The organism is Thalassospira sp. NFXS8, from assembly GCF_040148805.1.
Classification (GTDB): domain Bacteria; phylum Pseudomonadota; class Alphaproteobacteria; order Rhodospirillales; family Thalassospiraceae; genus Thalassospira.
The window spans coordinates 1095761-1153431 of sequence record NZ_JAGEMF010000002.1 but is presented as its reverse complement, the minus strand read 5'-3'; the positions used below and the strand labels follow the sequence as shown (position 1 = coordinate 1153431).

Annotated in this window: 48 protein-coding genes and 1 tRNA gene (2 of these 49 running past the window's edge); 23 read left to right on the top strand and 26 right to left on the bottom strand. The window is 53.2% G+C overall.

Going from position 1 to position 57671, the window contains the following annotated elements:
• Positions 1 to 1339: the 5' portion of an oxidoreductase gene (locus J4E05_RS14385; RefSeq protein WP_349596770.1), read on the bottom strand. Its footprint begins 698 nt before the window's first position; the window shows 1339 of its 2037 coding nt (coding positions 1–1339); it begins with the start codon at positions 1337 to 1339; its stop codon lies off the left edge, out of view.
• 144 nt (positions 1340 to 1483) lie between these two features.
• Here J4E05_RS14385 and J4E05_RS14380 point away from each other — a divergent pair, with 144 nt between their 5' ends.
• Entirely contained in the window at positions 1484 to 2101 is a 618-nt protein-coding gene (locus J4E05_RS14380) for a TetR/AcrR family transcriptional regulator (protein ID WP_349596768.1), read from the top strand.
• 109 nt (positions 2102 to 2210) lie between these two features.
• Here J4E05_RS14380 and J4E05_RS14375 read toward each other — a convergent pair whose 3' ends face one another.
• From J4E05_RS14375 to J4E05_RS14365, 3 genes are all read right to left on the bottom strand, one after another.
• Positions 2211 to 2450, bottom strand: a complete 240-nt coding sequence (locus J4E05_RS14375; RefSeq protein WP_349596765.1) for a colicin immunity domain-containing protein — start codon at positions 2448 to 2450, stop codon at positions 2211 to 2213.
• A 485-nt stretch (positions 2451 to 2935) separates the two neighbouring features.
• Entirely contained in the window at positions 2936 to 3406 is a 471-nt protein-coding gene (locus J4E05_RS14370; RefSeq protein ID WP_349596762.1) for a Cdi1I family immunity protein, read from the bottom strand.
• Between the two features lie 10 nt (positions 3407 to 3416).
• Positions 3417 to 4709, bottom strand: a complete 1293-nt coding sequence (locus J4E05_RS14365) for a tRNase toxin domain-containing protein (RefSeq protein WP_349596760.1) — start codon at positions 4707 to 4709, stop codon at positions 3417 to 3419.
• A 501-nt stretch (positions 4710 to 5210) separates the two neighbouring features.
• On the opposite strand from J4E05_RS14365, the gene J4E05_RS14360 reads away from it, so the two are divergent.
• The 4 genes from J4E05_RS14360 to J4E05_RS14345 are packed head-to-tail and all read left to right on the top strand — an operon-like array spanning position 5211 to position 6782.
• On the top strand, positions 5211 to 5372 hold the full coding sequence (locus J4E05_RS14360; protein ID WP_349596757.1) for a hypothetical protein: 162 nt from the start codon (positions 5211 to 5213) through the stop codon (positions 5370 to 5372).
• 55 nt (positions 5373 to 5427) lie between these two features.
• The gene (locus J4E05_RS14355; RefSeq protein WP_349596754.1) at positions 5428 to 5958 is read left to right on the top strand and encodes a TetR/AcrR family transcriptional regulator; all 531 of its coding nucleotides are present in this window, start codon (positions 5428 to 5430) and stop codon (positions 5956 to 5958) included.
• 20 nt (positions 5959 to 5978) lie between these two features.
• Positions 5979 to 6443 (top strand): pyrroline-5-carboxylate reductase family protein, encoded by a 465-nt coding sequence (locus J4E05_RS14350; RefSeq protein ID WP_349596751.1) that lies wholly within the window; start codon positions 5979 to 5981, stop codon positions 6441 to 6443.
• Between the two features lie 12 nt (positions 6444 to 6455).
• Positions 6456 to 6782 (top strand): pyrroline-5-carboxylate reductase family protein, encoded by a 327-nt coding sequence (locus J4E05_RS14345; RefSeq protein ID WP_349596748.1) that lies wholly within the window; start codon positions 6456 to 6458, stop codon positions 6780 to 6782.
• Positions 6783 to 6816: 34 nt separating this feature from the next.
• Here the strand turns inward: J4E05_RS14345 and J4E05_RS14340 are convergent, their stop codons facing one another.
• Positions 6817 to 7707: a LysR family transcriptional regulator gene (locus J4E05_RS14340; protein WP_349596745.1), complete on the bottom strand. Its 891-nt coding sequence runs from the start codon at positions 7705 to 7707 to the stop codon at positions 6817 to 6819.
• A 105-nt stretch (positions 7708 to 7812) separates the two neighbouring features.
• Between J4E05_RS14340 and J4E05_RS14335 the strand changes: the two genes are divergently transcribed.
• From J4E05_RS14335 to ilvD, 3 genes are all read left to right on the top strand, one after another.
• Entirely contained in the window at positions 7813 to 8682 is an 870-nt protein-coding gene (locus J4E05_RS14335; RefSeq protein ID WP_349596742.1) for an SDR family oxidoreductase, read from the top strand.
• Between the two features lie 39 nt (positions 8683 to 8721).
• Positions 8722 to 9195 carry an AtaL-like protein gene (locus tag J4E05_RS14330; protein WP_085587982.1) on the top strand — a complete coding sequence of 158 codons (474 nt, stop codon included), beginning with the start codon at positions 8722 to 8724 and terminating at the stop codon, positions 9193 to 9195.
• 333 nt (positions 9196 to 9528) lie between these two features.
• Positions 9529 to 11202 (top strand): dihydroxy-acid dehydratase, encoded by a 1674-nt coding sequence (ilvD, locus tag J4E05_RS14325; RefSeq protein ID WP_349596738.1) that lies wholly within the window; start codon positions 9529 to 9531, stop codon positions 11200 to 11202.
• A gap of 270 nt (positions 11203 to 11472) precedes the next feature.
• On the opposite strand, the gene J4E05_RS14320 is transcribed toward ilvD, so the two are convergent.
• The 5 genes from J4E05_RS14320 to J4E05_RS14300 form a co-directional block, all read right to left on the bottom strand.
• Positions 11473 to 12399, bottom strand: coding sequence for a LysR family transcriptional regulator (locus J4E05_RS14320; protein WP_349596735.1), 927 nt, complete (start codon positions 12397 to 12399; stop codon positions 11473 to 11475).
• 177 nt (positions 12400 to 12576) lie between these two features.
• A tRNA-Ile gene (locus J4E05_RS14315) sits at positions 12577 to 12653 on the bottom strand.
• Between the two features lie 107 nt (positions 12654 to 12760).
• The gene (rpoD, locus tag J4E05_RS14310; RefSeq protein WP_085587987.1) at positions 12761 to 14881 is read right to left on the bottom strand and encodes an RNA polymerase sigma factor RpoD; all 2121 of its coding nucleotides are present in this window, start codon (positions 14879 to 14881) and stop codon (positions 12761 to 12763) included.
• A 111-nt stretch (positions 14882 to 14992) separates the two neighbouring features.
• The gene (gene dnaG, locus J4E05_RS14305) at positions 14993 to 16888 is read right to left on the bottom strand and encodes a DNA primase (RefSeq protein WP_349596732.1); all 1896 of its coding nucleotides are present in this window, start codon (positions 16886 to 16888) and stop codon (positions 14993 to 14995) included.
• 121 nt (positions 16889 to 17009) lie between these two features.
• Complete coding sequence (locus J4E05_RS14300; RefSeq protein WP_085587990.1) at positions 17010 to 17465, bottom strand: GatB/YqeY domain-containing protein; 456 nt, start codon at positions 17463 to 17465, stop codon at positions 17010 to 17012.
• Between the two features lie 364 nt (positions 17466 to 17829).
• Here J4E05_RS14300 and carA point away from each other — a divergent pair, with 364 nt between their 5' ends.
• The 4 genes from carA to J4E05_RS14280 all read left to right on the top strand — a co-directional run bounded on the left by carA (position 17830) and on the right by J4E05_RS14280 (position 23497).
• Positions 17830 to 18996 carry a glutamine-hydrolyzing carbamoyl-phosphate synthase small subunit gene (gene carA / locus J4E05_RS14295; RefSeq protein WP_085587992.1) on the top strand — a complete coding sequence of 389 codons (1167 nt, stop codon included), beginning with the start codon at positions 17830 to 17832 and terminating at the stop codon, positions 18994 to 18996.
• Between the two features lie 80 nt (positions 18997 to 19076).
• A complete protein-coding gene (gene carB, locus J4E05_RS14290) occupies positions 19077 to 22319 on the top strand; it encodes a carbamoyl-phosphate synthase large subunit (protein ID WP_349596728.1) in 3243 nt (1080 codons plus the stop codon).
• Between the two features lie 111 nt (positions 22320 to 22430).
• Entirely contained in the window at positions 22431 to 22904 is a 474-nt protein-coding gene (gene greA, locus J4E05_RS14285) for a transcription elongation factor GreA (protein ID WP_085587996.1), read from the top strand.
• A gap of 80 nt (positions 22905 to 22984) precedes the next feature.
• On the top strand, positions 22985 to 23497 hold the full coding sequence (locus J4E05_RS14280; RefSeq protein ID WP_349596724.1) for a GNAT family N-acetyltransferase: 513 nt from the start codon (positions 22985 to 22987) through the stop codon (positions 23495 to 23497).
• Between the two features lie 80 nt (positions 23498 to 23577).
• On the opposite strand, the gene J4E05_RS14275 is transcribed toward J4E05_RS14280, so the two are convergent.
• Positions 23578 to 24066, bottom strand: a complete 489-nt coding sequence (locus J4E05_RS14275; protein WP_085588002.1) for an Lrp/AsnC family transcriptional regulator — start codon at positions 24064 to 24066, stop codon at positions 23578 to 23580.
• 336 nt (positions 24067 to 24402) lie between these two features.
• On the opposite strand from J4E05_RS14275, the gene trxB reads away from it, so the two are divergent.
• The 8 genes from trxB (at position 24403) to J4E05_RS14235 (ending at position 37153) form a co-directional block, all read left to right on the top strand.
• Entirely contained in the window at positions 24403 to 25353 is a 951-nt protein-coding gene (gene trxB, locus J4E05_RS14270) for a thioredoxin-disulfide reductase (protein WP_349596721.1), read from the top strand.
• A 367-nt stretch (positions 25354 to 25720) separates the two neighbouring features.
• The gene (locus tag J4E05_RS14265) at positions 25721 to 26629 is read left to right on the top strand and encodes a LysR family transcriptional regulator (RefSeq protein WP_085588006.1); all 909 of its coding nucleotides are present in this window, start codon (positions 25721 to 25723) and stop codon (positions 26627 to 26629) included.
• 1016 nt (positions 26630 to 27645) lie between these two features.
• Positions 27646 to 29028, top strand: a complete 1383-nt coding sequence (locus J4E05_RS14260; protein ID WP_349596718.1) for an adenylate/guanylate cyclase domain-containing protein — start codon at positions 27646 to 27648, stop codon at positions 29026 to 29028.
• Positions 29029 to 29386: 358 nt separating this feature from the next.
• Positions 29387 to 30766 carry an adenylate/guanylate cyclase domain-containing protein gene (locus J4E05_RS14255; RefSeq protein WP_349596715.1) on the top strand — a complete coding sequence of 460 codons (1380 nt, stop codon included), beginning with the start codon at positions 29387 to 29389 and terminating at the stop codon, positions 30764 to 30766.
• Positions 30767 to 32787: 2021 nt separating this feature from the next.
• The gene (locus tag J4E05_RS14250) at positions 32788 to 34872 is read left to right on the top strand and encodes an elongation factor G (RefSeq protein ID WP_349596712.1); all 2085 of its coding nucleotides are present in this window, start codon (positions 32788 to 32790) and stop codon (positions 34870 to 34872) included.
• A 142-nt stretch (positions 34873 to 35014) separates the two neighbouring features.
• On the top strand, positions 35015 to 35485 hold the full coding sequence (locus J4E05_RS14245; protein WP_085588024.1) for a Dps family protein: 471 nt from the start codon (positions 35015 to 35017) through the stop codon (positions 35483 to 35485).
• A gap of 225 nt (positions 35486 to 35710) precedes the next feature.
• Positions 35711 to 36679 carry a protein-methionine-sulfoxide reductase catalytic subunit MsrP gene (gene msrP, locus J4E05_RS14240; protein ID WP_349596709.1) on the top strand — a complete coding sequence of 323 codons (969 nt, stop codon included), beginning with the start codon at positions 35711 to 35713 and terminating at the stop codon, positions 36677 to 36679.
• A 114-nt stretch (positions 36680 to 36793) separates the two neighbouring features.
• Entirely contained in the window at positions 36794 to 37153 is a 360-nt protein-coding gene (locus J4E05_RS14235) for a cupin domain-containing protein (protein WP_349596706.1), read from the top strand.
• Positions 37154 to 37248: 95 nt separating this feature from the next.
• Here the strand turns inward: J4E05_RS14235 and uvrB are convergent, their stop codons facing one another.
• The 7 genes from uvrB to J4E05_RS14200 form a co-directional block, all read right to left on the bottom strand.
• Complete coding sequence (gene uvrB, locus J4E05_RS14230; protein WP_349596703.1) at positions 37249 to 39396, bottom strand: excinuclease ABC subunit UvrB; 2148 nt, start codon at positions 39394 to 39396, stop codon at positions 37249 to 37251.
• 305 nt (positions 39397 to 39701) lie between these two features.
• Positions 39702 to 40532 (bottom strand): ABC transporter permease, encoded by an 831-nt coding sequence (locus J4E05_RS14225; protein WP_349596701.1) that lies wholly within the window; start codon positions 40530 to 40532, stop codon positions 39702 to 39704.
• 4 nt (positions 40533 to 40536) lie between these two features.
• Entirely contained in the window at positions 40537 to 41574 is a 1038-nt protein-coding gene (locus J4E05_RS14220; protein ID WP_349596699.1) for an extracellular solute-binding protein, read from the bottom strand.
• A 46-nt stretch (positions 41575 to 41620) separates the two neighbouring features.
• On the bottom strand, positions 41621 to 42676 hold the full coding sequence (locus J4E05_RS14215) for an ABC transporter ATP-binding protein (protein WP_349596696.1): 1056 nt from the start codon (positions 42674 to 42676) through the stop codon (positions 41621 to 41623).
• Between the two features lie 17 nt (positions 42677 to 42693).
• Positions 42694 to 43494: an ABC transporter permease gene (locus J4E05_RS14210; RefSeq protein ID WP_085588039.1), complete on the bottom strand. Its 801-nt coding sequence runs from the start codon at positions 43492 to 43494 to the stop codon at positions 42694 to 42696.
• Complete coding sequence (locus J4E05_RS14205; protein WP_349596693.1) at positions 43494 to 43940, bottom strand: hypothetical protein; 447 nt, start codon at positions 43938 to 43940, stop codon at positions 43494 to 43496. The genes J4E05_RS14210 and J4E05_RS14205 overlap by 1 nt, the downstream gene beginning before the upstream one ends.
• Positions 43937 to 45751 (bottom strand): CocE/NonD family hydrolase, encoded by a 1815-nt coding sequence (locus tag J4E05_RS14200; protein WP_349596690.1) that lies wholly within the window; start codon positions 45749 to 45751, stop codon positions 43937 to 43939. The genes J4E05_RS14205 and J4E05_RS14200 overlap by 4 nt, the downstream gene beginning before the upstream one ends.
• A 130-nt stretch (positions 45752 to 45881) precedes the next feature.
• Here J4E05_RS14200 and J4E05_RS14195 point away from each other — a divergent pair, with 130 nt between their 5' ends.
• The gene (locus tag J4E05_RS14195; protein ID WP_349596687.1) at positions 45882 to 46817 is read left to right on the top strand and encodes a LysR family transcriptional regulator; all 936 of its coding nucleotides are present in this window, start codon (positions 45882 to 45884) and stop codon (positions 46815 to 46817) included.
• A 284-nt stretch (positions 46818 to 47101) separates the two neighbouring features.
• Complete coding sequence (locus tag J4E05_RS14190) at positions 47102 to 48304, top strand: aspartate transaminase (RefSeq protein WP_349596684.1); 1203 nt, start codon at positions 47102 to 47104, stop codon at positions 48302 to 48304.
• An 87-nt stretch (positions 48305 to 48391) separates the two neighbouring features.
• On the opposite strand, the gene J4E05_RS14185 is transcribed toward J4E05_RS14190, so the two are convergent.
• The 8 genes from J4E05_RS14185 to J4E05_RS14150 form a co-directional block, all read right to left on the bottom strand.
• Entirely contained in the window at positions 48392 to 48802 is a 411-nt protein-coding gene (locus J4E05_RS14185) for a DUF3830 family protein (RefSeq protein ID WP_349596682.1), read from the bottom strand.
• Positions 48803 to 48815: 13 nt separating this feature from the next.
• On the bottom strand, positions 48816 to 50228 hold the full coding sequence (hydA, locus tag J4E05_RS14180; RefSeq protein ID WP_349596679.1) for a dihydropyrimidinase: 1413 nt from the start codon (positions 50226 to 50228) through the stop codon (positions 48816 to 48818).
• Between the two features lie 34 nt (positions 50229 to 50262).
• Complete coding sequence (locus J4E05_RS14175; RefSeq protein ID WP_349596676.1) at positions 50263 to 50991, bottom strand: amino acid ABC transporter ATP-binding protein; 729 nt, start codon at positions 50989 to 50991, stop codon at positions 50263 to 50265.
• Positions 50988 to 53993, bottom strand: coding sequence for an FAD-dependent oxidoreductase (locus tag J4E05_RS14170; protein WP_349596673.1), 3006 nt, complete (start codon positions 53991 to 53993; stop codon positions 50988 to 50990). The genes J4E05_RS14175 and J4E05_RS14170 overlap by 4 nt, the downstream gene beginning before the upstream one ends.
• A 13-nt stretch (positions 53994 to 54006) precedes the next feature.
• Positions 54007 to 54897, bottom strand: a complete 891-nt coding sequence (gene dapA, locus J4E05_RS14165) for a 4-hydroxy-tetrahydrodipicolinate synthase (protein ID WP_349596670.1) — start codon at positions 54895 to 54897, stop codon at positions 54007 to 54009.
• Between the two features lie 20 nt (positions 54898 to 54917).
• Positions 54918 to 55610 (bottom strand): amino acid ABC transporter permease, encoded by a 693-nt coding sequence (locus tag J4E05_RS14160; protein WP_349596668.1) that lies wholly within the window; start codon positions 55608 to 55610, stop codon positions 54918 to 54920.
• Positions 55611 to 55757: 147 nt separating this feature from the next.
• Entirely contained in the window at positions 55758 to 56582 is an 825-nt protein-coding gene (locus tag J4E05_RS14155) for an ABC transporter substrate-binding protein (protein ID WP_349596665.1), read from the bottom strand.
• A gap of 134 nt (positions 56583 to 56716) precedes the next feature.
• Complete coding sequence (locus J4E05_RS14150) at positions 56717 to 57367, bottom strand: GntR family transcriptional regulator (RefSeq protein ID WP_349596662.1); 651 nt, start codon at positions 57365 to 57367, stop codon at positions 56717 to 56719.
• A 102-nt stretch (positions 57368 to 57469) separates the two neighbouring features.
• Between J4E05_RS14150 and J4E05_RS14145 the strand changes: the two genes are divergently transcribed.
• On the top strand, positions 57470 to 57671 hold the start of the coding sequence (locus tag J4E05_RS14145; protein WP_349596659.1) for a GntR family transcriptional regulator. It continues 467 nt past the right edge of the window; 202 of the gene's 669 nt are visible here — the first part of the coding sequence; the start codon lies at positions 57470 to 57472; its stop codon lies off the right edge, out of view.

The window sequence follows — 57671 nt, the reverse complement described above, 5'->3', positions numbered from 1 at the left end:
ACTGGTCCGCCCGCCATTCAATGATGCTGATCATTTCCCGGCGGCGTTCGTTTTGCGCAGTTAGCAAAATTTGCCCGCCTGCTTTTGCCGCCGCTTCATACACAACCACCTCATGGCCGCGCTCCCCCGCAACACGGGCGGCTTCCATCCCGGCGGGCCCCGCGCCGACAATCACCACCTTTTTGCGTTGGGGGGCCTTTTCAATAATTTGCGGCATCGAAAGTTCACGCCCCGTCGCCGCGTTATGAATGCAATAGGCCGCCCCGCCTTGATAAATCCGGTCAAGGCAGTAGTTTGCCCCCACGCAAGGGCGAATATCATCTTCGCGTTTCTCGATAATTTTGCGCACAATATGCGGGTCGGTCATATGGGCGCGGGTCATGCCCACCATATCGACCTTGCCCGCGGCAATAGCATGGCGCGCCGTCGCCACATCGGGAATTTTGGCGGCATGAAATGTTGGGAAACGGGTGGCTGCGCGAATTTCACCGGCGAAATCCAGATGCGGTGAATTGGCCATGCCCTGAATGGGGATCACATCGGTCAGGCCCGCATCGGTATCGATATGCCCGCGAATGACATTTAAAAAATCAACCATGCCGCTGTCTTTAAGGCGCTGCGAAATGGTCAATCCATCATCCCGGGTCAACCCGCCGTCCAGTTGCTCGTCAGCGGTATAACGCACGCCAACGATGAAATCATCACCGACCCTTTTGCGAATTTCACGCAGCACATCAAAGGTGAATTTCAGGCGGTTATCCATACTGCCCCCATAGGGGCCATCAAGTTCATTGGTCAGGGGGGACCAGAATTGGTCCATCAAATGCCCATAGGCCTGTAATTCAATCCCGTCCATCCCGGCGGCCTTCATGCGTTCAGCGGCATCGGCATAATCGGTGATGATCCGTTCAATATCCCAGTCTTCCATTTTCTTGGGAAAGGCACGGTGGGCTGCCTCTCGCTTATGCGAGGGCGATACCACCGGCAGCCAGAATGCCTTGTCCCATCGGGTGCGACGGCCCAGATGGGTCAACTGGATCATGACGGCAGCACCCTGTTCATGCACCGCATCGGTCAAATCTTTCATCCACGGCACAACTTCGTCTTTATAGACCAGAAGGTTATTGAAAACCGGCGGGCTATCCTTTGATACCGCTGCCGACCCTGCCGTCATGGTTAGGGCAACGCCACCTTTCGCACGTTCCACATGATAAGCGCGGTAACGATCCTTTGGCATTCCGTCTTCGGGATAGGCCGGTTCGTGCGACGTCATCATGATGCGGTTACGCAGTGTGAGATGTTTAAGTTGGTAGGGCTGAAGCAGCGGATCATTGGACATTTGCGGGACTCCTGATCAGATGTTTGAAAAACCGTATCGGAAAATGTACATAACTGTCAATTTTAAGTTCATTGATGTATATTTTGAAAACATGACTGTACATAACGCTTGTCCGCCCGGGGCCGGTTTGCTAAGGACAGAAGCATGGAACAACAAACGCAAAATGGTGGCTGGCGCGGATCACCCGACATATGGCTGAACGCGGCCTATGACGCACTGCTGGAAACGGGCGTGGATGGTGTGAAAATCCAGCCACTTGCCAAGCGGCTCGATTTATCAAGAACCAGCTTTTACTGGTTTTTCAAAGACCGGCAGGAATTGCTTGATGCACTGATTGCGCAATGGCGGCAAAAAAATACCGGCAACCTTATCACCCAAACCGAATGCTATGCCGAGACAGTGACCGAGGCGATGCTGAATGTGTTTGATTGCTGGTTAAAGCCGGACCTGTTTGACGCCCCGTTTGAATTCGCCATCCGAAGCTGGGCCGTACAATCGCCCAACGTCTTAGCTGAAATCCAAACCGCCGACCAACAACGGCTTGACGCCCTTAAACAGATGTTTTTGCGTTTTGGCCAGAATGAGCAACTGGCCGATGTGCGCGCACGAACGATCTATCTGGTGCAAATTGGCTATATTTCGATGCAAACGCAGGAATCCCTGGCAGACCGCCTGCAACGCATTCCTGAATATGTCGAGATTTTCACCGGGCAACCGCCAGAACAGCGCGAGCTTGACCGCTTCCTTGCCCGTCATTCCTGAGACAATATCGTCCTTCATAACTGTTACATTGATAGAAACAAGCGCGCCGATCAACTCAGGAAAATCTTGTTCAACGGGTTACGGAAATGAACGGATGCCAGGTTGTTTTTTAGTTTGCCGTAAGTTTTTCAAGAGAAATCCAGGCACATGCTACAAGCTGATCATCAGCCAAATCATCTTCATCACGTAAAACAGGATCTTCGCAATAGGAGTCAACATCGAAAAAGAGTTTATTCAATATGTGATAGACCTCTTCCGACAGAGGATCCTCTTCCTTTTTAAACATATCCAGATAACACCACTTAAACTGGGATACACTGATATGACTGGCGACAAAGCCGGAAATCAACGCAACATACCTGTCTTTGGTCTAATCGGGTTTTATAATCCCGCTTCTCTTATAATAACCATTAACTGACCAATAATTAATTTACAGTTTTCGAATAAACAAAATCGATACTATAAAAATCAACCCTTTCAATATCAGCCTTCAAGTGACTTGAAAAACCTTTCAGATTCCTTCGCCTTCCCCATCCGAGATCATCAAACACCTCATAAACCTCGCCACCACCGTGGAAATTTTCTAAAAAATAATTTAAATAATTCTTAAAACTTCAAATATAACACCTCTACTCATCATTCAATTAAAAAACATGCTCAATGAAATCGTCAAGTAGATAATTACCAGAAAATTGGCAGATCAACCAATCAAGAAACGAAAAAATCCGTTTTACCGAATTAACAATCTTCTTGATATTTTGGGATCTAAACTCTTCTTATCACATATCGAATACGTAAAACCCATTCCTCTCGCGTCACAATTCACAAAAAATATTACCTAAGCGGCCCCAAATATTGTCCTGTAAAATATCTCGTATCTTCATCCGAAGCTGGCTCGACACCACAAAAAAAACTCGGTATTTTGTATTTTTTTGCCACCTCAGATGTAAAAAATTGTAGTTTTCTTATAAAAAAAAACTTCTCAACTCGCTTCAAGTCAGATTCACTAAAGTTAAAATCAACATCATATTTTTCTTCATATTTAACAACCCTAAGCAAAACAGACGGAACCATCTCCCCTGCCACGTCTAATGAATTAAGCCTAAGAATCAACGCAGCACCTTCTTCAATTTTAGTGAAATCAACAACAACATCTTCAATATTTTGACAATTCAAAGGAGTTGATAAATGCTCGCTACACTGCACATCCACTACGTTTTTATAATCTTTCACAAGATACATCACTACACTTAATAAATCTCCATGAGGCACATCTTCCAATACTACTTCAATCAATTCTTCCATGTCACCACCTTCAATCAATAAAACCCTTGAAATTGTAACCTTTCTGCAATCCGATCCCTCGACCGTCATTCAATTTCTTATCAAGAAAAACAACGTTGTCATTATTTACAACCTTTTTGAATCCGCCTTCACCCCTAAATATATCTCGCATTTGATTCATCGCCTGCTTATTCCAAGTCTTTTGAGAACCAGAAAACTTACCCCAAACACCGGGCTTTCTGCCAGAATATTTTGCAAGCGCATGACCTGCTTTAGTCGTATTTTTGTAACTCTCTTGCGCCGTTTTCAATACTCTTTTTGCTTGTTCCAAAGTAAGCCCAGATAATGATGTATCAACCTTATTTTTTTGAAAATTCTCCGTGGAATCCTTGTCAACAGATTTTTGAGCTAGTCTTTCAGTGTCATCGAATTCAATCAATTTGCCGGAGGATTGACCACTTTTACTCCTACTATCATGTTTAACCTCCAAATTGGATAACTTAGCATTTGAATTACTCAGATCAATTGCGTCCTCACCATCGCCACCTACCCGTCTACCACCCGCCCTGCCTGCACCACGAGTCAGTACCGCGATCAGAGCGCCAAGCGTGATTTCGGAGGCAACTTTGGCCAACAGAGCTGCCGCACGATCCAGATCACTCTCATCGGTCGCATTGGCTACAAGTTTGATAGCATGCAACAAATCACCAATGGCCGCGAAAATTGCCCAACCGGCAACAGCATAGCCAACAGCCAGTATAATTGCCGCTACCACACCGCCACTGGCGAATGTCAGCACTGCAATAGTCGCAACTGCGGCTCCCAATGCGACAGGAGAGACAAGTTCGGATAGAGCTTCTGCAAAACCTTCACCCAAATGGCTCGTCAGTTTGTCAAATGTCAGGGCGAATTTTTCATCCATTGACAGGGTCGCAACATTGCGTCCCCTGAGTGTTGCCAGAACGGGATTTTTGCGCCGCTTAATTCTCTCGAGAACAGGCGATCCCGAATGCCGCTCATCCGCAATTTCAAGGACCATCCAAGTACCCTGGTTGACAATGCGACCCACATTTCCAGCCATATCATCATCATTGCGGGGCATCATGCTACCACCAGTCGCCGCCGCCCAGACATGACGCAGTTTAAGGCCATTGCCGGGATAGGCGGTGTAGCAGCGTACCCCATCGGCAATGGTTTGTGGATCCTCGATGCTGCCACAGGTTTTGGCGTCAAAGCGATTAAGCTGACCGAATCTTGGGCGGCGGCCGATCAGCAGGATCGAACCATTGCCATGCAATTCAACAATTTCTGTCGGGCCCAACACATTATTCTCCTGACTGCTCCAAACGATCGGCAGATCAACCGGGACGTTTAAAGTTACGATCAGGGGGTGAGCAAAGTCCGTCAGAAAATTGCAGAATTTATAATTTTTTGAAAATTGACCTAATCAATTAAAACTAAAAAATTATTCCCGGGTTTACTGCAAAGTACACTCTCCCAAATCGGGCGAAATTCCGCCCAAGATGGCAACATACCACGACACACCGCGAGCCAAAGTCACAGCCAGCACCCCATAAGCGCAGGCTTTGTCGTGTACTTTGCATCCCGTTTCGTAAGTAGCGTGTGGATATAAATACAAGATAAGTCATAAATTCCAGCAAGCACCAAGTCACTATTGACCGGAACATTTTGCAACCTTCGAGCGTTTAATAACATTAACCTGACAATACGGCGCATGGCTATCATGATTAAAAGGCGAGTTATCCCTCTGTGCTTGTTAGGCTTCAGGAAAACGCCCTGCCCTTAAAAAACGGAAAACAGATTTATGTTTCCTGACAAGTTGAACATTCCCCTTGGAAAATCGGTCAATGCGCTGGTGGACTGGTTGGTCGTCAATTACGGCGATGCCTTTGAAGCCTTTGCCGATACCCTGTTAACCGTTCTGGTCTGGCTGGAGCATTTGCTGCAGGCACCCACTGGTGGCTGATGATTGCGATTATTGCTGCCATTGCCTTTCATGCCAGCCGCTGTTGGAAACGGGCGTGGATGGTGTGAAAATCCAGCCACTTGCCAAGCGGCTCGATTTATCAAGAACCAGCTTTTACTGGTTTTTCAAAGACCGGCAGGAATTGCTTGATGCACTGATTGCGCAATGGCGGCAAAAAAACACCGGCAACCTTATCGCCCAAACCGAAAGCTATGCCGAGACAGTGACTGAGGCGATGCTGAATGTGTTTGATTGCTGGCTAAAGCCGGACCTGTTTGACGCCCCATTTGAATTTGCCATCCGAAGCTGGGCCGTACAATCGCCCGAAGTATTAGCTGAAATCCAGACGGCCGACCAACAGCGCCTTGACGCCCTTAAACAGATGTTCTTGCGTTTTGGCCAGAATCAGAAACTGGCCGATGTGCGCGCAAGAACGATCTATCTGGTGCAAATTGGCTATATTTCGATGCAAACACAGGAAGCGTTGGCAGACCGCCTGCAACGCATTCCTGAATATGTCGAGATTTTCACCGGGCAACCGCCAGAGCAACGCGAGCTTGACCGCTTCATTGCCCGCCATTCCTGAGACGACCAAAGGACACAACGATGCCTGCTGCGCCATTGAAAATCGGCATTATCGGGGGTGCAGGCTGGCTGGGGGGCAGCTTTGCCCGCGCGTTACTTGATAGCAGGATAACCAATCTTGAAAATCTGACGCTCAGCTATCGAACGGCCCGCCCTGAAATTTTGCCAAAAGCGAATTGGACAACGGATAATCAGGCGCTGGTGGATGACAGCGATATCATTATCGTATCTGTGCGCCCCGCAGACTTTCCGACTCTACGCATCCGCATTCAGGGAAAGCTTATCATTTCTGTTCTGGCCGGCCCTAACCTTCAGACCCTTAAAACGCATTTTGGCACAAACAGAATGATACGCGCCATGCCCAATGCCGGTGCAGAAATCGGCCGATCCTATACCCCATGGATAGCCACCTCTGACATTCACGAAGCAGATCGCACCGCTGTTCGCCAAATCCTTCAGACCTTCGGCATCGAGGATGAAGTATAAGATGAAACACTCATGGATTATCTGGGTGGCCTTACTGGCACCGGCCCGGCTCTGCCGGCATTATTGCGGGCTGCCATGATCAAAGATGCAATTGCGTCCGGCGTCCCCGGTGACATTGCCAAACGGGCTGTAAATCAGGTGCTGATTGGCGCGGGATACCTGACCGAACAGCATAACGACGATGCCGAGGCCACCATCGCGACATTCATGAAATATCGTGGCGTAACCGCCGCAGCCCTAAAAACCCTGAGGAAAGCCGGTTTTGATCAGCTTGTCTCCAGGGGATTAGGTGCTGCCCGCGACAAATCGCGCGAGATGGGCAACGATCTGGAGCGATAGAATGGTGCATGAAAGCAAGCGGGTCTCAGGACCGCTAGCTGCCAATATAAACGGCCAGCTCATCGGGCGTTCCATTAGGGAATGCCTGCTTTAGAAAATCCAGAAAAGCCGACACGCGCGCACTTAGCAAACGTCGGGACGGGTAAAGCGCCCACAGGGCTATGTCGGATCCCTCGATATCGCCCCAATGCTGCAATGTGCCGTTTGCCAGATCGTGGCTTACCAGCGATATTGGCAAACATGCCGCACCACCCCCGGCGCGCACGGCATCCCGAACCATAATAAGTGACGACAGGGCAAGGATTGGCTCGATACTGATCGCCAAAGGCCCGTTAGCGGTCATCACATCCCAAACCTGCCGATGGCCAGCCCCGCGCACAACCCCGGGCACAGCAACGTCTACCGCCGGGGCAGGAAGATCGGGGCTTGCGACAACAACCAGACGATCATGAAGAAAGGCCCGACCAACAAGACTTTCATCCGGATCCGGATTAACCCGGATCACCAGATCGTAACCTTCCTCGATCATATCAACAGGCCGATCCTCGGTGGTAATTTCCAGCCTGACGTCCGGGTGTTTCAGGGCAAAACCCGCCGCGATCCTGCCCATGGCAGTCTGCGAAAAAAGCAACGGTGCGCTAATCTTCAATCGCCCGCGTGGTTTCTCGGCACCCGAAGCAATCATGGCGGCTGTTTCATCAAGTTCCGTCAAAAGAACAGATGTCCGTTCGTGAAGCGCACCTCCTTCCTCCGTCAGTTTCAGGTTACGTCCGCCACGTTCAAAAAGCCGAAGCCCAAGACTTGCCTCTAAATCCGCCACCCGCCGCGACAAGGTCGCCTTGGGGCGGCCGGTCGCCCGTGCCGCTTTGCCAAAGCCGCCATGACGGGCAACAAGATTAAAATCAGCAAGCGCCAGAAGATCCATAATCGTTCCACATATGAGACAGTTTGTCTAAATTAACAGGCTATTGGATCATGATTGGGTCAGACATATTCGGGTTGTCAAGTAAAACCAACCGGAGATACCCCAATGACCATTCTCGTTACCGGCGCCACAGGCAATATTGGCAGCCAAGTCATCGACCATCTTGTCAAGCGCGGCGCTGATGTTCGTGCTCTTGTTCGCGATCCCGCCAAAGCAAACTTCCCTGCAGGTGTTTCTGTCGTGAAAGGCGACTTTCTGGATGTAGCGTCCCTGCGCAGTGCCTTTGAGGGTGTGTCCACCCTTTTCCTGTTAAACGCCGTCGTGGCCGACGAATTCACACAGGCCCTGATCGCGCTTAATGTTGCGCGCGCAGCGGGCATCGAACGGATTGTTTATCTGTCGGTCATTCATCCCGATATTTATGTGAATGTGCCACACTTTGCCGGCAAATTTGGCGTCGAGCGAATGATCGAACAGATGGGCATGCATGCCACCATCCTTCGCCCGGCTTACTTCATCCAGAACGATCTGACGATCAAGGATGTCATCACCGGCTATGGTGTCTATCCGATGCCTGTTGGCGACAAGGGGCTGGCCATGATCGACAGTCGTGATATCGCGGAAATTGCAGCCCTTGAGCTGCTGCGCCGCGAACAGGCGGCCCAACCGCTGCCAATCAACCGCCTTAACCTGGTTGGTCCCGATACTTTAACGGGAACGGAAATTGCCGCCATCTGGTCAGATGTGCTTGCGCGCCAAATTAATTATGGCGGCGGCGATATCGACGCCTTCGAACAAAACCTCGCACAGTTCATGCCTGCATGGATGGCCTACGACATGCGCATGATGGGTGAACGCTTCCTGAGCGATGGCATGTTGCCTGACAGCGGCGATGTTAAATATCTGACGGCACTTCTGGGCCGCCCGCTCCGCTCCTATCGCGACTTTGCCTCGGAAACGGTTGCTTCTGCCTGAAGCAGCCCCTCCATAACCCAAAGACCAGGGACATTTATCATGATCTATTCAACCGCCACGGTGCCGGTAAACCCGGAAAACGAAACCAGACTTACAAGAGAGCAGGTCTGGAAAGGACTGGAGCTAAAGGCGCGTGATGCGCGCCTGTTCCTCCCGCCGGGACTGTGTACCCGCTGTGACGTTACAGAGGAAAGCAAGACCCACTTTGTACGTGACGCCACCATTGCCGGTGCTGACCTTCGCGAGATCATCACCCTTGAGCCACAAAGCAAAGTCACCTTTTTCCAAGCCAGCGGCCCCCGCGAAGGTGCCATCGTCAACGAATTGTTCGAAGATGACGACGGTATGCTACAGCTTCGGTTCTACTGCTATATTGGTCTGCGTGGACAGAAGCCGAACGGCCCCGAAGAACAAGCCGAACAGGCCCGGTTCGACAGCGACACAGGCTACAAATCGGCCCTTCTGTCAACGCTGAAACGGACACGTGAACTGCTTGCGGCAGGACAATTGTAATCAATCTCGGCACCACGGGAAATTGTCAGGCGCAACGAATGCCAGATAAGTTGACATCGATTGGCACAAAACCTGACATTTCCCGACATGCCGATTTCTAACAAGCGTAACTTCACACCAGCAAAACAAGACGAAAAACACCCAAATACAGCACAGGACACATATCGACATCCTGCACATCTAAACCGGATCAGGCGATGGACTGATATCCCCGTCGGGACGGGTTCCGTTTAATATCCTGAAAGACTGAATATATCGGGATAATTATATTTCCAGTGGTATCGGTGCCTATCATATCCTGACCTTCGGATCGGAATGAGCAAGGAAATCGCCATGTCTTACAATCGAAGGTCAAAGACGATAACCGACGGAATAGAGCGGTCCCCGAACCGCGCCATGTTCTATGCCCTGGGATACAAGGAAGAGGATTTCGGCAAACCGATGATCGGGGTTGCCAACGGCCAGTCGACCATCACGCCGTGCAATGCCGGGCTTCAACCGCTTGCCGATGCTGCCATTGCCGCCATAAAGACCGCAGGGGCCAATGCGCAGACATTTGGTGTTCCGACGATTTCAGATGGCATGTCGATGGGCACCGAAGGCATGAAATATTCCCTTGTCTCGCGCGAGGTGATTGCCGATTGCATCGAAACGACCGTTCAGGGCCAGTGGATGGACGGGGTCCTGGTCATTGGCGGTTGCGACAAAAATAAGCCTGGCGGCATGATCGGCATCGCACGGGCAAATATTCCGGCCATTTACGTTTATGGCGGCACGATCAAACCAGGCCGTTGGAAGGGTCAGGACCTGTCGATCACTTCTGCGTTCGAGGCCGTCGGCGCCTTTCGCGCCGGACATATGAGCGAGGAAGATTTCACAGGAATTGAGAAAAATGCCTGCCCGACAACAGGGTCCTGCGGGGGAATGTATACCGCCAACACAATGAGTTCATCGTTTGAGGCACTGGGCATGTCGCTGCTTGGTTCTTCGACAATGGCGAACCCGGATGCGGAAAAAACCGTTTCAGCCGCAGACTCCGCGCGCGTTTTGGTGGACGCCGTTAAGCAAAATATCCGCCCGTCTGACATTATCACCCGCGAAAGTGTGGAGAACGCCGTTTCGCTGATCATGGCGACCGGTGGTTCGACCAACGCCGTTCTACATTATCTGGCGATCTGCGATGCGGCCGGTATCGAATGGACGCTCGATGATTTTGAACGGATCAGACGCAAGGTGCCCGTATTCTGCGATCTGAAACCGTCGGGAAAATATATGGCAGTGGACCTGCACCGTCAGGGCGGCGTGCCACAGGTGCTCAAACAATTGCTCAATGCCGGGCTGCTCAATCCTGACTGCCTGACCATCACCGGCCGAACAATCGGAAACGAACTCGCCAAAGTACCAGACCTCCCCCCGGCCGGGCAGGACGTAATACGAACGGTTTCCGATCCCCTTTACGCGGAGGGACATCTTGCCATCTTGCGAGGAAATCTTGCCGAAGACGGGGCGGTTGCGAAAATCACCGGCCTGAAATCCACTGCCATCACCGGCCCGGCCCGCGTTTTTAATGATGAACAATCGGCATTAAATGCCATTCTGTCGGGCGGGATAAAAGCAGGCGACGTTCTGGTATTGCGTTATCTCGGTCCAAAGGGCGGCCCGGGAATGCCGGAAATGCTTGCGCCAACGTCGGCAATTGTCGGCCAAGGTTTAAGCGACAAGGTCGGCCTGATCACCGATGGACGGTTTTCCGGTGGTTCATGGGGATTACTGGTCGGCCATGTGACGCCCGAAGCTTTCGAGGGCGGCACCATCGCTCTTGTTAAGGAAGGCGACATCATTACCATTGATGCCCCTGCCGGTCTTCTTGAACTCAAAGTCGACCATGACGAGATAGAACGGCGACGCGAAAACTGGCGTCAACCCGCCCCGCGCTACACACGCGGCGTCCTGGCGAAATTCGCCCGTCTTACCCGCCCTGCCAGCAAGGGGGCTGGAACCGGTTAAAGCCGGTCGTCCGCTTGGCAAATTTCGGACAAAACCCGGTTCAATCTCCAGGACATCCGAGGCGCACACAATGCCCAGACCTTATGACCTGGCACCCCGGAGCCGGGGACTATCGCGATTACCGCAACAGCCAGTCAACAAAATGCCTGCCCGGCGTTCAAACATAAGCATTAAGCGCAGTCTCCGGATTATCTTCGGTCCTGATTGTCAGTCCTTCAGCTATGCACCGGATCGGCCTTCCCGGTGGCCTGTATCTGCTATGGCTGACAGTCAGACCGTTTCCTGAACCTCATTACCGGCAATCGCCAACGGTTTCGCCAGGTCGATCAGACGTTCAACAGCTGGGGAAGGATCTTCCCGCCGCCAGACAAGGCCCGTTTCAATGATCGGCGGCTTTCCTTCCAGCGGGATATAACATGTGCCGGTACGATCCAGATTGCGCAGCGCTTCAGGGACAAGGGCAATCCCCAATCCGCTTGAAACCAGACTGACGATGGTTTGCATCTGGATTGCTTCCTGACCGATCGCGAGCTGATAGCCAGACTGCGCAAAATATTGGGTGATCGTGTCATAAAAGGCCGGGGCGATCCGGCGCGGAAAGATAATTAGCGGATGTTTCGCGATTTCCGCCAACGGGAGTTTTCCGTTAACACAGGTAATGTTTCCGTTCTCAAGCCAGGCCTTGGGCACCGTTGCCACCAGCGGCTCCCGCAACATCGGCAGATAGCCCAAAGAACAGTCAAACGTTCCATGCGGAATGATCAGGCCGGCATCGATTTCGCCTTGCAGGAGGGCCTCGGCCTGCACATCACTGGTCATTTCCGCGAGTTCGAGTTTCACATCGGGAAAATTCAGCCGAAAATCGGCAACCAAGCTGGGCAAAAGACTATAAGCTGCCGTCGAGACGAACCCGAACTTCAAAACACCGATTTCACCATCCGCAATCTGCCGGGCCAAAAGCGGCAATTGCTCGGCATTGTCCAGAACCTTGCGCACGCATTCAAGCCAATGCTCCCCAACAGGGGTGAGCTCGACATGTCTTTTTGTGCGATTAAAAAGGGTAACGCCCAGCTCCTGCTCAAGCGCAATGATCGCCTGACTGAAGGGCGGCTGAGTCATATTCATGCGTTCAGCAGCGCGACTGAAATGCAGTTCTTCAGCCAATGTGACGAAATAACGAAGTTGTCGTAAATTCACTGCCAACCTCTGCCACTAAACACAGACGACCCTGCCCCACAGATGCGGCAACGATAACGCAGCTCAAGATTGTTGTCTATCTACAGCAATATCACGCGCCAATTTCATTTATTCTTGCACAACTTTCGCTTTCTCTGGCGAAAATGTCATCTTTTGTGGCACGGGACATTGGAAAAGTGGTAGGCCCGGAGGGACTTGAACCCCCAACCAGACCGTTATGAGCGGTCGGCTCTAACCAATTGAGCTACGGGCCCCCGAGGGGAAATAGAAAAGACCGCGCCAATGTTTGGCGCGGTCCCGAAAACTAGCGATTTTGACGCAAAGGTCAAGCCCCGTATCGCGGCTATCCCTGCTATTTTTCTTAATAATCCAGGAACGACCGCAACTTGCGCGAACGCGACGGATGTTTAAGCTTGCGCAATGCTTTTGCTTCGATCTGACGGATACGTTCACGGGTCACCGAAAACTGCTGACCGACTTCTTCCAGCGTATGATCGGTATTCATGCCGATACCAAAACGCATGCGCAAAACACGTTCTTCACGCGGTGTCAGCGATGCCAGAACCCGGGTGGTGGTTTCACGCAGGTTGGCCTGAATCGCGGCATCAAGTGGCTGAACGGCGTTCTTGTCCTCGATGAAGTCACCAAGATGGCTGTCTTCCTCGTCCCCGATCGGGGTTTCAAGAGAGATTGGTTCCTTGGCGATCTTGAGAACCTTGCGCACTTTTTCAAGCGGCATTTGCAGTTTTTCGGCCAGTTCTTCCGGGGTCGGTTCACGGCCGATTTCATGCAACATCTGGCGCGACGTCCGAACCAGTTTGTTGATGGTTTCGATCATGTGAACCGGAATACGGATCGTACGGGCCTGGTCGGCAATAGAGCGCGTAATCGCCTGACGAATCCACCAGGTGGCATAGGTCGAGAATTTGTAACCACGGCGATATTCAAACTTATCCACGGCCTTCATCAGGCCGATATTGCCTTCCTGGATAAGGTCAAGGAACTGCAGACCACGGTTGGTATATTTTTTGGCAATTGAAATCACGAGACGCAGGTTGGCCTCGATCATTTCTTTTTTCGCACGGCCCGCTTCACGTTCGCCCTTGTTGACCACACCGTAAACACGGCGGAATTCGCCAATCGGCAAGCCGACTTCGGCTGAAACGCCACCAATGTTTTCGCGCAACTGGGCAATTTCATCGGGATACCGTTCAATAAACAGTTTCCAGCCCTTGCCTGGCAAAGCCCCAACCCGCTCCATCCAGTTCGGATCAAGTTCGTTGCCCTGGTAATGCTTGACGAAATCAGGCCGTTTAATTTTGCAACGATCGGCAAAACGCAGAAGTTTACCTTCAAGGCCGAGCAGCCGGTTATTGAGGCCGGTCAGATGATCAAGCAATTCTTCGATGCGGAAGTTGTTCAAATGAACATCTTCCATCAAATCGACCATTTCCTGTTTCAGCTTGCCATAACGTTTTTCGGTGGCCGCCGGAACAGATTCACCCTTGTTCATGGCCGACAGGCGCTGTTCCTGCGCCTTATGCAGCTTTTCATAGGTTTTGGCGATTTTTTCGAATTTTTCCAGAACCTGTTCGGTCAGTTCCTCTTCCATTTTGGAAAGGGAAACGTTGACCTGCTCGTTCTCGTCATCTTCGTCATCATCATCGTCACTTGAACGGCGAACTTCGCCGTCTTCATCTTCGTCGTCGGTATCTTTTGCTTCGGCGTCCTTGCCTTCTTCGCCGTCGTCATCTTCAACATCGACGTTACGCTCGCGCGAAGGAGAGGCAATAACAGGCTGAACCGGTGCTTCAACTTCTTTTTCGTCGTCTTCGTCATCATCATCAGACGTGACAGGCGGCGTCAGATCACCGTCAACTTCTTCCTCGGCATCGTCTTCAACCTCTGCGCCAATGGCCGCAGCATCGGGGCCGCCACCATAGGTCGTTTCAAGGTCGATCACATCACGAAGCAGAAGTTTGCCTTCCTGCAACTGGTCGTGCCAGTTCACAATGGCCTGAATGGTCAGCGGGCTTTCGCAAATCCCGCCAATCATCATTTCACGGCCAGCCTCGATACGCTTGGCAATGGCGATTTCGCCTTCGCGCGACAACAGCTCGACACTACCCATTTCGCGAAGATACATGCGCACCGGATCATCGGTACGTCCAACGTCATCTTCGGAAATGTTGCCCTTGGGGTCGGCCTCGGCATCATCATTCGACTCGTTGTCGTCGCCTTCCTCGTTCTCGACAACATTGATGCCCATCTCATTGAGATTGGTCATCACGTCCTCGATCTGCTCGGAGGAGAAATGCTCGGACGGCAGGGCCGCATTGAGCTCGTCAACGGTGATGTGACCCTGCTCCTTGCCCTTGGCAATTAGCTTCTTGATCGCTGTTTTATATGTATCGAGAAGAGGTCCGTCTGCGTTTTCAGAAGAGGTCTTTTTCTCTTCAGCGCTCGAAGTCTTAGACGACATCTATTCCCCGTTTCCCGCTTTGGCACCTGAGGCACCAGTTTATCCCGCACGCTACACATGGTAACGCAAATCACAAATAGCCCGAACACTGATCCCGCGAAACCGCATCGATCAGTCGTCGAGCTTGAACACATTTTCCCGGCGCCGGGCCAGATCATCGCGGCGATGCGAAAATCTTTCCCATTCTTCATCGCTGACATCTGCTGCCAACTGTCGGACGGCATATTTCGCCTCTTCGTCCGCCAGGGAGCTTACAGCCATCGAAAAAACCTGTTCCCAACCCGCAAGGGCCCGCGTAAGCGGCGTTTCGGGTCTGGCGAAAGCGGCGTGAGCCATAACATCGCTCTCTACCGCCCGCAAAACTGTTTCAGACAGCCCGTCGCGCTTCAAGTGGCCCTTAAGTGTTTCAGAGTCAAGTCCAGGATCACCATCAAGCAGCTTTAAGACTGCGCGCCGCAGAATGTCAAGGTCCGAGTCATCGCAAACATAAACACCAAGCCTTTCGCCGATATCATCGAGCAAGGCCGGATGATTGATCAGGGTCGCAATCAGGATGCCATCCTGAAGGTGACGACGGTTTCCCGTTGCAGGCCGCGCCATACCCGGCACCGCTTTACCGGCCGGTTCCCAAACATAGTTTTTATTTCCGCGTTTGCCATAGGAACCGGATTTTTTATTTCCACCGCCACTTTTTTGCCAGTTCGACCGCGCCGGGCGCGCTGCATCATCCCGAGTCCCGCGAAACAGTTTCCACACCCGGTCCTTGAACATGGTCTGATATTGGTGACGTACGGCCTCGTCGCTAATCGCACCAATGCGCGCATGAATGGCAGCTTCCAGAGCAGCACGGCGTTCCGGTGTGTCGGTGGGCTTGCCAGCGGTATCAAGCCGCCAGACCAGCTCAGCCAAAGGTACCGCCTGATCAAGAAGTTTACGAAACCGCGTCATGCCATCCGCCGCCGCCATCAGGCTGTCCGGGTCATCACCTTCGGGTAAGATGGAAAACAGCAATGATTTCCCCGGGCGCAAAATGGGCATGGCCCGCTCGGCCGCGCGCACTGCCGCGCGCTTGCCCGCCGCATCGCCATCAAGGCACAGGATCGGTTCATTGGCCATTTTCCACAATTCGCCAATTTGTTCTTCGGTCACCGCGGTACCCAACGGCGCAACGGCACCGCGATACCCCGCACGGTGTAACGCGATCACATCCATATAACCTTCGGTCACAATAATTTCGGCACCATGTTGCGATGCCTCTCGCGCCTGCGGTAGGCCATATAGCAACTGCCCCTTGTGAAACAGGGGTGTATCCGGGCTATTTAAATATTTGGGTTTCCCATCACCCATAACACGGCCACCGAAAGCCACCACACGTCCGCGTCGGTCCAGAATGGGAAACATCACCCGGCCGCGAAAACGGTCATAGCTTTGCCGATTTTGATCTTCGGGTTCGATCAACAAACCAGCCTCGATCATGGTGCGTTCGTCGATATCTTCGCGTTTCAGGGCTGCCTTCAGCGCGGCCCGGTTATCAGGCGCATATCCGAGGCGAAAATCGGCAATGGTTTTGTCATCCAGCCCACGGGCATGAAAATAATCCAGCCCTTCGCGGCCCTCAGGCATCCGCAGATTACGTTCAAAAAAGACACAAGCCACTTCCATCACATCATAAAGGGTTTTGGCCTTTTTTTCGCGCTCCTGGGCTTCGCGAGATGGTTTGGGCACATCCATACCGACCTGGTTTGCCAACACCTCGACGGCCTCGACAAAGGTCAGCCCCCGGGTATTCATGACAAAACTGATAACATCGCCATGCGCCCCGCAGCCAAAGCAATGGTAAAAACCCTTTTGCTCGTTCACGGTAAAAGATGGCGATTTTTCATTATGAAACGGGCACAGTCCGGAATATTCCCGACCGCGTTTGATCAGCTTTACCGAGGATCCGACAACATCAGCCAGATCAACGCGTGCCCGCAGGTCGTCAAGAAACGACTGGGGAAAGCTCATAATATGCCCATCCGTGAAATGTGAAGATCAGAAGACAGCTTAAACCAGCATAACAGATTATGCATGACAAAAGCCGGACGCAAGGCATCCGGCTTTTTATTCTCGTGTCGGGTTCTGTATCTTAACCCAGCAGCCTTTTCGCAACCAGACCGGCTTTGCCAAAATCCATGCAGCCGCTGTATTTTTCGCGCAGGGTTGCCATTGTCCGACCCATGTCTTTCAGGCAGGTCGCCCCCATGTCCGAAACAGTGCCCTTAACAGCCACTTCAATTTCAGAATCGCTCATCTGGCGGGGCAGAAATCGCTCGATCACTACGATTTCCGAGGCTTCCTGGGCAGCAAGCTCCGGGCGATTGCCCTTGGAATACATCTCGATGCTTTCGCGGCGCTGTTTGACCATTGCCTGAAGCAGCCCCTGAATCTCATCGTCAGAAATACCATCGGTATTGCCTTCCCCGCGCGCAGCAATGTCGCGCTCCTTCAAAGCAGCCAGGATGAGGCGGATGGTGGTCACCGAAACGGTATCTTTTGAAAGGACGGCTTTTTTCAAAGCATCTGTAAGCTGCGGTCGCAGCATGGCGCATCTCTGATTCTATGGAAGAAAGGAGTGAACATACCCCAAAAGTACAGTGAGCGCAAAGAAAACATATCCGAATAACCCATTGAAAACAAACAACGAATAAAAGTTTTGATCGGTTCTTGACAGCAGCATCCCCTTCCCGTAGACATCCGCCAATTTGCCTGTCGGGACATATGTAAATCATTCTTTTCGCATAAAATGCTGATGCCGGATTGGTATTTGCGCATTTATGCGGGGTGCTACATGTGTCTGCATGGCTGCCATGATGGCAGTTTGGGCTGTTTTTATCGGCTTGCCGGTAATTTTATATATTATAAAGACTCCGTGTCTCACCGTGGATAGATCGAAAGGACATTCGCCAATGTCAGCGCCCACGCACACCCCGCCCCCTGGTGCCACTGCCGTTCTGGTTCTTGCCGATGGTTCAGTTTTCTGGGGACGCGGTATTGGCGCCCGAGGCGAGGTGGTTGGTGAAGTATGCTTCAACACCTCGATCACCGGTTATCAGGAAATCATGACTGACCCGTCTTATGCCGGGCAAATGATTACTTTCACCTTCCCCCATATCGGCAATGTCGGCGTCAATGACGAAGACATCGAAAACACCAGCCCCGTTGCCCTTGGCTGCATCTTGCGCCAGGACATAACCGAGCCGTCAAATTACCGGTCCACGGGCCATTATGGCGACTGGCTGGCCAAACATGGCCGCGTGGGTATTGCCGGGGTTGATACCCGCCGCCTGACCAAACGCATTCGCGATGAAGGGGCGCCGAACGGGGTAATTTGCCATAACCCTGACGGAACCTTCGATATTGATGCCCTGATTGCCAAGGCCAACGCATGGCCCGGCCTTGAAGGCATGGACCTAGCAAAAGAACTTAGCTGCACCGAAGGCTATGAATGGGATGAAACCCTGTGGTCGATCAAGGGTGGATACGGCAAGCTGGGTAATGCCAAACACCATGTTGTCGCGATTGATTACGGCATCAAACGTAACATTCTGCGCAATCTGGCTTCGCTGGAATGCAAGGTATCGGTGGTACCGGCAAACACATCGGCCGAAGAAATTCTGGCGATGGCACCCGATGGTATTTTCCTGTCCAACGGCCCTGGCGACCCGGCTGCAACCGGCGAATATGCCGTGCCCACCATTAAAAAGCTGATCGATACCGGCAAGCCTGTTTTTGGCATTTGCCTGGGTCATCAGATGATGGCACTGGCACTGGGGGCGAAAACCCGCAAAATGGAAGTCGGCCATCGCGGGGCCAACCACCCGGTCAAGGATGTGACAACCGGTGTTGTTGAAATCACCAGCCAAAACCATGGCTTTGTGGTCGACAAGGATACCCTGCCTGAAAATGTTGAAGCGACCCATTTCTCGTTGTTTGACGGATCGCTGGCAGGTCTGCGCGCCAAGGACAAACCGGCCTTTGCGGTGCAATATCACCCCGAAGCATCGCCCGGCCCGCATGACAGCCATTATTTGTTCAAACGTTTCGTTACTTTGATCGAAGACGCGAAATCCTGATCATTGCTGGCAACAGCGACCCTTCATGATGCTGGCGGCACCCCGAACGTGCCGCCGCCACGCCAAAAGCGGAAAAAGACATGCCGAAACGTACAGACATCAAATCGATCCTTATCATAGGTGCCGGCCCGATTGTCATTGGTCAGGCTTGCGAATTTGACTATTCCGGCGCCCAGGCCTGCAAGGCTTTGAAGGAAGAGGGTTACCGCGTTATTCTGGTCAATTCGAACCCGGCCACGATCATGACGGACCCGGACCTGGCCGATGCCACCTATATCGAGCCGATCACCCCGGAAATGGTCGCCAAGATCATTGAAAAAGAACGCCCCGACGTGCTGTTGCCGACCATGGGCGGGCAAACGGCGCTGAACACCGCGTTGTCCCTGTCGGATGATGGCACGCTGGAAAAATACGGCGTTGAAATGATCGGCGCGAAAAAAGACGTGATCCGCAAAGCTGAAGACCGGCTTTTGTTTCGCGACGCCATGGACAAGATCGGCCTGGAAAGTGCCCGTTCGGCAATGGTGCGCACCTATGAAGAAGCGCTTGAAGCGGTTAGCCATACCGGCCTTCCCGCCATTATTCGCCCCAGCTATACCCTGGGCGGCGAAGGCGGCGGCATTGCCTATAACCGCGAAGAATTTGAACAGATTGTTCGCAACGGCCTGGCGATTTCACCCAGCCACGAAGTGCTGATTGAAGAAAGCATTCTGGGTTGGAAAGAATATGAAATGGAAGTTGTTCGCGACCATGCGGATAACTGCATTATCATTTGTGCGATTGAAAACGTCGATCCGATGGGCATTCATACCGGCGATTCCATTACCGTCGCCCCGGCCCTGACCCTGACAGACAAGGAATACCAGATCATGCGCGACGCATCGCTTGCGGTGCTGCGCGAAATTGGTGTTGATACCGGCGGGTCGAACGTGCAGTTCGCGGTTAACCCCGATGATGGCCGCCTGATTGTTATTGAAATGAACCCGCGTGTGTCGCGGTCCTCGGCACTGGCATCAAAGGCAACCGGTTTCCCGATTGCCAAAATTGCCGCCAAACTCGCCGTTGGCTATACGCTTGACGAGCTTGATAACGACATTACCGGTGTTACCCCGGCCTCGTTCGAGCCGACCATCGATTACGTCGTAACCAAGATCCCGCGCTTTACCTTTGAAAAATTCCCCGGCGCACAGGCCCTTTTGGGCACCGCGATGAAATCGGTTGGCGAAGCCATGTCGATTGGCGGTTCCTTTGCCGAAAGCCTGCAAAAAGGCCTGCGGTCGATGGAAACCGGCCTGACCGGCCTCAATGAAGTTAAAATCGAAGGCGCACCGGACAAAGCTGCGATCCGCGCAAAGCTGACCCAGCCTGTGCCGTTCCGCATTCTTTATGCCGCACAGGCCTTTCGTCATGGCCTGACGCTGGAAGAAATCCAGTCGGCAACCAAATTTGACCCGTGGTATCTGCGCCAGCTGGAAATGCTGGTAGACGAAGAAGAAAAAATTCGTGCAAACGGCATCCCGCGCGACAAACACGCATTGCTGCGCCTTAAAAAACTTGGCTTTTCCGATGCCCGCATGGCCGAACTGGCCGGTATGGAAGAAGAAGAGGTTCGCGCCATTCGCCATGGCCTGAATTTACGTCCGGTTTACAAGCGCATTGATACCTGTGCTGCCGAATTCCCGTCACGCACGTCATATATGTATTCGATGTATGAAGGGGATGGCTTCTTTGATGCGGAAAACGAAGCCGAAGTGACCGACCGTAAAAAGGTCATCATTCTTGGTGGTGGCCCGAACCGGATCGGCCAGGGTATCGAGTTTGATTATTGCTGCGTTCACGCCGCCTATGCCCTGCGCGAAGTTGGCATCGAAGCGATCATGGTTAACTGTAACCCCGAAACGGTTTCAACCGACTATGACACCTCCGACCGCCTGTATTTCGAACCGTTAACCGCCGAAGACGTGATCGAGCTGTGCCAGCTTGAACAAAGCAAAGGCGAGCTGATGGGTGTGATTGTGCAGTATGGCGGGCAAACCCCGCTGAAACTCTCGGCTGCGCTTGAAACAGCAGGCATCCCGATTTTGGGCACCAGCCCCGATAGCATCGACCTTGCCGAAGACCGTGACCGGTTCCAGGAACTGATCAACAAGCTGGGCTTAAAACAGCCTGCAAACGGCATTGCCCGGTCGGTTGACCAGGCCATCGCGATTGCCGAAAATATCGGTTATCCGGTTGTCATCCGCCCCAGCTATGTTTTGGGGGGCCGGGCAATGGAAATTGTGCATACCACCGAAGATTTGCTGCGTTACATGGCCGAAGCCGTGCAGGTTTCGGGCAAAAGCCCGGTTCTGATCGACAGCTTCCTTCAGGATGCCATCGAAATTGATGCCGATGCGGTTTCTGACGGCGAAAACGTTTTTGTCGCCGGGATCATGCAGCATATTGAAGAAGCCGGTATCCATTCAGGGGATTCGGCCTGTTCACTGCCGCCCTATTCGCTGGGGCAGGACATGATTGACCGGCTGAAAGCCCAGACGGTTCAACTGGCAAAGGCCCTGAACGTTGTGGGTCTGATGAATGTTCAGTATGCGATCAAGGGCGACGTGATTTACCTGATCGAGGTAAACCCGCGGGCCTCGCGTACCGTACCGTTTGTTGCCAAGGCCACTGGCAATCCGATTGCCAAAATCGGCGCGCGGATCATGGCGGGCGAAAAACTGGGGGATTTCAAACTTAACCCCGGCCCGTTCAAGCATATCGCGGTTAAAGAAGCGGTCCTGCCGTTTAACCGTTTCCCCGGCGTTGACACCCTGCTTGGGCCGGAAATGCGTTCAACCGGTGAAGTCATGGGGCTTGATACCGATTTTGGCCGTGCCTTTGCCAAGGCGCAGATGGCTGCGGGCCACGACCTGCCGCTGTCAGGTAAAATCTTTATCTCGGTCAAGAACCACGACAAACCCGCTGTAGTTGAGCTGGCACGCGAAGCCATTGCCCTGGGCTTTTCGATTGTGGCCACACGCGGCACCGCCGATACACTTGAAAAAGAAGGGCTGGACGTTACCCCGGTCAATAAGGTACAGGAAGGTCGTCCCCATATTGTGGATATGATGAAGAACGGCGATATCAACCTGGTGTTTAACACCACGGAAAGCAAACAGGCTGTGGTCGACAGTTTTTCGATCCGTCGCACAGCGCTGACCAATGATATCCCTTACTACACCACCATTGCCGGTGCCCGTGCAACCTTGCGGGCCATCGACAACCTGAAACGCGGAGCGCTTGCAGTGCAGCCCGTTCAGGCTTATCTTGGGGATGAATACTAAGGTTTACGGCAAAAACCGTAACCGGCAGTAAACGAGTTTAAACCGCCCGGCGGTCCAGGCCGGGCGGTTGATTTTGTAATGTCGACTTGTAACGAATAGGCTGTGAGCGCGATGGAAAAAGTACCAATGACCCCGCAAGGGCATCAGCGCCTCGAAGAAGAACTGAGACACCGTAAATCGGTTGAACGCCTTGAAATCATCAAGGCGATTGCCGAAGCACGCGAACATGGCGATTTGTCGGAAAATGCCGAATATCATGCGGCACGCGAACGCCAAAGCTTCTCCGAAGGGCGCATTGCCGAACTTGAAGATGTTCTGAGCCGCGCCGAAGTCATCGACGTGCCGTCGCTGGCCGGGTCGATTGTCAAATTCGGGGCGACTGTTCGCCTGGTTGATGAAGATACCGATGGTGAAACGACCTATCAGATTGTTGGCCCGATTGAGGCTGACATCAATAAAGGCCGTATTTCAACCACGTCACCAATTGGCCGTGCGCTGATTGGCAAGGCTGTTGGTGATTCAATCGAAGTCAGTGTTCCTGGCGGCACCAAATCTTACGAAATCCTTGCGGTCAATTTTGCCTGATCCGATTTCGTTATGATCAAAGCTGAATGGCCCGGTGTTTTGCATCGGGCCATTTTTCGTTTATAGGACCTGATAATTCCATGACTAAAATGTTTGATATCCGCCTGGCGACATTAACGGACTGTGCCAGTGTGGCCGACATGTCAAATAAGCTGCATGTCGAACTCGACTACGACAACCCGCCGCACAGCACCCACAGCATTGAACAAATGATGTTTGGCCCCCGCCCCCTGATCGAAAGCCTGATCGCATTTGACGGGGAACATCCGGTCGGACAAACCATTTTTCAACCGTTCTACAACCCGGACCATTCCCTGCCGGGTTTATGGATGACCGAGCTGTATGTTGTGCCAGACTTTCGATCTGCCAAAGTCGGCAAACAGCTTATGGCCGCGCTGGCGACACTGGCGCTGGAACGCGGTTATGTTTCGATCTGGTGGAGTGTTTTGCTTGGCAACGAGGCCGCTTGCCGGTTTTATCAGCGCCTTGGTGCGCGTAATTCCGGCGCCGTGCAATATGAAATCGATGGCGAGGTTCTGACCGCGCTGGCCCATGGCACCGACCTTGAAACATCGTCAGATCTGGTATCTTAAAACAACAGCAGACAAAACAAACCCCGTCAGTTCATTTCCTGACGGGGTACACACGGGGCAATGTCTGTTCAAAACACCCCTTATTGGTCTTCGACGTCCACATCAATCGGCACGCCGGGCTGGCTTTTGGCGGTACGAATCGATAAGGCTGATTTCACGTGGTTTACATTTTCAGCCACAGTCAGTTCGGTCGTCAAAAATTTCTGATATTCATCCCAGCTGTGCGAAACGATTTTCAACAGAAAATCCATATCACCCGCCACCATGTGGCATTCGCGCACTTCGGGCCAGTCAGTGGCGCGTTTTTCAAATGCGCGCAAATCATGCTCGGCCTGGCTGGAAAGACCAACCAAAGCAAACACCGTCACATTATAGCCCAGCGCCTGTGCATCGACATCGGCGTGGTAACCCTGGATGAACCCGGCTTCCTCAAGCGCACGCACGCGGCGCAAACAGGGAGGCGCCGAAATACCGGCACGGCGCGCCAGCTCAACATTGGTCATCCGGCCATCTTCCTGTAGATCGCGCAAAATTCTGCGGTCGATCCTGTCGAGTTTGACCCGTTGCATCTATTCCTCGATTCTGTGCGCTGATACCACCCCGAACGAAACAATATTACAGCGGGGCCAAAGGCTGGCAATAATATATTCGGGCAAATTTTGCAACTTTCCGCAAACGTAAAGCAGCTGTCACGCACGAAAATAATAACGTTTTGGTGGAAAAAAAACCTGCGGCACACTTTTGGGCTGAAGGCTCACTATGAATGCATGTCTGCCATTCTCGTTATTGTACTGAAAAATGGTCAACTGGCGTGTTCCGCCTGTTGCACAACTCCGCCTTCATCCATATGTTCGTTCCCCAATCCCGATTATTGTTTCACAACATCTGGCAATGGCGAATCTCATATGGCCCAGGAACACCACGTTAACGTCCTTATCATCGGGTCTGGCCCGGCTGGCTATACCGCTGCAATTTATGCTGCACGCGCCAATCTTGCGCCCATGATGGTGATGGGCCTGCAACCCGGCGGTCAGCTTACCATTACCACCGATGTTGAAAACTACCCCGGCTTTGCCGACGTCATTCAGGGCCCGTGGCTGATGGACCAGATGAAAGCCCAGGCTGAACATGTTGGCACAACGATGGTCCACGACCTGATCACCGACGTTGATTTTTCCAAGCGTCCCTTTGTCTGCAAGGGCGATTCCGGTGCCACCTATATCGCCGATAGCGTTATCATATCGACCGGCGCACAGGCACGCTGGCTGGGCCTGCCCGGCGAGGAAAAATTCAACGGGCGCGGCGTTTCGGCCTGTGCCACCTGCGATGGTTTCTTTTATCGCAACAAACCGGTCACGGTGGTCGGGGGCGGTAACACTGCCGTCGAAGAAGCCCTGTATCTGGCCGGTATTTGCAGCAAGGTCACCCTGATCCATCGCCGCGGTGAATTGCGCGCCGAAAAAATGCTGCAGGACCGCCTGTTCAAACACGAAAAGATCGAAGTGGTCTGGGACAGCGTGATCGAGGATATCCTCGGCGGTGACGGCCCGATGGATGGGGTTGAAGCCGTCAAGGTTCGCAATGTCAAATCGGGCGAAACCCTTGATATCCCGTGTGACGGTTTCTTTGTTGCCATTGGCCATGACCCGGCAACCAAGGTGTTCCAGGGCCAAATCGATATGGATGACGAAAACTATGTGCTGGTTCAGCCCGGCACCACGCGCACCAATATTGCCGGTGTCTATGCCGCAGGCGATGTGACCGACAAAATTTACCGTCAGGCGGTAACGGCGGCGGGCATGGGCTGCATGGCCGCCCTTGAAGCAGAAAAATTTCTGGCCGAACAAGGCGAATAATCGTCCCCTGTTGTGGACAGGATCACAACAGGCGCACTTTAATTAAAAGGCCAAGGACGGGAAACTGTCTTTGGCCTTTTTGCGTTGCAATGCGCTAACGCCCCGAAAACCGGCAAAAACGGCATGATTACATGCAATTTGGCGATAAATATCACGGTATTTTCATCAATGCGGGCCGTGATAAAATGCTGCAAACGTGAATGCTTGCTTGCACTCCCTACACAAGCCCTCATATTACTTTGATGACGGCCTTGTAAAAGCAACAAATAGTTTCGGTTAACCAGCTGGAAACCAAATGCTTTTAAAAACGGAATGCAATCAGGGGACCATCGTGCCGACCAAACGATGGTGACAAAGGAGCAGGTCAATGGATTGGGACAAGCTGCGTGTCTTTCACGCTGTGGCCGAGGCAGGAAGTTTTACACACGCAGGTGAAAACCTGAATCTAAGCCAGTCTGCGGTTAGCAGGCAAATCAGCGCACTTGAAGAAAGTGTGAAGGTGCCGCTATTTCACCGCCATGCGCGCGGTCTTATTTTAACCGAACAGGGTGAATTGCTGTATCGCACGGCACATGATGTGTTTGCGAAACTGTCAATGGCCGAAGCGCGGATTCGCGAATCGAAAGAACGTCCGTCTGGCCCCCTTAAAATTACCACGACCGTTGCCTTCGGGTCGATCTGGCTAACACCACGGATCAATGAATTTCTGGAGCGTTACCCGGAAATTGAATTGTCGATGGTTTTGAATGATGAAGAACTCGACCTTGCCATGCGCGAGGCCGATGTTGCCATTCGTATGCAGCCGCCCCGCCAGGCCGATCTGGTTCAGCGCCAGTTGATGACATTGCGCTATCATATCTTTGCCTCGCCCGACTATATCAAGGCGCACGGCATGCCGAAAAAACCCGAAGACCTTAAAGATCATCGCCTGATCATCTATGGCGAAGACGCAAGGCCGCCGGTGTCGAACGTTAACTGGATGATGAACGCCGCGCTGCAATTCAAACCCGACATGCGGCCAATTCTGAAACTGAACAATATTTATGGCATCTACCGGGCCACCGAATCGGGCCTGGGGATTTCGGCCCTGCCAGATTATCTGGTACCGGCAGATAGCACACTGGTCCGAATCCTTCCCGAACTTGAAGGGCCAAGTTTTGATGCCTATTTCGTGTATCCCGAAGAATTGCGCCATAGCAAACGAATCGGTGTTTTCCGCGACTTCCTGATCGACAAAATCAGCGAAGTAAAGGCACGGCTGGCGGCCAACGCCTGAAGCAACGCGCCACAGGCGACATTTTGCACCAAACACCTTATGCCCCCGTCAAACCTGTTTGGCGGGGGTTGTTTTATAGCTGCAAAACAACACCGGGTTTATCTGCCAGGTTTTGACAAAAGCCGGATTATCGCATTTGCAATGCGAACACCCCGCCGCACTGCACACAACATCATCTCGCCGCGTCATAATAGCTTCATTTTACTGACACTTTTTTGCCATGCGCCCTACGCATGGTTGAATTGTATCTTTTCTATTTTTAAACGAAAAATCAGATGCCTATATTTGCATTTATGGTTGTTGTTAATCACAACACCGATGCTTTTTTTCATCTTTTTCGATCCCCGTTTCGGGGCGTCTGACCAAAACGTCATTTGGTCTGGAGTCCTAGTGATTCCGCGTCTCCCAGACGTAAAAGCCTCCCTGTTGAGACTCCCGGCAGCCCCCAAAGGCTGCCGTTTTTTTTGTTTCGGTAATGGACACAAATGCGTGATGCCACTGGAACTTTTGAAACATTGTCGGAAAGTCAGCACCCACCCCCATAAGTTTTATTTATTTTCAATGACTTGAACTATTTCGGGAACCTATACAAGAAATATGCGTTTTACGCATGGCAGAAAAAGCAATTTGACAGTGGTATTCGCCCGGTAAATCGCTATTTTCTCAATCGAACCGCAGCGGTGAACGCCGCACCGCGGTACAGAGTTTTCTCCCTGACCGTTTTTCGGTCTTAGCCGGGCGCCCTGCCCGGCTTACCCAGGGCCCCGAGAGGGGTCCTACGTCTCCCAGACGTGAAGCCTCCCTGATAAACTTGCCGGGCACATTTGTTGCCCGGCTTTTTTTTGTCCGGATTTTACTTACCTTCCTAATAGCCCTTTTATCCAGCGCTTCCCATGATCCGCCATGTTTTGCCACGCACCTTATGACACGCAAGCGTGACCGTCTGTGTAAATGTCTGACTTGGCAGGCGCAGCAAGACCGATCACTATGGCGTCGCACATGGACAGGGCACAATTATGAAGCATAACATTGGCGAATTCCTGTTTGGCAGAGCCCCGGAAAGCAGCTTGCCCGAACGGGTCAGCGACGCCATTACGCGCCAGCAACGCGATAGCGAACAGCTGATTGGCTGGGTACAGCTTTTACTGGTGACGATATTTGGTACACTTTATGCCGTCGCCCCGAAAACCGCCATGAGCGACGGTTTCCACCCTGTACCGTGGGCGTTGGCACTTTATTTCCTGTTTACGTTTACCCGCCTTGCCCTGTCTTACCGTATTTTGTTGCCTGCCCCGGTTTTAACCCTGTCGGTGGTTGCCGATATCAGTTTGCTGATGGTGCTGATCTGGAGCTTTCATATCCAGTATATGCAACCTGCCAGCTTTTATCTGAAGGCACCGACAATGATGTATGTGTTCATTTTCATTGCCTTGCGCACCCTGCGGTTTGACCCGCGCTATATTTTGCTGGCGGGCGCGACAGCCGCCATTGGCTGGCTGGTACTGGTTTTATATGTGCTGTGGAGCGAGGGCGGCCACAGCATGATTACCCGTAATTACGTCACCTATCTGACATCCAATTCAATTTTGATCGGGGCCGAGATCGACAAGATCATTTCAATTGTGATGGTTTCGGGGGTATTGGCGATCGCGGTTTTGCGGGCGCAACGGTCGTTTAAGCGCGCCGTAAGCGAAGAAATCGCCGCACAGGATCTATCACGGTTTGTATCGCGCGAGGTCGCAGACAGAATAACCCATTCCGAACATCAAATTCGCCCGGGCGACGGGGAAGCGGTAAATGCCACGGTCATGTTTACCGATATCGAAGGTTTTTCAACCGTATCAGAAACCCTGAGCCCAACCGAACTTGCCCATATGCTTAACGATTATTTCGGCGCCACCAGTGCCGTGATTGAAAAGTTTGGCGGGGTGATCACCCAGTTTCAGGGCGACGCCATGCTAATTACATTTAACGCGGTCAAACCCGATGCCAATCATGGACAAAACGCCATTAATACAGCCCTTGAAATTCAACGCCTGTGCGAAACCACAACCTTTTGCCATGGCGGCAAACTTAAAACCCGCTGCGGCATCAATACCGGCGACATTATTGTCGGCGCCATCGGATCGGAAAACAGGCTGACATTTACGGTTCACGGCGACACGGTAAATATTGCTGCCCGGCTGGAACCGCTAAACAAACAGTTTGGCACCTATATCCTTGCGACCGAAGCGACACTGGCCCATTGCGGCAATAGTGCATCAAGCAACACGCGCTGGAGCCAGCGCGGCGACGTTACGGTCAGGGGGCGCAGCCAGCCGACCCCGATTTTCAGCACCGATTACCGTGAATATGGGGGTGTTTTCGCCCCAAATCTGTCCGGCGTTACCACATCATAAATCCCTTAGCCCTGCATACCAGGTCACTTACCTGATGATACAACGGCCAACCGGCCCTACATCACCGTGCAAAATTTGAACAGGCACTGGCGATCTGGCATCTCAGCACCCCAATCCCTCCAATCCTTCCGCTCGTCTATCCTGTGTCAGGCTGAAACAATCCCGACATAGCAACAGGGGCGACGTCATCGCCCCATGCATGCTGTGGCGGTGTCGATTTTTTCCGGCATACCGTGATTTGCACCTGTGGGACACATAGCCCTGCACATTTGTATCAATGTCAGACTTGGCACGACGTACAAGACCAATCACTATGTGCCGATATTTCAGGTGGGATGGAATGGGATGGGAATATAATATGACGAACAACATCGCCGAATTTCTATTTGGCAAGACATCAAAAAACAGCCTGCCAGAACGGGTCAGCAATGCGATTGCCCGCCAGCAAAGCGATAGCGAACAGCTGATTGGCTGGGTGCAGCTTTTACTGGTAACGATATTTGGCACACTATATGTCGTGGCCCCCAAAACAAACCTGCATGACGGCATACAGCCCCTGCCCTGGGCCCTGGCGCTGTATTTCCTGTTTACCTTTATCCGCCTTGCCCTGTCTTATCGCGTTCGTCTGCCCGCCGCGGTACTGACCCTTTCGGTCATCGCGGATATTACCTTGCTGATGATATTGATCTGGAGTTCGCACATCCAGAATGATCAGCCTGCCAGCTTTTATCTGAAGGCACCGACGATAATGTATGTGTTCATCTTTATCGCGTTGCGCGCGCTGCGGTTTGATCCACGCTATATTTTGCTTGCAGGTGCGGGTGCCGCAACCGGCTGGCTGGTACTGGTTTTGTATGCCGTGCAAAGCAAGGGTGGCCAAAGCATGATCACCCGCGATTACGTCACCTATCTTACATCCAATTCGATTTTGATCGGGGCCGAGATCGACAAGATCATTTCCATTGTGATGGTTTCCGGGGTATTGGCGATCGCGGTTTTGCGCGCACAACGGTCGTTTAAACGCGCCGTCAGCGAGGAAATCGCCGCACAGGACCTGTCACGGTTTGTATCGCGCGAGGTTGCAGACAGAATAACCCTTTCCGAACATCAAATTCGCCCGGGCGATGGGGAAGCTGTAAATGCCACGGTCATGTTTACCGATATCGAAGGTTTTTCAACCGTATCCGAATCCCTGAACCCTGCCGAACTTGCCCATATGCTTAACGATTATTTCGGCGCCACCAGTGCCGTGATTGAAAAGTTTGGCGGTGTGATTACCCAGTTTCAGGGCGACGCCATGCTGATCACATTTAACGCGGTCAAACCCGATGCCGATCATGGGCAAAATGCTGTCAAAACAGCCCTTGAAATTCAACGCCTGTGCGAAACCACAACCTTTTGCCATGGCGGCAAACTTAAAACCCGCTGCGGCATTAATACCGGCGACATCAATGTCGGTGCCATCGGATCGGAAAACAGGCTGACATTCACGGTTCACGGCGACACAGTAAATATCGCCGCCCGGCTGGAACCCCTGAACAAGCAGTTTGGCACCTATATCCTTGTATCCGAGACGACAATGGCCTGCTGCCAAACAACACCCGATGCGCCTCGCTGGACCCCGCGTGGTGACGTAACGGTGCGGGGCCGCAGCCAGCCCACACCAATTTTTAGCACCGATTACCGCAGCCTTGATGTCGCATTTCAACCTGTCCCGTCGGGAATAACCACATCATAAACAAAGCGGGTTTCATCTGGTCCCTGTAACCCGGTTCCAGCACTGCCTGTTCCTGTACAAATCGCGATTTCGCCACAAAAGCACAAAAAAGAAAACGGGGTGGGTCGGGGGAACCCACCCCGTCAGGGGACAGATGGTCTTGGGGAGACCGGTCAGCACGCTTTACGATCTGCCAGAATGAAAACCGTTGGGGGAACGGCTGATTGGGCAGATGCCGATTGATGGTGAGGGAGGGGCACCACATCGGCCATGCGTTGCTGACAGGTATGAATATGCCGGCAAAATGGGGCGGGAAATTTATCGCCAAAAGGCCATTTCGCGTCATTTTCAGCCCAAAGCTGCCACATTCCAGACCATTGAAAAATATGTGATTTTGGCAAAGAAAACGGGGTGGGTCAGGGGAACCCACCCCGTTGGGGGACAGATGGTCTTGGGGAGACCAATACCAAACACGGAAATAACCGTGGGGGTGAATACCATCAGGGGGGTGGTATTCCGGTTCCGGTGGTTGGTGAGGGAGGGCACCGCACCGGTACATCGTGTTCGATAAAGATGAATATGCCCTGTGAATACGGCAGGAAAACCGGGCGCTTTGGGCCATTTCATGCCCTTTTGCGGCAACTTTGTGCCCCATTTGAAATTTGGCTTATCGCAATTATCCCCAAGGATATGTTTTCAGTTTAAATCTATCGTGAAACATTCCTGTTTGGCTGTCCCTGGCCGAGATGTCGGTATCCGGGCAAGTTGTGCATAGCACGACGCGACATAAAGGCGCACCAAACGCAAGGACTCCAGCATTCCCCCGCAACGTTATGCGCTTTGACCAAAACAGGCGCCCCTTGCCGATGCAAAATCATTTCAGCCCTGGAAAGCCGTCATCTCCCTTTTTCCGACGGCCCTGCATAACGCCCCCGCGTAAAAGAAAAGCGAAGCAGGTGGGGGACCTGCTTCGCCTTTTCTTGGGGACAGATGGTCTTGGGGAGACCATGCGAACGCGGAATTTTTGACCTTGGGAGCGATGTTGTTGGGGGAACAAACATCAGGTCACCGGTGGTTGGTGAGGGAGGCACCGCACCGGATGTCATCGCGTCCGACAAGTAGGAATATGCCGACAGATTGCGGCAGGAAATTCGGCCAGTCGGGGCCATTTCGTGTCAATTTAAGTCGAAATTATGTCACATCACCAATCAGCCTACAGGTGACCGGAAAACAAAAAACGAGACAGGTCGGGGGAACCTGGCTCGCTTTTTTGGGGGACAGATGGCCTTGGGGAGACCAGTCGAACGCGATATGCAGGGGCCTGTGGGGTGCAGAGCGTTGTTGGGGACAACGATGTCAGGCCTTGGCGAATTACGAGGGAGGGGCGCATCGCCAATTGATGCTGCGTTCGACAAGTAAAAATATGCCGCTCAAATACGGCATGAAAACCTGCCACATAAGGCAATTTCAGGGCAGATTAAGGCATTATGAACAAAATCCAAATTGTTATGAAACCCCGTCATTACCTCAAAAAAAAAAGAGGGCGGGGAATGCCCGCCCCCATTTTGGGGTCTAATGGTCTTGGGGAGACCTTTGTCAGCTTTTGGCATTCAGGCTCTCGTACGGGGGGACGAAGAGAGCAAGCCGGAGACGATTGAGGGGGGACAGAATGTTCCGACCATTTGCCGCTGACAATGTTGAACCTGACAGATGATTAAGGCTGGAAAGCAGGCCGGTTATGGCAATTCCAAGGCGAATTAAGGCTTTAATATGGCATTCGCCCGCAAAGCTAAAAATGGAAATGCTGTTGCTTTTGTATTACCATAACATAACAAAACCGGTGATTAAAAGCCCCTTTGACCTGCAGTATCACCTGATCACCGTCAACACCGCCATGCTCCTGTCTTTATAACCGACCCGGCGGATAGAACACATGTCAGGCGCTGCCCCCTGCCAGCTTTGTACCATCCTTTTGTGGCTTCACCTGACTTTCGGCATGAAACAGAAATCACCTGATGCGAACCCGCAAAAAGGAGAAGCCCGTGCCCCCGTCATCCCAAACCACCACCCCGAACAGCCCTGACAAACCAAGCCCGGAGGGGGCCCAACCGCCCCACCTTCATGCGCCTAGATGTGCTGCCATTGTCGGCCCTTATTCGTCGGGTAAAAGCAGCCTGCTGGAAAGTTTGCTGCTGGCAACCGGCAGCTTGCATCGTAAAGGGTCGATCCGCGATGGCACCACCGTTGCCGACAGCAGCGTTGATGCCCGCAACCACCAGATGAGCACGGAACCAACCATCGTTAAAGCCAGCTATTTACAGGAAGAATGGCACTTTATCGATTGTCCCGGATCGGTTGATTTTGCCCAGGACAGCCGGGACGCGGTAATGGTGTGCGATGTTGCCATTGTCGTGGTGGAAGCGGCCCCCGATAAAATGATAACGGCAGCGCCAATCCTGCAATTTCTGGACTATAATCGCATTCCACATCTGATTTTTATCAACAAAACAGACACTGCCAACAGCCGTATTCGCAACAGTTTAAACGCCCTGCAAGACCTGACAACCCGCCCTCTGGTCTTACGCGAAATACCGATCCGCGACGATGCCGATAATGACACGATTACCGGCTTTGTCGATCTGGTATCCGAACGGGCCTATGAATATCACGACGATGGTACGCCATCCCGCCTGATCGCCCTGCCCGGCCCTGCTAAAACCGACGAAAACACCGCCCGCGATGCCCTGCTTGAACAACTGGCCGATTTTGACGACACCTTGCTGGAACAAATTCTGGAAGACCAAACGCCGGCTAACAGCGAAATTTATGCCAGCCTGGGCCGGGATCTGGCCAACGACCTGATTGTACCGGTGTTTTTCGGCGCCGCCGAACGTGACAGGGGAATTCGGCGCCTGCTAAAAGCCCTGCGCCACGAAGCACCTGCACCCGATATTGCGGCGTATCGACTGGGAATTGACCCAACCCGGGATACCCCCGCCATCCAGATTTTCAAGACATTTCATCTGCCTCATGAAGGGCGGTTTTGCGTGGGGCGGGTTTTGTCAGGTATGCTCAGGAACGGCGAGTCGTTATTAAACGATCATGCCAACGGCATTTGCACCCTTTTTGGCAGCCGCCACGACAAAGTCGACAGCGCCCCCACCGGCAGCATTGTGGGTTTACCCCGCATGAACCACGCCCGTACGGGAATGCTGCTTGGCAACCACGACAGCACCCCCGCCGATTTATGGCCCGCCCCGTTACCGCCCCTTTACCAACTGGCACTGGTCGTAAACAAACCCGGTGATGATGTAAAGCTGACCGAGGCCCTGCGCTATATCTGCGAACAGGACCGATCCCTGTCGGTTTACCATCACGACCGCACCGGCCAGGTTATTTTACAAGGCCAGGGTGACATCCATTTGCAAATGGTTTTAGGCCAGCTTGGCGAACGCTATCATCTTGATATTGGCACCACCGCCGTTGCCACCGGCTTTGAAGAAACAATCCGGTCGGGTTTTAATGCCCATGGGCGATACAAAAAACAAAGTGGCGGGCACGGCCAGTTTGGCGATGTTAAAATTTCGGTCCGCCCGCTTCCCCGTGGCAGCGGCTTTGACTTTACCGATGCCATTGTTGGCGGGGCAATTCCCCGGCAATATATTAATGCAATACAAAAGGGCATTCTCGATGGATTACGCACCGGCCCCCTGGGGTTTCCAGTAACCGATTTGCACGTGACCGTAACCGACGGGGCGTTTCATGCCGTGGATAGTTCCGATCAGGCATTTCAAATGGCCGGACGCCTTGCCATTAGCGATGGCTTAAAACAGGCTGGCACCTTGTTGCTTGAACCTGTTGACGAGGTAACCTTTGTCGTACCAAGCGAATGCACATCAAGGACCCAGCGCCTGATCAGCACCCGCCGGGGCCAGATTTTAGGCTTTAACCCCCGGCCGGGCTGGCAGGGATGGGATGAAATACAGGCGCGTATGCCCAGTTGCGAAACCCGCGATATGATTTTGGAATTACGATCCGTCAGCCAGGGAACCGGTTTTTTCACCCGGCAATTTTCACATATGCAGGAACTTTCAGGCAAAGCCGCCGAAACGGCAATTCAGGCATGACCCGCCCCGCACCAGTAATAGATTTGATCTATCTTCAAACATTAAACTACTGATTGGCATTATCTTTTGTTCTGAAGGATAATGACGCCATCAACAGACAACATCGTTGGCGCAAGCCAGATTTTAGTGCCAGGAGAGCATCATGCAAATTGACATTGGTATTAACGAACAGAACCGTACCGACATTGCATCGGGGCTTGGCCGTGTTTTGGCTGATTCCTATGCGTTGTATCTGAAAACCCATAACTTTCACTGGAACGTGACCGGGCCGATGTTTCAGACCCTGCACACCATGTTCGAGCAGCAATATACCGAACTGGCGATGGCAGTTGATGAACTGGCTGAACGCATCCGGTCGCTGGGGGCTTTTGCGCCGGGCAGCTTTTCGGCCTATTCCGAACTTAGCTCCATTCCCGAGGAAAAAGGCGTTCCCGCCGCCAAGGAAATGATCAAGCAGCTGGTTGAAGGCCACGAAACCGTAATTAAAACCGCACGCGCCCTTTATCCGCTGTGCGACGAAGCCGACGATGATGCCACCGCCGACCTTTTGACCCAGCGCATTCAAATCCACGAAAAAACCGCATGGATGTTGCGTTCCCTGCTTGAAGGCTGAGTTCAGCATTCCTGCGGACCAAAACCGAACCGGTATGTACCAGACGGCCCTGTATGTGCAGGGCCGTTTTTGGTGATCGGACATATGTTTTTTTGCGTATCAAACAAGGTAAAAACAAATCCATCACCACCCCCTCACCGAGGCGTGACTTGCCCAAATCGGTTTTTGGCGGAATTCTAGAACACACACGGCGCACGCCATTCGTAGTGAACAGGAGAAAACCACATGCTGATCAAACGCAAGCGCGGCTGGGAATTACCGGAAAGCGCGGCGACGCCGGAATCCATTTATCGCAACCGCCGCAATTTCATCAAAGGCATTGCCGCAGGTACCCTTGGTGCTGCCGCCGCATCCCTGCCGGCTGGGCGCGCCTTTGCCCAGGCTGCTGGCCCCAATGCCGACCTGTACCCGGCCAAACATAACGATGCCTATACCGTGGACCGCGCCATAACCCCCAAGGCCAAGGCGACCACTTATAATAACTTCTACGAATTCGGATCGCACAAATTCATTTCCGATGCCGCCCAGGCAATGAAGATTACCCCCTGGACTGTTAAAATTGATGGTATGGTTGAAAAACCAATGGAAATGGATTTTGACGATCTGATCCGTAAAATGCCGCTGGAAGAACGGGTTTACCGGTTCCGTTGTGTGGAAGCCTGGGCGATGACCGTGCCCTGGACCGGTTTTCCGATGAAGGCCCTGGTCGCTTTTGCCAAGCCCACATCAGGGGCAAAATACATCCGGATGGAAACAGCGTCGCAAGAAGACACCATGCCGGGCCTTAAACAGTTCTGGTATCCGTGGCCCTATGTTGAAGGCCTGACCATGGCCGAGGCCACCAACGACCTTGCCATGATTGCAACAGGCCTTTATGGCGAACCCCTGCCCAAACAGAACGGTGCGCCATTACGCCTGGTAACCCCCTGGAAATACGGGTTTAAAAACATTAAATCCATCGTCAAGTTCACCTTCACCGATGAACGCCCGGTCGGATATTGGGAACGCCTTGCCGATAACGAATATGGTTTCTGGGCCAATGTGAACCCCAAGGTTCCCCATCCCCGCTGGAGCCAGGCCCAGGAACGGTTATTGTCGAACGGGGAAGAAGTACCAACCCAGCTGTTTAACGGCTATGCCGACTATGTCGCAGACATTTACAAGGGCATGGACGACCAAAAACTGTATATGTAATCACATGCTCGCGTTTTAAACGCATGGCTGCTTTGTCAGGGTCGGCTTTGTGCCGGCCCTTCGTTTTGGTTTATGTTGCGCGCAATTTGCACAACCTGAACGGAGGGTTCCATCTTGCCCGACGCAACATTTGCCAACCTGTTTTCCGCCCTTCCCGATGCCACAAAAGGCGAAGTTTTTGACGAAATCCTGCGATCGCCGTGCTTGCGGATCGAACGCATTGTGTCGCATGGCCAATCATCGCCGGAAACCGGCTGGTATGACCAGCAACCTGCCGAATGGGTTATTTTGCTTACGGGCAGTGCCGAAATCCTGTTTGAAAACGAAAACACTGGCCGGGTTTTAAAACCGGGCGACCATTTATACATTCCGCCCCATTGCCGCCACCGCGTGGTCTGGACCGAAAAAAACACCGAAACCGTATGGCTGGCTGTGTTTTTTGATGGTCGTGGCGTGCATTACAAACCCGTGTGATCCACAAAATACCCTGCTTACCCTGCCCTGTCATACAAAAGGTCGCGCCGATGACCAGCGCGACCCGATAACGTGCAAATAACGGTCACGACCCGTTATGGCCCTTTGCGGCGGCGACCTTTGTATTTCGGTTTATTGGCCGATTTGGAACCGGGACCGGCAGCACCGTCTTTGGGTGTAATGTCACGCGCCATCGGCCCGGCCTGCGAAAGCCCCAGTTCCTGACTTTCCAGCCGTTTAACTTCGTCGCGCAACCTTGCGGCTTCCTCAAATTCCAGATCGCCCGCTGCCTGACGCATCCGTTTTTCAAGGTCTTCGATATGGGCACGCAAATTATGCCCGATCATCACATCGCCCGAAACGCCGGTATCAACCGTGACATAATCGTGTTCGGCAACACTTTCGATGACATCGTGAATACGGCTGCGGATCGAGGCCGGGGTAATGCCATGGGCCTCGTTATAGGCCACCTGTTTTTCGCGGCGGCGATTGGTTTCGCCAATCGCATAATCCAGGCTGTCAGTCATTTTATCGGCATATAAAATCACCCGGCCATCAAGGTTACGCGCAGCACGACCAATTGTTTGCACCAATGATGTTTTGGACCGTAAAAACCCTTCCTTGTCGGCATCGAGAATGGCCACCAGCGCACATTCGGGAATATCCAGCCCTTCGCGCAGCAGGTTAATACCGACCAAAACGTCAAACACGCCCAAGCGTAAATCACGAATAATCTCTATGCGCTCTAACGTATCAATGTCGGAATGCAAATAGCGCACCCGCACACCGTTTTCGTGCAAATATTCGGTCAGATCCTCGGCCATGCGCTTGGTCAGGGTTGTGACCAGCACGCGCTGGCTTTTCTGCGCGCAGTCTTTGGCTTCGGCCAGCAAATCGTCAACCTGGGTTTCCACCGGGCGAATAATACATACCGGGTCGATCAGGCCGGTCGGACGGATCACCTGTTCGACAAATGTGCCGCCGGTTTTATTAATTTCCCATGGGCCAGGGGTGGCCGACACAAACACGCTTTGCGGACGCATGGCTTCCCATTCGTCAAACTTCAAAGGGCGGTTATCAACACAACTGGGCAGGCGAAACCCATGTTCGGCCAAGGTGAATTTGCGATTATAGTCACCCTTGAACATGCCGCCAATTTGCGGCACGGCAACGTGGCTTTCATCAACAAATAACAGGGCATTTTCAGGCAGATATTCAAACAATGTCGGGGGCGGTTCGCCGGGGTTACGGCCCGACAGCCATCGGGAATAGTTTTCAATCCCCTTGCAGTGGCCCACCGTTTCCATCATTTCAAGGTCAAAGGTTGTCCGCTGTTCAATCCGTTCGGCCGCCAGCAATTTACCTTCATTTTGAAACTGTGCCAGCCGGTCTTTCAGCTCCTGCTTAATCCCGTACATTGCCTGTACCAGGGTTGGGCGCGGGGTGACATGGTGCGAATTGGCGTAAACGGTGACGGAATCCATATTGGCAAATTTGTGCCCGGTCAGCGGGTCAAACTCAGTCAGTTCCTCAACCTCGTCGCCAAACATCGATACCCGCCAGCCCCGGTCTTCGGAGTGGGCCGGGAAAATTTCCAAAACGTCGCCGCGCACCCGAAAGGTACCACGGGTAAAGGCGGCATCGTTGCGGGTATATTGCAGTTCGACCAGGCGTTTCATAATGTCGTTGCGGTCAACTTCATCGTCCACCGAAATGCGCTGCGTCATTTCCAGATAGGTTTCCACCGCGCCAATACCGTAAATGCACGACACCGACGCCACGATAATACAATCGTTACGTTCCAGAATGGCACGGGTGGCCGCGTGGCGCATCCGGTCGATCTGTTCGTTGATCGAGCTGTCTTTTTCAATATAGGTGTCGGTCCGTGCCACATAGGCTTCGGGCTGGTAATAGTCGTAATAGGAAACGAAATATTCCACCGCATTTTCCGGGAAGAAACTTTTCATCTCGGAATAAAGCTGGGCAGCCAGCGTTTTATTTGGGGCCAGCACAAGTGCCGGGCGCTGGGTTTTGGCTATCAGGTTGGCAATGGTAAATGTCTTGCCCGACCCGGTAACGCCCAGCAAAACCTGGTCGCGTTCGCCCTGTTCTATCCCGTCATAAAGCTCCGCAATGGCCTGAGGCTGGTCGCCAGAGGGTTCATACTCCGTCACCAGCTTGAACTTGCGCGATCCTTCGACCGGCGGGCGGCGTTTTAACAACATTTCCGGTAGCGCATTCATCGGGCAGACCCCTGTTATATCCTTCCCTAGTTATAGGGAAGATATGCCCAATCGCAAGCCCTGCTCCTGACAGGTCCTGACAGGGGTTGTCATTATGTTGAAAAATCAGGCATCCCCGAAAGTGGCACAGCCCGCTTTCGGGGATATAATACCAGACCTCTATGAGAAGGACTCATGGAGGTCTGGTTAGGCGCGACGCCGCCGCCGCAGCGCGTGCCGCGAAAGGCAAGGGCTTTTACGAAGCCCGCCCGCCGATTGAGGGGCGCGTTGGTCGGTTTTGATCAACGCGCTTTGGCATAAAGTGTTCAACCCGCTTTATATCGTTTGGCGATAACAGAACTGCCCACTGTCGTAAGAATGACCGTGACCATCAGCAAGATAAAGGCCAGTGCCGCACCAAAAGGCCAGTTCGATGCCTTTGCAAACTGTTCATAAACAGCAGGTGCCATCATTTGGAATTGCGGCCCCCCAAGCAACAAAGGCGTTGCATAGGCGTTCATGCAAAGGATGAACACCAATGAAGCCCCGGCCAAAACACCTGGCAATGAGAGCGGAACAAGCACCCGAAAGAACGCGGTTGCCGGACGTGCCCCCAGATTGGCAGCCGCATCTTCGACCTGGCGGGGAATACTTTCGATCACCGATGCAAGCGTTAGGATCATATAGGGCAGCACAATGCCAACCGTCGCAAAGATCACTGCGCCGGGCGTATAGAGCAACGTTAAAGGCTCGGAGATAATGCCTAGCCCCAAAAGCGTTGCATTTATCAACCCGGTTGTACTTAAAAGCGCAAGATACCCTGCCGAACGCACCACCCCGCCCACAAGCAACGGAAACATTGTCAGAATAGTCAGCTTGCTCTTCCAGCGGCTTTCCATTCTTGCCAGCCAATAGGCAGGGCCATAGGCAAGAAGTGTCGTTAACACCGCACATGTCAGGGCCACCGTGATCGTCGTCATCAGGATTTTTTGATAGTACGGATCGACAACAGCTTTGGCGTAATTCTCGAATGTGAAGGCCTGCTGCATGATATAAAGCGGATCATATTCGTTAAACGAATACCGCAACATCAACAACATGGGGCCGCCCAAAAGAAGAAGAACGAGAAGTCCCGCCGGAAGAACAAGTTTTGCCATTTTGTTAGCCTTTGAGCACACGGTTCCAGGTATCGAGAAGCTTGGCCTGATTTTCCAGAATAAAGTCGAAATCCGGTTGCCATAGGCGATTTTGTTCTGCTTCGGAAAAGCCGATTTTCTCTTCAAGTTCCGGGCTGATATGGCCGTTTTTCACGGTGGGCAAATAGCCCATCTTTTCGGCAAAGGCCTTTTGGACTGAAGGTTCAAGCAGCGCATTCATATAGGCCATGCCGCCGTCCGGGTTGCGGGCATTCTTCGGCACAGTAGCCTCGTAAACGGCAGGGAAAGCGCCTTCTTCGGGCACAACCCATCCCAGATCAATTCCGGATTTGGACCAGCTGTAACCGCGCGCAGCAGAAATGATTGTTATCCAGATGTCACCAGATGCCAACGCCTGACCGACGGCCTCTGTCGACGGCAAAAGTTTCGCATCAAGCTCTTTCCAGGCGGCAACACCCTTTTCACTTCCGTCAAAGTCCGACAGCGTGCCGCCATTGTGGATCGCCGCATACGCCATATTGGAGGTATAGAGAAAATCGCTCAGCCCGATCTTTCCCTTATATTTCGGATTCCAAAGTTCCGCGATCGACTGAGGCGGGGTCGTGATCAGATCCTTGCGATAAACAATCGTATGCGCGGAATAAATCAAAGGTACCGAGTGTGCCTTTTTCAGAAACGGAAGAATGTTGTCGTAATTGGGAACATTCGCAGCATCAAGCTTCTCAACTGCGCCAACTTTGGCCGCAGCATACATGTCAAAATCGGCCAACAAGGCGGCATCCATGCTGCCACGACGCTGCATCCGTTCGGAAATCAGCTTGGTGCGGCGCGGTACCGGGCCGGAAATTTCCTGAAGAATATTGTAGCCCGCAGGCTGCATAACGGCTTCGTCAACATTGGCCTTCAGCAAATCACCAAAGGTGCCGCCCCATGTGCCGACAACAACATCGTTTGTTTGCGCCATCAGGTTCTTGGGAAAAACTGAAACAGCCGACAGTGCAGCTGCTGTAGCAAGAAAAGAACGACGGGTTAAATTAGGCATAAGTCTCTCCTGATATATGTATTTGATATTTTGGTGTTTTTTATTGTTAGTTGTTAAGAAGCCGTACCGACGCGACATCCCACGCAAGCCGAACCGCATCGCCGACACGCAGACCAGCGCGCATGTCGTCAGGTCCGGGAGTTGCTGTGACGACAGAGATAGAAGTTTCACCAACCCTAACCGTGTATTCGGTCTGCGCACCGAGATAGAGGCGCTCAAGCAGGGTCCCTTCGACCCCTTCGCCTTCGCCTTCGCCTTCGCGCGACAAGCTGATCTTTTCGGGCCGCAACGTGTAATATTGCGCATCCGCCACCGCCCCTGGCAGGGTCGGCATAAAGGTGCCGTCTGTGGTTCGGAACTTTCCGTCCTCGATACGGCCCTTGATCACATTCGAACGCCCGACAAAATCTGCGACAAAGGCATCGGCTGGCTGCTCGTAAAGGTCTTGTGCCGTGCCTGATTGGCGCACGCTGCCTGCTTCCATCAACACCAGTTTGTCGGACATGGTCAGCGCTTCTTCCTGATCATGGGTAACCATCAGGGTGGTAAGTTCCAAAGATTGCTGAAGTCCGCGAATTTCGCTGCGCACTTCTCCGCGCAACTTGGCATCAAGGTTGGAAAGCGGTTCATCTAGCAAGAATATATCCGGGTTCAAAACAAGCCCACGCGCCAAAGCTGCCCGCTGTTGCTGCCCCCCTGAAAGCTGACGCGGGTAACGATCCGATAAATGATCGAGCCTGACACGCTTAAGTGCTTCGATACTTTTCTCTTCGCGCTCCGCCTTGCCAACCTTTCGCATTTCCAGACCAAAACCAACATTCTGCGCAACTGTCATGTGCGGAAAAAGCGCATAGGATTGGAAAACCAATGCGGTATTGCGCTCATAGGGGGCCAGTTTTGTAACGTCTCGACCGTTGATCCGTATGGAGCCAGAACTTGGCTCGACAAATCCGGCGACCATACGCAGCGTTGTTGTCTTGCCACATCCCGATGGCCCAAGAAGCGATACAAGCTCGCCCGTCAGGATATGCATGCTCATGTCGGTCACAGCCACCGCTTCGCCAAATTTCTTGCAGACGTTTTCAAGTTCTAGAGATTTCATAGGTTCTGTCTCCAATGTCAGACGATGCGCGAGAGTTTTACGTAACGGTCCGTGATCAACATCATCGCGGCAATAACAACGACCTGAATGGTCGCAACCGCAGCAAGCGTCGGGTCGATCTGGAACTCAAGATAGTTCAGCATCGCGATTGGCAGAGTGCTCATTCCCGGACCAACCAGAAGCAGGGTCAGTTCAAGGTTTTCAAAACTCTGAATAAAGGAAAACATCGAGGCGGCGACAATCGCCGGGCGCATCATGGGCAGGGTAACCCGCATAAACACGGTCCAGGGACGTGCGCCAAGATTGGCGGCTGCCTCCTCAACACTTTTGTCCAGGCCCTGTAAGCCTGCGGTTGCAACACGCACTGTCCAGGGTATCGTCAACAAAATATGCGCTGCAACCAGGCCCGGCAAAGTGCCGACGATATCCATATCCAACTGGTTTTGAGCCACAAGAAAAGTAAGATAAAGTGCCGTGCCCGCCACAATCCCCGGCACAATGATCGGCCCCAAAAGAAAGGTCGTGATTGCCTGCTTGCCCCGGATCGCACTGCGTGTAAGTGCCAGCGCTGCCGCCATCCCCAACGGCACACCGATTAGGGTTGCCAATGCCGCCACCTTGAAACTGACGATGAATCCGCTTAGGAATTCTTCGCGATCAATCGCGTTCGCATACCATTCAAGTGATAATCCCGAAGGTGGAAACGTAATGATGGTGTCTTTAAAAAAGGATGTCACAACCAGCAACAACACCGGAAGCAGCATGACAAGATAGGCGAGAAAAATCACGCCCCGGTAGGTCAGGCGTGTCAACCGCATCAGAGTATCTCCTTTGAAGTCTGATCCAAAAAACATGACGCATTTTGATCTGCGATGACTTGCAGGCGGGCAAGGCATTCCGTGGGGAAACATCCTGCACGCGCCATCAGATTAAGTTGACCCAGCACTTCACCAGATGGTGCCCGCACCGGGATATTGATGATAGCATCACAACCGCCCTCAAGAATTCTTTGCCAGTCGGGAAAGCCTGCACGAAGCGCCTCTGCCCCATTGGTCAACACCGCACCATTGGCGTCACGCACACGGGCCATCGTCGGTGCATCCTCAAATCGCTTGAAACCGGCATCGGGAAAACGATCCGGGTGGGTCGAATAAATCCGTTCACCGCCATCCGGGTGATAGCGCAGGGCAGTTGCCGCGATAATCTCGGTTACATCGCGCATCTCGCCAAGCATCATATCGATCCCCTTTGCCATGGCACTCATATCGCGGACCTCTCCTGGTCCAGTGGCAATACAAGCCGGGTTTCCGACAATTCAAGCGTGATGTTGGCCATTTTGCCGTGGGGCACTTTTTTAAAGTGATCCTTGTCCGCACCCGACATCGAAAGGCGCAGTTTACTGCCTTTCGCCAATGTCCAGGCCGTTGGTAACAGGGGAATACGAATGCGCTGTACTTCGTTTAGCGGCAAGGGGCGTGCACTCTCACGACGATAGCTTCGGAAAGGCCAGTTGATGCGGATATTCTCCGGTGCGGCTTCTTCACCACGGAAAAGCGCCCGCAAAATACCTTCGGTGATGTAACGCTCTGTCCCGTCGGCTTCAATTTCGGTCAAATAAATGAAAAGCCCGGCGTCCGGTGCATCGAAACGGGCTGCCATATCAAGCAAAGCATGCCCTGAGATTGTCGTATCTTCCGTCATCGGCGCACTGTCAAACGAAAGCATAAGATCGGTTCGACCTTGCCAATCACAGTAATAATTTCGCGAATCCATCCCGGCGATCCGCTCATAACGTGTTTCAAACCCGGTGCCAGTTTCGGGCATACATTGATAGTCTGCCGTCCCGGTTACGCTTTGTGCGCCTAGCCCGCCAGCCTGATCGGGGTACAAAACAAGCTGGGCTGGTTTGGGCGGCCAGGTTTCCGCCTCGCCCCATGCTTCTTCGTGCATTTTAAAATAGGCAACGGGCGGCTCGGTGCGCAATCCGGTATTCATGTCCATCAAATAGGTATCAAAAAACCGCAAAACGGCGCCCAGCATCGAAAACGTTGGGGTTTCAAAAGCACGCCAGGGCGAAACATCAATTCGCGCACCATGGTCCCACGGGCCAAGCAAAAGGTGGTGCGGGTTTTTATCAAGCGTCAGAAACCGCGAAATCGCACCGTTGGCATAGCCTGCACCATCCATCCAGCCAGACATGGACAGAATTGCTACGTCCTCTTTGACGCCATCACAATATGAATAAGGGCTGATCGACGCACTGGAATAGTCCGGATCATAAGGAAGCCCCTGCTCGCGATAGCACAAGTCAGCCATAAAATCGGTCTGGCGGAAATTGGCCTGATGCTCTGCCACCGCAGCCGCGACCAGCGCACCGGACGGATCCTCGTCTACCGGCTGCGGACCAAGATAGTCCGGGCTTGCATAGTATTTATAATCCTTGAGATAGGCCCGCTGATCCAGATCGAGACCTTTCATCAGGTTATCATAAATCTGGGTCAGCGAGGCGCACTGCATGCCACCAGGAAAATAGTTGTCCGAATACGTATCCCAGACAGAAAACAACGGTGCGATGGCCTTTACCGCCCGATGACCCGTGGATGCCAGAAAGTCCGAAGCCGCGCCAAGATACGAAATCCCGGTGGCCCCGATCACACCATTGGACCATTTTTGACCGACCACCCAATCGGCAACCTCAGCGCTATCAAGGCGCTCAGAGGGGGAGCGAAATCCGTCTCTTGTTCCAAAACTGGCACCGGTACCGCGCACATCGATCACGATGACGGCATATCCGCGCGGCACAAAATAATCGCTGAATTTGCCGGTGTTCGGGTTCGGGATTGTTGTAGAATCAGGGGTAAGCTTAAAACGGCGAAAATACGGTGTGAACAACATCAATGCCGGAAATTGCACCTCTGGATCCGCCCCTTGCGGCAGATAGACATCGACGGCAAGTCGGCATCCATCGCGCATCGTCACATACCTGGAAACAGGCACGTCGGGCAATGTGTAGGGCACAGGGCGCTCTGCCTCATAGGCGGCGATGCGGCTTTGCAAGTCAGGGAAAGAGGTCATCAAAATGCGTCCGTGTTTGTTATTCTTATAATTAGACAAGCGAATAAATTTACTTGCGTAAAGTGAATTATTCTTCACTTTAGTTTCGCTTTACGAAAGTGTTTGCATTTCGATCGATGCGGAGACGGGTATGCCGATCAATCATAAATCTCTGGAGGCACTGCGCGCCTTCGTCGAAACCGGCTCTGTCATTGGAGCATCGGATCGCCTTTTCAGAACGGCCCCCCAAATAAGCCGTCTGCTTTCTGCACTGGAAGACGAGGTTGGTTTTCCCGTGTTATCACGTCGTGGAAGGCGGCTTCGTCTTACCAAAGAAGGAAAGGAATTTTATCAAGAAGTAGAAAGACTTATGCTTTGCCATGATGATCTGAACTTGCGCGCAGATCAAATCCGGCGGGGCAAAACCGAGCATATTCGTATCCTTGCTGCACCGTTTATTTCACATGCCGTCATCAACCAGACACTGGCGCAGATCATGATGCGCCGCCCCGATATGACAGCACAAATCGACTCTCGTGTGCGCCTTGATATTGATGTCTGGGTTACAGAGGAAACCTTTGATCTCGGCATTGCCCCCCTGCCGATTAAAGAGGGCGTTTTTAACATCGAACCCTTTCTGGAACTGCCAATGGTCGCGGTTATGAACCCGTCTCACCCTCTTGCAGCCAAAAAAGTCGTCACCTTCGATGATTTTTCCAGTCATCAAATCATTGCGACTCATGCCCGCTCTCTCCTCGGACAGCACCTCCAGTCTCTTGTTAAAAGAACGGGAAAACGTCTCAATGTCCGCGTGGAGGCGCGCAACGGGGTTATCGCCTGTCAAATGGCAGGGCTAAATCTTGGCTGCTGTCTTGCTGACCCTTTCGTCGCATTATCGAGCGGCGTTGAGGATTTGGTGATCCGCCCTTTTGAACCCGGCGGCATTTTAAAATACGGGTTTTTGTATCCGGCCGGGCGGAACCGAACCGAAATCGTCGATGAAGTCGCCACCGAAATTCGACACAGAACAACCGAGCTTGCACGTCACATTTTCGATGACGACGTCAGACTGTCTTTACGACTGTAAAACACAGTGCCATCGATACCTCTCGCGCAAGTCAGATTCCACACGCCCGGCACGACGGCGAGCCCTCTTGGGCGAATGTCATCAAAACTTTTACGGAACCCACAACGGCCAACCGCGTTTAAACGACCGAATCATCGCCTAACCCGCAATTGAGGCATTAAAACATCCCAAAGAACCCGCAAAAGCAGCTAAACCAACTTGAATTGCATTAGAACCGGGCGTAGGGTCCACCCGAAAGAACAAGAGTCTTTCCATTTCTCATTTCATTCCAGGGAAACAGACCAATGGCGTTTATTGCCGATCGTTTGAGCCGTATCAAACCCTCTCCTACCATTGCTGTCACCACCAAGGCCGCAGAACTCAAAGCTGCTGGCGTTGATGTGATTGGCCTTGGCGCAGGCGAGCCGGATTTTGATACCCCCGACAACATCAAAGATGCCGCAAAAGCAGCCCTTGATGCTGGCAAGACCAAATACACCCCGGTCGCTGGCACCCCGGAACTGCGCAAGGCGATTGTTGCAAAGTTCAAACGCGAAAATGACCTGGAATACACTATCGACGAAATCACCGTTGGTTGTGGTGGCAAGCAGACCCTGTTTAACGCCCTGTTTGCAACCCTGAACCCGGGCGACGAAGTTGTCATCCCGGCACCGTACTGGGTTTCCTACCCCGATATGGCGCTGATGGCCGAAGGCACCCCGGTTATTGTCGAATGCCAAGAAGAAAACGACTTCAAAATCACCGCTGCCGAACTTGAAGCCGCGATTACGCCGAAAACCAAATGGCTGGTCCTGAACTCGCCGTCGAACCCGACCGGTGCGGCATATTCGCGCGCCGAACTGCGTGCCCTGGCCGATGTTCTGCTGAAGCACGAACATGTTTATGTCATGTCGGACGACATGTATGAACACCTGGTCTATGACGGGTTTGAATTCACCACCATCGCCCAGATCGAACCGAAACTGAAGGCCCGCACCCTGACCTGTAACGGTGTGTCCAAATCCTATGCCATGACCGGCTGGCGTTTGGGTTATGCCGCTGGCCCGGTTGAGCTGATCAAGGCGATCAACAAGGTTCAGTCGCAAAGCAGCACCCATACCTCATCGATCAGTCAGGCGGCTTCGGTTGAAGCCCTCAATGGCCCGCAGGACTTCCTTGCTGAACGCGCCGAAGTTTTCAAATCGCGCCGCGATCTGGTTGTGGCAAAGATCAACGAATGTGAAGGCCTGAGCTGCAAAAAGCCGGAAGGGGCATTTTATGTCTATCCGTCTTGCGCAGGCACCATTGGCAAAACCACGCCGGATGGCAAGAAAATCGAAACCGATACCGATTTTGTCACCTACCTTCTGGAATCCGAAGGCGTTGCCGCGGTTCAGGGAACGGCCTTTGGCCTGGCCCCCTATTTCCGCATTTCCTATGCCACCTCGACCGAAGCCCTGGAAGAAGCCTGCAAGCGCATTAAACGCGCCTGTGCCGCTTTGAAATAAGGTCTTTCATCAAGGTTCATCTTATGACAAAGCCCGGTCTGCTCAGACCGGGCTTTGTTGTTTCAGGCTAAAGCACGTCGCGTTTCATCAGGCTGCTTCAAACCGAATTTTATGCGCCCCTTTCCACAACACCGCATTGCCCAGTTCCGGCAATTTATCGAGGTTGGAAGTGATGGTGATAAAGTGATTACCGGCCAGCTGGCCCATTTTTGATGAAAAATCGACCCCGCCATAGGCCAGCAGAATTTCCGTTTCGCTAATCCCGCCGGGATACAAAATGATATGGCCCGGTGCCGGGTGGCTGGTATGGTTTTCGTAATCAACGCCAAAGGTGTAATCGCCTAACGGAATCCAAACCCCTTCGCCCGACCAGCGCACATGCACGATATCGCCTTCATAGGGCAGTAATTTCCGAAACGCTTCCGAGGTTTTCGGCGCTTTTTCGCATTCAAGCCAGGCATCAAATTCATACGAGCCAGCGTAAACTTTCAACTTCATTTCAGTCTCCTGATCAAACGGGTGCGGGGAAGGAACGGGTCGAGGCATGGCGATAACGACCATCGCCTTTTTCGCCGGTAAGGGTGCCATCCCTGACCATGACTTTGCCTCCCAGCACAATTGTGGTCGGCCAGCCGGTCAATTCCAGGCCTTCATACGGGGAATAGTCAGACCCATCGTGCAAATCGGCATGGCGCACGGTGCGTTTTTCCGCCGGGTCCCAAATCGCAATATCGGCATCCGCCCCAATGGCGATGGTGCCTTTTTGCGGATACAGGCCATAGGTTTTGGCGTGATTGGTCGATGTCATGGCGACAAAACGGTTAATGTCGATGCGCCCTTTCATCACCCCTTCGGAAAACAGGATCGGCATGCGTGTTTCAACACCGGGAATGCCGTTGGGAATATGGCGGAAACTGGTGCGCCCCTTGGGGGTCAGCTTGCCTTGCGGGTCATCATAACGAAACGGGCAGTGATCGGATGAAAACAGTTCAAACACCCCGTTTTCAATACCGCGCCAGCAGTCGGCCTGGGCGGCCTTGTCACGCGGTGGCGGCGAACACACAAACTTTGCCCCTTCCCAATCCATCCCGTCCAAATCATCGGCCGTTAACATCAGATATTGCGGGCAGGTTTCGCCAACCACCTTTGATCCCCGACTGCGGGCGCGCGATATTTCGTCGCGGGCTTCGCCATTGGAAACATGCACAATCACAATCGGCACATCGACAACTTCGGCCAGGGCCAGGGCGCGATGGGTGGCTTCGCGCTCCACCGCAACCGGGCGCGTGGTGGCATGAACACGCGGGGCCACATCCCCCGCTTTTTCATGCTTTTCGATCAAAAAGCGAATGGCATCTTCGTTTTCACAATGCACCATCACCGTGGCCCCGGTATCACGCGCCACATCCAGCGTGCGCAGGATCGATGCGTCATCCAGGCGCAAATCCTGATAGGTCATGAAAACCTTAAGCGAGGTATAGCCATCGGCAATCAGGGCCGGCAGATCCTGCCCCAAAACGGCATTGGTGGGGTCGCAAATGATCAGATGAAAGCTGACATCGGTGTAACATTTACCCTCGGCCTGATCGTGATAATCCTTCAGCGTTTCACGAAGCGGAGTGCCCTTTTCCTGCAGGCAAAACGGCATGATGGTGGTGTTACCGCCAAAAAGGGCCGATAGTGTACCGCTTTCAAAATCATCAGCCATGACAATCCCCTCGCCCGAGGGCTGCGAGATATGAACATGGCTGTCGATGCCGCCGGGCAGAACATATTTGCCTTCGGCATCAATTTCCTGCGCACCGCCCGACAGGTTATCGCCCATCTGCACAATCTTGCCATCACGAATGGCGATGTCGCATTTAAAGGTATCGGATGCCGTCGCAACGACACCGTTTTTGATCACAAGATCAAACTGGCTCATGGATCATCTCTCTTTGCTGGTCGGTCGGTTCGGGTCAGTGCGCCAGAATTTTGCTCAGGAACCCTTCGGTGCGCGGGTTGCGATTGCCCGAAAAGAATTCTTCTGTCGGGCAATCTTCAACAATTTCACCGCTATCAATAAAAATCATGCGGGTGGCAACCCGGCGGGCAAATCCCATTTCGTGGGTCACGACCATCATGGTCATGCCGTCACGGGCCAGTCCGCCCATAACATCAAGCACTTCGGAAATCATTTCCGGGTCCAGCGCGGATGTGGGTTCATCAAACAGCATCGCCATAGGTTCCATCGCCAGGGCGCGGGCAATGGCCACACGCTGCTGTTGCCCGCCCGAAAGCTGAAGCGGGTATTTGGGGGCCTGTGCGGCCAGTCCAACCCGGTCAAGCAATTCCAGCGCCTTTTTACGCGACAATTCCGGGCTGCGCCCCAAAACCGTGCGCTGTGCCAGCATGATATTGTCGACAATGGTTAAATGCGGGAACAGTTCAAAATTTTGAAAAACCATGCCCACACGGCTGCGCAAATCGGGCAGGTCCGTTGCCGGATCGCCCACCTCGATACCATCAACGCGAATAGATCCTTCCTGAAACGGTTCCAGTGCATTGACGCATTTGATCAGGGTGGATTTACCCGACCCGGAAGGCCCGCAAATCACGACCACTTCGCCTTTATCAACACTGGTAGAGCAGTTTTTCAGGACCTGATAATCGCCATACCATTTGCTTACATCGGTTAATTCAATCATGGCTGTCCTTTGGAAAAACGTGAAATCGAAAAGGGTTCAAGCCCGCGCGATTGCCTTTGCCCGGAAACCAGCGCGGCTGTGATCTGCCCCACCAGGGGGCCAAGTGTGTAACCGTTTGAGGTAACAGCATTAAAAAAGCCCGGTTGGTCCGGGTGTTCGCCCAGGATCGGCGCGCCATCAATATTGATGTTCATCGCCGCCCAACTGCGAATGATGTGAAGTTTGCGCAAGGCGGGCACCACATGCTGGGCAACCCATAAATTGCCTTCCAGACTGTCGATTAACGGACGCGGATGGTGATGCACCGGGTCCAGGCCCGCCGTCCAGCCACCGCCAATAATGAAATTGCCATTGCTGGCCTGCTTTAACGTCAAATGCCGGTCAGCATGGGCAACAAGGCACCCAATTAACGGGGCGACAGCCTCGGTCACGACCATCTGCAACGGCGCCCCAAAAACCGGCACCTCCAACCCCAACATAGTGCCGATACGCGATGCGTAGGCGCCGGCTGCATTCACAATGTTTTTGGCGCGTATCCTCCCGCGTGAGGTGGTAATGGCAAAGCCCCCGCCATCCTTTTCAATCCCGGTGACTTCGGCACGGTCAAACACATTGGCACCAGCGGCACGGGCGGCATCAAGCACGCATTGGGTGACAACCAGCGGGTTGATTTTACCTTCCTGCGGGCAATAGGCTGCCCCCATAAATTTGCGCGACAAGGCCGGTTCAAGGGCAACCAATTCATCCGCACCAATCACCCGGCAATCCATGCCCATGCTGCGTTCCGCACGGGTTTTTGCTTCCAGAAAGCGCATATCGCGCTCGCTTTCGGCCACCATGATGCCCCCGGTGATTTTCATTTCAAAATCAGCACCAAGGTCGTTTTGCAAATCGGCCCATAGCTGGATGGAATCACGTTGAAGCGGCAGGGTTTGCTGTGCCGGTGTGCCGCCGCCTTCGGCCCGCGCACCATGATCAAACGATAAAAGCTGCGCGTGCAGGCTGCCCGCATTCCCGCCCGATGCCAGCGAATTGGGATAGGCCTTGTCGATCACCACCACCTCGCGCCCGGCGCGGGCCAGGAACAACGCGGTCGAAATACCGGCAATACCGGCACCAATCACCACGGTTTCCGTTTGCGATACAGGCAAGGGGCCCGCACCTTCCAGCGGCGCCGTTTCGGGCAAATGGCTGCGTTTATGGCCGCCCCATTCCGGCTTTTCGCGCGCCAATGCCGCCAAGGGCACCGGGCGCAACGGCATTTGCGGGGCCAGAAAACCGGTTTTTTCGTTTATCGGGCGTTTGTCGGCACCTGTTTGAGGGGTTGAGGTTGGGGTTGGGGCTACATCAGGATCAATATGATGGGCATCGGCAATCGCCCGGACATTATGGCTGCAATACCGCCCCTGACAGCGCCCCATGCCCGCACGCGATAATCGTTTCAACGTGGCAACATCATCACAGGCGGTATTGGCAAGAAGACGCAGGGTTTGCAGGGTAACTTTTTCGCAGCGGCAAATTTCGGTGTCACCGGGCAGGTCATTAACGCTGGTTTCATCAACGTTATAAAGCGCCCATAAAACACGTTGAAAGGCCTGATAACGGGCCAGTTTATCGGCAAGCCCCACACGATTTGCCGCAAAACCCAATTTTTGCGCAATGGTTGCCCCCGTCAATTTGCCCTGCGCCAGGGCCACATGGGCACCACCAAACTGTGCGGCTTCGCCAATGCTATAAATATCATCCTGGGTGGTTTTACCCGCATGATCGCGCTGGGCAACCAATTGGCCCTGTATAACCGTGTGTCCACAGCCCAGCAAACGGGACAATTCGTTAGATGATGTAAACCCGCCCCCCAAAAGAACCGTATCGGCACGAAACACCTTTGGGCCAGCGGGGGTCGCAACCTCGACCGTTTGCACAGCCCCCGTGTCATTGGCACGGATACGGGTGACACGGCTGCCCCATAAAATGGGCACCCCGCCCAGTTTAAGGGCGGATACCTGGCGTACCCCGCGCAGGGCCAATTGGGGGTCACTTTTAAACAGGGGCAACAGTTTTGCCGGCTTTTGCCACGGCGACGCGGCGGCCTCCAGCACGGCCACCACCTCCGCGCCGATTTTGCGCAACTCCATTGCCACTTGCAAATTCAACGGGCCATTGCCGGCAATCAGAATGCGCTTGCCCGGAGCAGCCCCATAGCTTCGCAAAAATGTTTGTGCCGCCCCGGTGGTCATCACACCGGGCAAGGTCCAGCCGGGTATGGGGTCCGGGCGTTCATAGGCCCCGGTGGCAATGACCAATGCCCTGGGAAACAAATAAAACGCGCCGTTCGGGCCATAGAGGCCAACTTTCAAACGGCCGTCACTTTGGCGTTCCGCCCCCCAAACAACCGTTTTTTCATGAATACGCGCCCCGGCATTGTGGGCCTGCGCAATCAGTTTGGCCCCATCCGATATTTGGCTATCACGCCGGTAATGCTGTTGGGCGGCATTCGACGAGGGCTGTTTGAAAAACTGGCCGCCCGGCGCGGATCGGTCATCAACCACAATCACCTGCGCCCCCGCACCCGCCGCCATTGATGCCGCTGCCAACCCGGCAGGCCCGGCCCCAACCACAAGAATATCGGTTTCATCGCTGGGAATATTCGTCGGTGGGGTGGTGATTTCCGCGATCGTGTTGGTCGTTGCGGCATCCGGCGTGCCAATTGCAGGCCGGGCCGCCTGCGCGCTGACCAGCATGTTATGTTCCACCAGCGTCATGCAGGACCGCTGGCTTGCAACATGGTTAATCGTCACCAGGCATTCATTGCAAACGCCCATGCCACAAAACACACCCCGGCCCTGGGTTTCGGAGACAGGTGCAAGGTTACGTATGCCCGCAGCATAAAGGGCGGCGGCAACGCTTTGCCCACGCTGCGCGGTAATGGCGCGCCCTTCATAAAAAAACTGCACTTCTGCGTTCTCGTTGGGGCGGGGTGTGGTTGAGGACGGGCTTTGCATGGGCCGGTGTGCCTTATTGCGCAAAGGTCAGATTAAAATCCGACACCAGTTTCTGCATTGCCTGGTCTTGCGGCTGGGGCAAAGGCAAGCGCGGCGGGCGCGGCGGACCTGCCTGAAACCCCATATGCGACAGCAACGATTTGGTGCCCGCAACATAGGCCTGCCCGCCGACCGCTTCGATCACGGGCAGCCATTTCAGGTAAAGGGCACGGGCCTCGTCAATTTTGCCTTCGTCGGCAACCAGTTCAAAAATGCGTGCCATCGGCCCCGGTGCCACATTGGAGGCCACCGCCACCCAGCCTTGTGCCCCCATAACAAAGGATTCAAACCCAAGAATACCGCCAAAGACGGTCATGTTATCACCGGCGAAACGAATGATGTCGCGCACGCGCGTGATTTCCAGCGTGGATTCCTTGATATAATCGCAGCCCTCAATTTGCGCGATGCGGGCCACCAGTTCCGGTTTTAAATCAACATTCGACGTTGCCGGGTTGTTGTAAACCATAACAGGAATGGAAATCGCCTCGGCGATGGTCTGGTAATGCACCACAAGTTCATCATCGGTCGGGGTCGAATAAAAAGGCGGGATCACCATCACCCCATCCGCCCCCATAACTTCGGCAATCTTGCTCAGTCGGACGGCTTCGCGGGTGTCTTCGGCACCGGTTCCGATCAGCACAGGCACACGCCCGGCGGCGGTTTCAATCACGGTGCGGGCAACGGCATCGCGTTCTTCTTGCGACAGCGATAAAAACTCGCCTGTTGAGCCCAACGGGATCAGGCCATGAATGCCCTGGCGAATTTGCCAGTCGGTGAAATCGGCAAGGGCTTTAAGGTCCAGGGATCCGTCATCGGCATAGGGGGTAATCATAACGGTGAAAACACCGCGAAACTTGGGGCTCATTTTATCGAAATCCTGGAAAATCAACGTTGTTCTGCAAGCGATACGTGGGCCGTTGAACGGCCAAATCTTTTTTCAATTCTGCGCTGGACCAGGTCCCACAATGTGGTCAAAACTAGGTAATAAATGGCGGCAACGGCAAACAGCTCCAGCACCATGAATTTTTCCTGAATCAAAACCTGGGTGCGGCGCAGAAGTTCTTCCATTGAAATAACCGACGTCACAGACGTGGTTTTCAACAGGCCATTCACCGAATTGCCCAAGGGCGGAATGATGACCTTGAAAGCCTGCGGCATGACAATGTGACGCATGATTTTACGTTCGGTCATGCCCAAGGCCCGGCCCGCCCGGGTTTGCCCTTCGGGTACGGCCTCGATCCCGGCACGGATAATTTCGGCAAGATAGGCCGCCTCGTTCAACGCCAGGCCCAGCAAGGCCGCTTCGACCACGCTGAACCGGATGCCAAGCTGGGGAAGGGCCGTGTAAATAATGATCAACTGAACCAGAAGCGGGGTGCCGCGAAACAGCCAGATGTAAAAACGGGCAGCCATTTTGACCAGTTGCACAGGTGAGCGGCGCATCAGCGCAAGGATAAAGCCCAACACCAAACCGCCAATCAGGGACACCACTGTCAGCCAGATTGTTGTGACGACACCGCCCAGGATATAGGAATTAAACAAATATCCGAAAAAGCCGGGCCAGTTCCAAGTTTCCATGTCGTTCGCTTTCGGGAAGTTAGGGCAAGACAGAAGCCGTGCGGGATCGGCCTGTGAACAGGATGTTGTCCATGTGAGGGGTGCCGGAAACAGAACAACAAGCGAGGGAGAAAGCACGCCTTCCTGTTTCCGGCGGGTGGTTCGAGGTTATTTGATTTCGTATTTGGCCTTGGGAACCGCGATGCCATATTCGCCAAACAGTTTGGCGATGGTGCCATCGGCTTTCATGTCGTCCATCACCTTCAACACGGCTTCGGCCAGCGCATGGTTTTTAAATGCCAGTGCCACCGGGGCCGGATAGAGGCCACTTAACACGCGGTCAAAATCGCCGCGGGCATCATATTCCTTGGCAACGGCGTCAATCGACACAACACCGTCAAGCTGCCCGGCCCGCAAGGCCTGAAAGGCCAGGGCGAAATTATCAAACGTGCGAATATCCAGGCCCTTCAGCCCTTCAGCCTTCAATTCCGCATCCATGGCCCGGGTTTTGCTTTCTTCAAAACCGCCAATTTCAACGCCAATGGTCTTGCCTGCCAGATCCTCTTTTTTGCTGACCGACTTGCCCTTGCCCGGTGCCATCGAAATGCTGATCGCCTGGTCTTCATAGGGGATCATTTCCATGATCTTAGCGCGTTCTTCGTTATAGAAAATGCCGGTATTGATCATGTCCCAACGTCCAGCTGCCAGGCCAGGGATCATGGCCGAAAATTCGATGCGAATATATTCGGGCGTCAGGCATAAACGCTTGGCAATCATTTTACCCAGCTCCACCCGCATCCCTTTCAGGTCACCATTTGAATCGATGAACTGCAATGGCGGCAAGGTCGGGTTGGTGGACATAACCAGCGTGCCCGGCTTGACCAGCTCAGAATCAGGAACAGCCGGGCTGCACGAGGCCGCAAAAACCGGCGAAGTGCCTACACCCAACGCAGCAGCACAAATGGCGGTAGCAAGAAACAGACGTGAAAACATGATGACCCCTGTGAGTGATATTGTTTCTATGTCATTTTTCCAATCGCATTCGATTGGTATACCACTTTAATACATAAAAAGATTGCACAGCACAAGTGCAACAAAAACCACCTGCTCAAAAATCATGCAAGCATTTAGAAATTCTCGATAATTTTTTGCCGTATTTCATGCAAATGATTGTGCATGGCATCTTTTGCGCCCGCCGCGTCCCGCGAGGTCAGGGCATTCACAATCACCCGGTGATCGGCAGAACCGGGCTTGCCACGGCCCGAAAGCTGGTGGCGTTCAAAGATCGCGGTATAGCGGCGCATTTCGATAATTGTCTTGGCAATAAAGGGGTTGCCGCTGCTTTCGCCAATTGTCTGATGCAATATGTCATCGAAATCCCACAGCGTATCGGCTTCAACATCCGATGCTGCTTCGATTTCCCTTAACAACGAGTCGAGCCGGTCTAAATCGGCCTTGCCCATGCGTTCTGCGGCCAGGGCGGCCGCCGTTGGCTCGATCAAAAGCCGCAAATTCAGGCAGTTCAGATAATCCTCAAGCGTGACAACCCGCACCGTCAGGATGCCACGGCTGTTGCGCATCAAAAGCCCCTGCCCCTCAAGACGGCCAAGCGCATCGCGCATGGGAGAACGCGACACACCCATCTGGTCGGCCAGGCGACGTTCCTGCACAATGGTTCCCCCCGCCAATTGCCCCTCAAGAATGCTTTTTAACAAACGGGCAAAAACACTATCGGCCAGGCTTCCAGTGTCGGAACTGTTGTTTGATGGCGCTGTCAATTATCTGTACTCATGCTGGATTCTTAATAGTATATATTCGGTATACCGCGTGAAACCGATAGAGTGAAAAGGAAATACATGTCGGGGAGCAAGGAAAATTCTATGATCATTGCGCGTGGCGAGGAAGCCGGCGGCTCGCACAATCTGGCGACATTAACCTACAAGGCCGTTTCCGAGATGATCCGTCACCGCCGCCTCAATGGGGGCGACGTGATTGTCGAAGCACGCCTGGCCGAAACACTGGGTATTTCCCGCACTCCCCTGCGCGAAGCTCTGCAGCGCCTGGAAGGTGAAGGCCTGGTGC

Bases quoted from the DNA above. Each gene is read 5' to 3' on its own strand.
- J4E05_RS14380 (WP_349596768.1), top strand. From the start codon at position 1,484: ATGGAACAACAAACGCAAAATGGTGGCTGGCGCGGATCACCCGACATA.
- J4E05_RS14370 (WP_349596762.1), bottom strand. From the start codon at position 3,406: ATGGAAGAATTGATTGAAGTAGTATTGGAAGATGTGCCTCATGGAGAT.
- J4E05_RS14360 (WP_349596757.1), top strand. From the start codon at position 5,211: ATGTTTCCTGACAAGTTGAACATTCCCCTTGGAAAATCGGTCAATGCG.
- J4E05_RS14350 (WP_349596751.1), top strand. From the start codon at position 5,979: ATGCCTGCTGCGCCATTGAAAATCGGCATTATCGGGGGTGCAGGCTGG.
- J4E05_RS14345 (WP_349596748.1), top strand. From the start codon at position 6,456: ATGGATTATCTGGGTGGCCTTACTGGCACCGGCCCGGCTCTGCCGGCA.
- J4E05_RS14340 (WP_349596745.1), bottom strand. From the start codon at position 7,707: ATGGATCTTCTGGCGCTTGCTGATTTTAATCTTGTTGCCCGTCATGGC.
- J4E05_RS14335 (WP_349596742.1), top strand. From the start codon at position 7,813: ATGACCATTCTCGTTACCGGCGCCACAGGCAATATTGGCAGCCAAGTC.
- J4E05_RS14330 (WP_085587982.1), top strand. From the start codon at position 8,722: ATGATCTATTCAACCGCCACGGTGCCGGTAAACCCGGAAAACGAAACC.
- ilvD (WP_349596738.1), top strand. From the start codon at position 9,529: ATGTCTTACAATCGAAGGTCAAAGACGATAACCGACGGAATAGAGCGG.
- rpoD (WP_085587987.1), bottom strand. From the start codon at position 14,881: ATGTCGTCTAAGACTTCGAGCGCTGAAGAGAAAAAGACCTCTTCTGAA.
- dnaG (WP_349596732.1), bottom strand. From the start codon at position 16,888: ATGAGCTTTCCCCAGTCGTTTCTTGACGACCTGCGGGCACGCGTTGAT.
- J4E05_RS14300 (WP_085587990.1), bottom strand. From the start codon at position 17,465: ATGCTGCGACCGCAGCTTACAGATGCTTTGAAAAAAGCCGTCCTTTCA.
- carA (WP_085587992.1), top strand. From the start codon at position 17,830: ATGTCAGCGCCCACGCACACCCCGCCCCCTGGTGCCACTGCCGTTCTG.
- carB (WP_349596728.1), top strand. From the start codon at position 19,077: ATGCCGAAACGTACAGACATCAAATCGATCCTTATCATAGGTGCCGGC.
- greA (WP_085587996.1), top strand. From the start codon at position 22,431: ATGGAAAAAGTACCAATGACCCCGCAAGGGCATCAGCGCCTCGAAGAA.
- J4E05_RS14280 (WP_349596724.1), top strand. From the start codon at position 22,985: ATGACTAAAATGTTTGATATCCGCCTGGCGACATTAACGGACTGTGCC.
- J4E05_RS14275 (WP_085588002.1), bottom strand. From the start codon at position 24,066: ATGCAACGGGTCAAACTCGACAGGATCGACCGCAGAATTTTGCGCGAT.
- trxB (WP_349596721.1), top strand. From the start codon at position 24,403: ATGGCCCAGGAACACCACGTTAACGTCCTTATCATCGGGTCTGGCCCG.
- J4E05_RS14265 (WP_085588006.1), top strand. From the start codon at position 25,721: ATGGATTGGGACAAGCTGCGTGTCTTTCACGCTGTGGCCGAGGCAGGA.
- J4E05_RS14260 (WP_349596718.1), top strand. From the start codon at position 27,646: ATGAAGCATAACATTGGCGAATTCCTGTTTGGCAGAGCCCCGGAAAGC.
- J4E05_RS14255 (WP_349596715.1), top strand. From the start codon at position 29,387: ATGACGAACAACATCGCCGAATTTCTATTTGGCAAGACATCAAAAAAC.
- J4E05_RS14245 (WP_085588024.1), top strand. From the start codon at position 35,015: ATGCAAATTGACATTGGTATTAACGAACAGAACCGTACCGACATTGCA.
- msrP (WP_349596709.1), top strand. From the start codon at position 35,711: ATGCTGATCAAACGCAAGCGCGGCTGGGAATTACCGGAAAGCGCGGCG.
- uvrB (WP_349596703.1), bottom strand. From the start codon at position 39,396: ATGAATGCGCTACCGGAAATGTTGTTAAAACGCCGCCCGCCGGTCGAA.
- J4E05_RS14225 (WP_349596701.1), bottom strand. From the start codon at position 40,532: ATGGCAAAACTTGTTCTTCCGGCGGGACTTCTCGTTCTTCTTCTTTTG.
- J4E05_RS14220 (WP_349596699.1), bottom strand. From the start codon at position 41,574: ATGCCTAATTTAACCCGTCGTTCTTTTCTTGCTACAGCAGCTGCACTG.
- J4E05_RS14215 (WP_349596696.1), bottom strand. From the start codon at position 42,676: ATGAAATCTCTAGAACTTGAAAACGTCTGCAAGAAATTTGGCGAAGCG.
- J4E05_RS14210 (WP_085588039.1), bottom strand. From the start codon at position 43,494: ATGCGGTTGACACGCCTGACCTACCGGGGCGTGATTTTTCTCGCCTAT.
- J4E05_RS14205 (WP_349596693.1), bottom strand. From the start codon at position 43,940: ATGAGTGCCATGGCAAAGGGGATCGATATGATGCTTGGCGAGATGCGC.
- J4E05_RS14200 (WP_349596690.1), bottom strand. From the start codon at position 45,751: ATGACCTCTTTCCCTGACTTGCAAAGCCGCATCGCCGCCTATGAGGCA.
- J4E05_RS14195 (WP_349596687.1), top strand. From the start codon at position 45,882: ATGCCGATCAATCATAAATCTCTGGAGGCACTGCGCGCCTTCGTCGAA.
- J4E05_RS14190 (WP_349596684.1), top strand. From the start codon at position 47,102: ATGGCGTTTATTGCCGATCGTTTGAGCCGTATCAAACCCTCTCCTACC.
- J4E05_RS14185 (WP_349596682.1), bottom strand. From the start codon at position 48,802: ATGAAGTTGAAAGTTTACGCTGGCTCGTATGAATTTGATGCCTGGCTT.
- hydA (WP_349596679.1), bottom strand. From the start codon at position 50,228: ATGAGCCAGTTTGATCTTGTGATCAAAAACGGTGTCGTTGCGACGGCA.
- J4E05_RS14175 (WP_349596676.1), bottom strand. From the start codon at position 50,991: ATGATTGAATTAACCGATGTAAGCAAATGGTATGGCGATTATCAGGTC.
- J4E05_RS14170 (WP_349596673.1), bottom strand. From the start codon at position 53,993: ATGCAAAGCCCGTCCTCAACCACACCCCGCCCCAACGAGAACGCAGAA.
- dapA (WP_349596670.1), bottom strand. From the start codon at position 54,897: ATGAGCCCCAAGTTTCGCGGTGTTTTCACCGTTATGATTACCCCCTAT.
- J4E05_RS14160 (WP_349596668.1), bottom strand. From the start codon at position 55,610: ATGGAAACTTGGAACTGGCCCGGCTTTTTCGGATATTTGTTTAATTCC.
- J4E05_RS14155 (WP_349596665.1), bottom strand. From the start codon at position 56,582: ATGTTTTCACGTCTGTTTCTTGCTACCGCCATTTGTGCTGCTGCGTTG.